Origin of the sequence: Sulfuriferula plumbiphila, assembly GCF_009938015.1 — a bacterium.
Classification (GTDB): domain Bacteria; phylum Pseudomonadota; class Gammaproteobacteria; order Burkholderiales; family Sulfuriferulaceae; genus Sulfuriferula; species Sulfuriferula plumbiphila.
This window is the reverse complement of sequence record NZ_AP021884.1, coordinates 1,943,547-1,996,903: the sequence shown is the minus strand read 5'-3', so window position 1 is coordinate 1,996,903 and position 53,357 is coordinate 1,943,547. Positions and strand designations below refer to the sequence as shown.

Below are 53,357 nucleotides of genomic sequence, written 5' to 3'. Positions count from 1 at the left end.
TTGCCACGCACATTCACTGTTCCCGGAGAGCCTGGCGGCTGGGTCGGAAGGAGGTTCAGGACACCGGCGCGTTCTTCAACAATCACCTGGCGCGTTCGAACCGGCTTGGGCGGAAACAGATTCAACTCCTCCAGGCGTCCGTAGCGGTTGGGGATCAAGTTGATGGCTGCAGTCATTGATGCCATCGAAAATGCCGGACTGATGAATGGGTTTTGCATATTGAGTCTCCTTGGCGTTAGGCGCCGATACGCACCAGGACGCCCAGTGCTTTGAGTTGTTGGATCGCTGCTTGCTGCTCCGCAGTCGTGATGCCGGTGGGCCAATGCAGTGCGTGGTCTGACACGATGGCGTGACGCGCCACCATCAGCCCGTCGTTGCGGTCGGCGAGAGCAGCATCGGCGTCCTGCATCAGCACACCAGCGGAGTACTGGCTGCCATCGGTGGCCGACGGGTCGATCTGCTTGACCTTGCCCGTCGCCGTGATCTGCCCGAGCACCGTACCCAGCGGCAAGGTCTGGCCAGCTGCCACGGTCACGCGGTCGCGCGAATAGAGATTGGGCGCCTCGTACTTCAGGAGGTCGCCGAGGTTGATTGGTTCTTGCATTGCGGGCACGGGATGCTCCTTTTTGGGTTACTTTGTGCCCAGGCGACTTTTGACGGCCTGGATCAGAGGGTTGTGGGAAGAGGCAGGATGGCCAGTGCTACTCGCCGACATGGCCGACTGCGGGTCGATGCGGCTGACGATTTCGGGACTGGCTTCGGCCTGGGTGGCCAGCAACTGGCTGCGTACCTTGGCGGGTGGTGCCTTCGCTTCGAGGAAGCCCGCGATCAGGTCGGTGCGCCCGGCCAGGGTGCAGGTCTGGGCGACCTCAATCGCGTCAGCCACGGTCATGGCGGTGGCGGCCGCCGGTTGAGAAGGACTGCCAGCAGGATCAGCAGCAAGCCGATCAGGAGCAGCGGGGTCGGTTCGATCATTCATTGATGACTCCATCTGGGGGTTGCTAAAAAGACCGGAGTGGCTTGCCGCCAACTTCGGGAGTGGGGAAACGGATTCGCAAAGCTGCGCAAGGGCGTCGTCGAAGGTGCCGATGGCATCGGCCAACCCGATAGCCACGGCGGCCTGCCCGAAGAACAGCCCCGCCTCGGTGTCGCGCACGGCAGATGCCTCGATGCCACGGTTGCGGGCCACCGTCTCGACGAACAGGCCGTAGACGCGATTCACCTCACCCTTGAGAAAGGCGTGGGCTTCGCTGGAAATCGGCTCGTGTGGGTTCAGATCGTTCTTGCGGTCGCCCGCAAAGACCGCCGTGTACCGAACGCCGTCCTGCGCATCCTTCTCGGACTGGTCGACGTGCATCGCAATGACGCCAATCGAGCCGACGCCGCCGGTGCGCGACACGAACACCTTGCTGGCCGCAGACGCCAGGGCGTAAGCTGCCGAGAACGCCATGTCATTGGCTACAGCCCAGACCGGCTTCGTCTTAGCAGCCGCACGGATGCGGTCGGCCAGATCGAACACGCCGCCCGACTCGCCACCCGGTGAGTCGACATCGAGCAGGATGGCAGCGACATCCGGGCTGGCCAGCGCGGCGTCCAACTGCGCGGTCAGCCCTGCGTAGCTGGTCAAGCCGGATTCGGCTTCCAGGCCCACTGTGCGGCGCACCAGCGTGCCGTGGATGGGGATGACCGCGACCTTCGTCGTCTGGGTGGATGCGGGACGTGCGGGCGGCGTGAAGCCCGAGGGTGCAGCCAAATCAGCCAAGCCGATCCGGGGGCCGAGCACGGCCAGGATCACGTCAAGTTTTGGGCGATGGATCGCCAGCGGCACACCGTAGAGGCGCGCCGCCAAATGGGGCAACAGGGTCATGGAAATCCTTCAGGCAGACGATGAGCTGCCGGTTTGCGTGGTGTCGGCAGCGTTCTTGTTCGGCTCGGCGCTTCCGCCGTCCTTGGAGGTGCGGCGCGGGTCGGAGTCGAAGATCAACCCCAGGTCGTCGGCGCGCTGGTTGTCGGCGGCGATCTCGCGGTCAACGTCCTCGGCGTCGTAGCCAAAGGCGGAAATGGCTTCCGAGCGGCTCATCAGTCCCGCCCTGATGGCCAGCAGCATGGCCTTGAACTCCTTCTCAGGATCGACCCACTGCCAGCCCTGTGGAATCCACTTCACCTGCAGGTACCGGCGGCGACGGGCTGGGCCGCCACGCGCGAAGCCGGGAGCATCGATGGCACCGGCGAGCACTGCCTGCTTCATCCACGCGGCCCAAACCGGACGGCACATCTGATGCACAAGCACCCCGTGCTGCACCATCTCGCAGCGACGCCGAAACTCCAGCATCCCGGCGCGGATGGACGAGTAGTTCACGCCTGTGAGGTCGCCGGTCAACTGCTCGTAGGTGACACCGATGGCAGCGGCGACCGCGCGGAACTGCGTGCGCAGGAACTCGCCATACGAGCCACCGACGTCGGCCGGGTCGGAGAACTTGATGTCCTCGCCGGGCTCCAGAATCTGCAAAGTGCCCGGTTCCAGCCCGGCGAGCGCAATGCCATCGCCATCGGCCGCACCTTCACCCATCAGGTTGTCCTCCGGGTTCTGCCGTGTCACGAACCCGGCGAACATCGCGGCGGTCTTCTTGCGCACCAGTTCTGCGTCGTCGTACTGGTCAAGTTCGTTGAGCTTGACCAGGGCCCGCGACAACCACGGCTCGCCCCGGATCTGGCCGGGACGCAGGACGCGGAACAGGTGGATGATTTCCTTCGCATCGATGCGCACCGTGTCCATCCCGCCCTGGCCCGACATCGGAGCCAGCCGACCGTCTTCGGGGTGCGAGCGGTACAGGTGGTAAGCGACGCGCCGCCCGAGGCTGTCGAATTCGATGCCAGAGCGCACCACGTTGCCCGAAGGCAGATCGAGGTTGAGGCTGATCGGCAGATGCTCGGGCTCCAGCAACTGAAGCTGCAGAGGAACGACCAGTCCGTCCTCCGGGCGGCGCGGGCGCAGCCGGATCAGGCATTCACCGCCTTCGAGCATCGCGCGACAGGCCAATGCCTGCAGGCCGTAGAAATCGGTCTGTCCTGCGGCGTCGGCTTCTTCTGTCCAGTCACGCCACAGCGCCTGCACGTCGGTCTTGAAGCGCTCGTCTGCAGCAAGACTCTGCGGCTTGATGCCAGTGCCGACCGCGTTGGACACGAAGGCCTCGATACCGGCTTGCGCCCACGCGTTGCGGCGCACGAGGTCGCGGCTCTTGATGCGCAGTTCGGTGTTGGTCGCCAGCATCGCGGCGACCGCGCCCGGGTTGCCGGGCATCCAAGCCAACGAGCGGCGACCACGGCCAGCCGCTTCGTGGACGGGTTGCTGGCCGAACAGGCTTCGGATCTTCGAATACCAGGCCATCAGAACCCCTTCGAGGTCGTGACCCGGATCTGGCGCGGCGCACCCGGCCATAGTCCGGTGGCGGCTGCCTGCTCCAGGATGCCGCGCTTGACTTCGCGGATCGCAGCTTTCAGTTCATCGACCGAGCGGTACTCGACGGTCTTGTCGCCGAAGCTGACGCGGTGTTCGCCCTTGGCGAGCGCGGTCTCCAATGCCTGGAGTTGGGCTTCTGTGTAGGCCATCAGCGGTACACCACGAGGTTGATTTCAGAGGAGTCGTCAAACGACGACGCGGCCGTCGCACACGAGACGTCGACGTACTGCGCGGTCTTCAGGTCGGAGCTGGCACGTACCAGGGCCAAGCGCTGCTGACCGGTGTTGGTGCTGCTGCGCGCGAGCGCCGTCCAGCAGTAATTCGCATCCGGCATCGCCACAGCGAAATGCACGCGGTACCGGCCCGCCGCCGTGCGCACCACGCTGGCGACGTTGTGCGCGCTGGCGATCACGACCTGACCGCCCACGTAGCCGAAGCTGACCCACACCCGGGCAATGCCGGGATGCGTGGCGTCGATCTTGGTTTTGACCTCGAAGCCGATGCGCGCCGCCAAAGCGGCGATGCTGGAAGCGAGGCTCATCAGGCCAGCGCGCCGTCAAAGATCACGACGAAATCGGTGTCGGTGTTGCCGACATCACTGACAGCGACCGCACCAATGTTGGTACGTGCTTGCAGTTGCTCGGCCACGGTCAGGGTCTGCGCCGCATCGAAGCGGACACGGAGATTGACCGCAGCCAGAATCGCGTCCAGGCCGCTGGTACCGCTCTGCAGCGCCTGCTGGATTTCCACCAGGGTGTCGTAGGCAGCATCGGCTCCGCCCAGGATGTCGGTCTTGAGCGCGTCCAGCAGCGACACGATCTTGTTCGACGAGTAGGTGCTGGTGGTGGCGATCTGGTTGTCATCGATGGCCATCGCGGACAGAACCGCTGCCTTGAGCTCGTTGATGGCGGCGACCAGACTCGACTTGTCGTTGGTGGACAGGCTGGCCAGACTGCCTGCCGTCGCGCGGACGTCGTTGAACTCCTGGGCAACCCGGATGACCAGGCTCTCGATACGGGTGGCAAGACTCATGAAAACTCCTCTGAAAATCAGGACAACCAGCGGCTCTTGATGACGCGCCGCCGTGGTGGGTTTGCAGAAACAGAGAGGCCACCGCGTTGGGTGGCCTCGTTTGGGTCGAATGCTTGAATCGGGGGTGGCTCATCCGGTGGCCGTTCCATCCCGAGTTGGCGTTCCAGTTCGCGCCAGTGGCGTTCCTCGAAGCGATCCAGGCCCGCCGCCGATGCGGCCGCGCGGGCGTACACGTAGCAATCGAGCGCTTCATTGCGCTCGCGCATCTTTTGCCATTCGCGCACCGGGAAGCCGTTGCGGTCGCGACGGGTAATCAACTGTTCGGCGCAGAGCTGCTGAATGAACTCCGCGTCAATCTTTGGCAAGTGAACGAACCCCGTCGGGTAGACGGTGGTCACGCCGTCCTCGCTGACGTCCGCGCCCTTGCGCAGGTTGTTGTAGAACTCCAGCTTGGCGATGCCAACCGCCACCGTGAACACCTTGATGCCCCGGCGCAGCTTCTTGCCGCCCTGCGAAACATCGATGGCCGTCGGCGTGCCGATCAGGGCCGCGCCGCGCGGCACCCCCTTGACCGGCATCACGCGCGGGTCACGGCAGGCCCGCACGAAGGCGTAGGCCTCCTGCGTCGCAAAGCCGGTGTCCAGAGCGAAACGGGCCAGCGGCATCGCCGCGCCCGAGGCGTGCGTCCAGTTTTCGGCGAGCAACTCGGCGAGTCGCTTCCACACGGCGTCTCGGGCGGTGTCGCCCATCAGCACGCGGTGTTCGACCAACCAGGACTCCTTGCCGCGCCCGAAGGCCCAGATGGACGCCTCGATGCGATCCTTCTGCACGTCGGCAGCGCCCACCAGGAGCAACCCACCCGGCGGCACCGTGCCAACCCGGTAGTCCTCGCGGCGTTCGACCAGCCGTTGCCAATCTGGCGCTTCGCCTTCCTCAACCCAGGTTTCACCCAGTTCGGTGTTTTTGAAGGTCTTGATGGCGGCCGCCGACCCCGATTCCTTGTTCACAGAGCTTTCCCACGCGGCAGCAATGTCGCGCCAACCGCGCCAGCCAACCGGGCTGTAAAGCGACGACAGGTGAAACCCCGCTGTCTTGCCCGTGCCGTCGCTGATCATCGCGCGCCACTCACCGTGCTCCAGCATCCAGGTCTTGTGGTGCTCGGCAATCGACTTATCGCAGGACTCGCAGATGTAGGACGCCGTGTCCGGTTGCCCCTTTTCCCATCGCAACTGCTCGAAGCGCAGCCATTGGCGATGCGAGCAGTGCGGACAAGGCAAGAAGTAGCGACGTTGGTCACTGGCCTCGTACTCGCGTTCGATGGCGCTCGCCCCCGAGATCGTCGGCGTCGACACGATGAAGATCTTGCGCCGGGCAAAGGTTCGCGTGCGCGCCTCGGCCAGCGAGATCGCATCACCTTCACCCTCGACGTCCAGCGGATACCCGTCAACCTCATCGAGGAACAGGTAGCGCACCGGCATCGAGCGCAAGCCCACCGCGCTGTTCGCCCCGGTCATCACCAGCACGCCGCCCCGGAACTCCTTGGCCAGAATGGTGTTGCCCGAGTCGCGTGACCGTGCTGGGGAGATCAATTCGCTCAGTGCCGCCGACTCCTCGATCAACGGATCGATCCGCTGCTTGGAATTGCGCTTAGCCATATCCACCGTTGGCCACACCGCCATCATCGGCCCCGGTGCGTGGTGAATCACATAGCCAATCCAGTTCGAGCCCATTTCAGTCGCACCGAGCTGTGCGGCTTTCATGAACACCACGCGCTCGACCGGCGAGGTCGGCGACAGGCAGTCCATGATGGCCTTCAGGTACGGCGTGCGGCTGGTGCGCCAGCGCCCAGGCTCAGCGGACGCCTTGCTCGATAGCATCCTGTGGCGATCCGACCATTCAGAGACCGAGAGCAGAGGATCAGGTGTCAGCCCTTCACGCCACGCGCGCTCGATTTCGGCAGCGCCTTCGTATTCAACATTCAGCATCAGTCCACCCGGGGCCGGAGTTCGCCCAGTTCCTGCAGGTGCTCACGTATCGCCGCCTCCAGGGCGACGTGCATCGTGTGCGGATCGATATTGAGCTTGGCCGCCATCTGCGCAGAGATGCGCGCGGGCCAGTTCAGCCACGCATCACGCTCGGAGCGCGCCAACTTGAAGACGTGGGCGATGGCCTGCGGCCGATCCACCAACTCGCCCTTCAGTCGGGCCAGACGCACCTTGTTCGTCTGCGCCTTGACGACCTCGTTGACCGTGCGCGCCTGAAGTAAGGACGCGCCGCCAGCGGGTAATGCGGCGGGCCCATCACCGCCAACACCCGTACCGCCTTCCGGCACGGCGACCTTTGCGGCCTTGGCCCGCGTACCGGTCTTCGGCACATCGGAGTTGCGAGCCCACTCGCGATCAGCACGGTCGGCATCAATGGTGCCGTCAGCCTCCGGCGTGATCCGACCTGCGCGAATTGCCTTGTGAACAGCGGTGTCGGTCACACCACGGTGACGGGCGTAAGCGCGAATCGAAATGCCCATTTTGAGAACCGGTTACCCCTTCAATCATTTTTTCGACCTTCACTCGAAATCAGCTTGGCTTCTCTCTGGAACAGCGCGTTCATACGGACGTCATCAACACCATCAAAGGAAGCAGCAATGAGCAAGTTCGAACAACTCCTGACCCAGATCGCACAAAACAAGCTGGGCATCGAAACCCTGGAAACCCGCAAGTCAGACAGCCTCGACTTCCACGACGTGGCGGTCTGGTGCCTGCGCGACGCCCTGGAGGCCGCGTTCAACGCAGGCGTCGAACAAGGCCGCAAGGCGACGAAGTCGGACAAGGCCAACAGCTGATCAAGAACCTTCGAAGCCAAGCAGAAAACGCTTGGCTTCACTCCCGAACAGCGCGTTCATCACGTCACCCCATCAACCCCTTGCACAAGGAGAAGCAAATGACCACCACCCAACTGACCCCGGCCCAGCACGCGATCCTGGCTTACGCCCTCGAACACACCGACGGCAAGATCGACTGGTTCCCCGACAACATCAAAGGCGGCGCACGCAAGAAGGTGCTCGACGGCCTGTTCAACCGCGCGCTGATCACCTCCGACGGCACCCACTGGTTCGTCGCCGCCGAGGGCTACGACGCGATGGGGCGCGCCCGGCCAACGCCTGCGCCAGTGGCCGCAGACCCTGAACTCGACGCAGCCGTGACGGCAGCCGAGGCCGCGTGGGCGCAAGAAAAGGCGGCCGCCAAACCTCGCACCCGCGAGAACAGCAAGCAGGCCACGGTGATCCAGATGCTGCAGCGCCCCGAAGGGGCAACGGTGCAGCAGATCTGCGAGACCACCGGCTGGCAGGCGCACACGGTGCGCGGCACCTTTGCCGGTGCCTTCAAGAAGAAGCTCGGGCTGACCATCGTCTCGGACAAGGCCCAGGGCAGCGAGCGGGTCTACCGGATCGCCGCAGAAGCCTGATCGCAACGCCAACACCCAGGAGAACATTCATGAGCACCATGACCATCACCATCGAACGCACCCCGCGCACCCTGCAGTTTGGCGACACCACCTTCCAGGTCGAGGAGTTGAGCGTCCGATTGCCGTTTGCCCGTAAGCCTGCCGACTTGGACGAAGTTGGCGGCCAGGGTCAGACCAAGGTCTATGTCACCGAGACCAAGGAACTGACCGTCGACGAGTTCGATGCCTTTGCCCGCAGCCTGTTGGTATCGCGCGACTGGCTGCGCGGCAAAGGTGGCGGCACCGGCGACGGCTATCTTTGCGTCGAGGTCACCGCACCGGGTCGCCCCTACCTTTACGTGAATCCAGAGGGCGGCGACTACGCCCGGTACGTGGCCCGTCTCGGGTAATCGAAATTGATTGAGAAAGAGGCCAAGAACAGCTTGGCTTCTCAATCGAACAGCGCGTTACTACGGGTGTCGCAACGATCAACCCCAAGGAGCCAGAGATGAACACCAACCAGCAAATGCCCGCCACCCAGAACGATGCCTGGGGCTTTTGGGGCACGATGAACGAACACGCCAGCACCGCGTGGCCCCTGGCGATGACCGCCATCTCCGACGCTACCGGTCAGCCCCTCGAATCAGTCCGCGTCTTCCTCGACAGTCGCCACGGCCGCCACTTTGCGGACGATTTGCAAAACGGGCTGTACCGGGGCCAGACCCTGGCGGACGCGATCAACGCCGCCACCCAACAGTGGATGGGCTGGACGATTGGCCGCCAGACCAGCAAGCAGTACGGCATCCCGCGCGGCCTGCCTTACCTGACGGGGTTCGTGATTCATTGCGAGATCGCGGAAGAGTCGATCGCCGCCTGATCATCGAACAGCGCGCCATCCGACTCACGGGTGGCTTGCTTGCCAGTCCATTCCTGCCAGCGGCGCACGATCACGTCCGCGTACTTAGGGTCGAGTTCGATCAGCCGTGCCAGCCGTCCTGACTTTTCGGCGGCAATCAGCGTCGTGCCGGAGCCCCCGAACGGGTCGAGCACCACGTTGCCCGGTCGGCTCGAATTGCGGATCGCGCGCTCGACCAACTCCACCGGCTTCATCGTCGGATGCAGGTCGTTCTTCTGCGGCTTCTTGATGTTCCAGACGTCGCCCTGGTCGCGGTCGCCGCACCAGTGACGCTGCGCGCCCTCTGGCCATCCGTACAGGATCGGCTCGTACTGGCGCTGGTAATCGGCACGGCCCAGCGTGAAGGTGTTCTTGGCCCAGATGATGAACGTCGACCACTTGCCACCGGCGGCGCGGAATGCGGCCTGCAGTACATCCAGTTCGCTGGACGACATCGCCACGTAGATCCCGCCCCGGCAATGCGCGATGGTCGGCGTCAGCGCCGCCAACAGGAAGTCGTAGAAGCCGTCGCCGAGGTTGTCGTTCAGGATCGCGCGGTCCTTGCCACGCATCTTGTCCTTGGCGCTGTTGGCGTAATTCACGTTGTACGGCGGGTCGGTGAACACCATGTCGACCTGCTCGCCATCGAGAAGCCTGTCGTAGCTCTCAGTCACGGTGGAGTCCCCGCACAGCAGCCGGTGGCCGCCAAGCGACCAGACATCACCCGGACGAGAGATCGGCGTCTCCGACAACTCGGGCACGGCATCGTCATCGGTTTCGCCTTCGCCATCCGGCTCGTCGCCCGCCATCAATTCGGCCAGCGCATCTGCATCGAAGCCGGTCAGCGACACGTCGAAGTCGTCGTCCTGCAGTGATGCGATCTCGATGCGCAGCATCGCATCGTCCCAGCCCGCGTTCTCGGCGATGCGGTTGTCTGCGATCACCAGGGCCCGGCGCTGTGTCGGGCTCAGATGATCGAGCACCACCACCGGCACCACCGCCAGCCCAAGCTTCTGCGCAGCAGCAAGCCGTCCGTGACCGGCGACGATCACGCCATCGCTGCCCGCCAGGATCGGATTGGTGAATCCGAACTCGGCAATCGACGCGGCGATCTGCGCCACCTGATCGTCCGAGTGAGTACGCGCGTTGCGGGCATAGGGCAGCAGCTTGGCAGTCGGCCACTTTTCGATCTTGTCGGCAAACCAGGAGGCGGTCATTGCTCTACCTCCGTGGTGGCCTGACGTTCATTGACCACATCGTCGAAGGACTGGCCTGTGGCCAGCAGCGTGACGGGCACGCCGGGGTGGTTCTGCTGGAAGCGCTTGATGGCGACGTCCACGTACTCCGGCGCGATCTCCACGCAGCGGCACACACGACCCTTGCGCTGCGCGGCCAGCATCGTGGTACCGCTGCCGCCAAAAGGTTCGAACACGATGTCGCCTGCGTCCGTATAGGCCTCGATCACGAACTCGGGCAACGCCACCGGGAACACAGCCGGGTGGTCGATGTCCTGACCAATCTTGCCCTTGTGCCGCATCACGCGGATCACCGAGTCGGGAATCCGGGTGTCCTGCGTCGGCTGGCCCTTGTGCGTCCAGCCACCGACTTCGCCGTCCTTGCCGCGCATGGCCGTGGACGACCCGTCGGCGCGCAAGTGCGATTCCTGGCCCGCGTGCTTGCAGGGCACGATCTTGTTGGGCTTGCGACTAGAGCGGTTGAAGTGAAAGACGAACTCGAAACTCGGCGCAAAACGACCAGCCCAGTCTCCGGGCATCCCCGGCCCCTGATCCCAGACGTACCAAGCAAAGCGCCGCCAACCCTGCGTGCGCATCCAGCCCAGCCACGCATCCCAATACGGGATGACTTCGTTGTCGCGGTGGATCAGCCCGAGGTTGACCAGCACCTGCCCGTCGTCGTCCATTGGCACCTTGGCGAACACACCGCGCATCAGGCCATCCCAATCGGTGATGCCGCCGGAGGTGTAGTCGCGCTGGTTGCCGTAAGGCGGTGATGTAAAGCACAGCCGGGCCGCATCACCCTGCATTAGAGTGGCGACCACGGTCGGGTCGGTGGCGTCGCCACAGATCAGACGGTGGGTACCGATGGCCCAGAAATCGCCGGTGCGGGACACCGGCACCACTGGGCTATCCGGCACATCGTCGCCATCGTCCGGCTCGTCGGCATCGGGCTCTTGGTCGGCGGCATCGGAGGCGACTTCGTCAGCGAGCAAGGCCTCGATCTCAGCATCCTCGAAACCGGTCAGTGCAAGGTCGTACCCGGCCTCGGACAGCTCGGCCATTTCCAGCGCCAGCATCTCCTCGTTCCAACCGGCGTCGAGCGCCAGCCGGTTATCGGAGATGACGTAGGCACGCTTCTGGGTGGGTGAGAGGTGCGCCAGTTCGATGACCGGTACCTGATCCAGCCCGAGCTTGCGCGCGGCGGCCAAACGACCGTGGCCCGCAATGATCCCGTTGTCGCCGTCCACCAGCACCGGATTCGTCCAGCCGTACTCGACGATGCTGGCGGCGATCTTGGCCACCTGCTCGTCGGTGTGAGTGCGTGGATTGCGGGCGTAGGGGATCAGCGCCTCGACCTTGCGGTACTCAACGTTAAGCGTGTTCAGAATCGTTTCCTCAAAAAGAAAACCCGCCGACGGAAAACCGTGGGCGGGCTCGTGATGGGTGCGGACTGGTGCGGGTGCAAACTGCAAACCCTGCAAACCTTGGTTTGCAGTCGGACGCTAGGCGAATGCCGCGCTCGCGCCCCCCGCATTGCGATTCGGGAAGGAAGGACCCCTTTTGCCTGGGCCCATCGCCTCAACCGTCACCGCTGTCCAGAAGATAGCCGAAATACTACCCCCGACCGGGCTGTTTTGTTGCAGGGCTGCCGGGCCTCGAAACGGACAATCAAGGCAAAGCAGGGACAAGCGCGGCAAGCATTACCCTAAATTGCCCACGTTTTTGGAAGGCAACCGCACGCCTTCGCTGTTGAGGTTCGTGGCCACGATCTCCATTGCCCTCTGCCAACGCCGCCACGCCGTGGTGCGGTCGCAGGCAAATCGAATGGTGATGTCCCTCCAGCCGTAGCGCTTGGCCCGCATCCACACGAGGTGTCGCTGCTCGACCTCGAGCCACTGCACCCAGCGCATCGTCTCCAGCATCCGGTCGATGGCCTCGGGGCTTGGTGGGAAGGGGCGATACACCTTCTCGTCAGCAGCAAAGGCTTCCCACTCCTTGCGGACGAAGGCAGGCCAGCAGTTGAAGTAGCCCTGCACACGTACAGGGGGCAAGCGTCGTCCGGTGGTGGCGGCCTCCTCGAAGCGTGCTGCCACGTCGTCGGTTGTCCACTCAGCCATGACGCGTCCCTCCCAGCCCGTACAGGCGTTCACCAATGCGTCGCACGATCTCGCGCTCGATGAAGTCCAGACGGTCGTCGGACGCGTTGACCACCAGGATGTGCTGGTCACGCCAGCCACGTTCCTTGATGGCGTCCAGATCGGTGGTCTGGGGTTGCAGCCGACCAAGGGGGCAGCGGTATTGGGGTGTCGAAACCTTCACGTCACACCTCCTGCGTCTCGACTGCCCAGTGCAGCAGAGCCAGCGCGTCGGCTTCGTTGTCGTCGACTGGGGTGTGACCACGCTCGCGGACGGACGTGATCATTTCGTCCTTGCTCGCATTGCCCTTGCCGGTCGCGTGCTTCTTGATCGTGCCGACCGGAACGCCCTGGTAGGGGATGTTGTGATGTTCACACCACGCGGTCAGGTGCCCCATGAATCCGCCGTAGGCGTGCGCTGCGTCAACGCCAGCGTGCCTCCGAACTTCCTCGAAGAACACCGCGTTGATGTGATTGCTGACCGACAGCAGTTCGTTGAGCCAGCGCTTGAATCGAAGGAAACGCATCCCGCCGCCTTCAAATCGCTGCGGCTTGAAGTGCTCCGTGCCGCTGGTGATGGTGCCGTCCAGGTGCTGCAGAGCCCACCCGGTGTGTGTGCCCAGATCGAGGGCGAGGATCGTCGTTTTCATCGTCTTTACTCCGTGTTGGGTGGGCGAGTGACGGATGCGACGGTTTGTCAGGACAACGCCCTTTACGTGCGCGCACGTGTAGCGCGTCAATCAGGAAACCCGTCAAATCCGTCACTCGACCGGATTGATCAGTCATCGCGGTAGGGGTAGGCGTGGCTGTACGGCTTGGGCCTGAGGGCGATGCCCGCGATGGCGCGAGCCCCTCCGGTCAGCCGACACTTGTCGAACTTGCGAGTCGCCATCAGCTCCGAGAAGCGTTTGACCGAGCCCACGTACTCGCCAGCGCGCTCGGCCCATTCACGCCAATCGGCGAACAGTTCGGAGACACCTTCGCGGTGCGACTTGGCCAGCAGACAGCGTTCTTCGATCCACTGCCCGAGCGCGTCCTCGGCCTCGAAATACTCCTCGGTCGCCGACACCACGCTGGCGGGCGGCTTCAAGCCCTGGCTTTGCCAGCGGCTGCAGCCCTCGACGGCCCACGCCAAAATCCCATCGCGTTCCTTGAGCAGCTTCTCGGTCAGCCTGCCGTCGCGGCGCTCGGGCGGGATCGTCACCGTGAACGGGATCAGGTGCAGTCGACGCTTCATCGCCTCGTCGACGTTGCGGATCGACGGCTTGTGATTGCCCGCGATCACCAACTTGAACTGCGGCAGGTACTCGAAGAAGTCCTGGCGCATGAAGCGCGCGGACACCTTGTCGCCACCGGTGATGGCCTTGACCTTGGACTCGTTCCAGCGCCGCCCTTGCTCCGTTTCGATGGATGACACGAATCGTGCACCGCGCAACCCGGCGAGATCGGTGGGGTGTCGGTCATTGCGCGCCTCCATGAAAGTGTCCATCGGGGCGTTGGCCGCGTAGTCGCCCAGGATGGTGGTTAGCACGTTGACGAACACCGACTTGCCGTTCGCGCCCGTGCCGTACAGGAAGAACAGCGCGTGCTCGCTGGTGACGCCCGTCAGGCAGTAGCCAACCATCAGTTGCAGGTAGGCCATCAGATCGGCATCGCCGCCGGTGACGTCTGTCAGGAACCCTCGCCACGTTGGGCAGGCACTGTCCGGATTGCCCTGCGGGGTAGCCGTGGTCACCTTGGTCATTCGGTCGTCCCGCCGGTGCGGGCGCATCCGGCCGGTGCGCAGATCGACCACGCCACCGGGGGTGTTCAACGCCCAGACATCGGCGTCCCATTCCTCGGCGGTGGATGCGTGCTTCGGGTCAGAGCGCGCGATCTTTTCAACCGACGAAATCGTGGCCGAACTGGCCAGCTTGCCCTTGAGCCTCGGCGTGTCCGCTTTCAGCGAGGCGTTACGGCAGATGCCCCTGGAAAGATGCGACACGTAGAGCACCTGATCGGGATTCCAGCGCACACCCGTCCAGACCAGCCACTTGCCCCACAGGGCACAGTAGCGCCAGTCTTCGCCATAGCGGCGGGTGAAAGCGCTGGACAGGCCATCCTCGGTCGTCCAATCAATGCCCGTCAGCAAGTCTGGCGAAGGCGCTTCCTCCACCGAGCGCATCACCGGCATCCGCTCGCCGACGGCCAGAAAGCCACCGACATCGAAACCTTCGGGAATGGCATCTGCAGCGTCCCACCCCTCCGGCTTGTCGTCGGGTGGCATGAGGATGGCGACCGAGGTCGCGCCTGCCTGCAAGATCGCCTGCGACGCGCGGTCGGCGTAGTCCCACCCTGGCGCATCGCGGTCGGGCCAGATCAGCACCGTCTTGCCAGCCAGTGGCGACCAGTCGGTCTTGTCGACCGGGGCATTGGCACCGTGCATGGCGGTGGTGGCCACCACGCCGCTGGCGATCAAGGCCTGCGCGCACTTCTCGCCCTCGACCAGGACGACGTGGCTGGCCGCACCGATGCCCGGCTGGTTGAACAGCGGGCGCGGCTCAGGCGGGGCCATCTTGCGGCGCTTCGCGTCCCACGGTCGGAATTCCTTCTTGCCTCCCGGTGGGTCATAGCGGTAGACGACGGCGATCAGCTTGCCACCGGCATCGAAGTAGTCCCACTTCGCCGTGGCCGGGCCGAGGTCGTCTACAGGCGCTTCCTTCTTCGCCTTGCGCACTGGCACCGACCGCGACCGCCCGAGCAGATCGGCAGCTTCATCCAGCACGCGAGGGAAATCGGTGTGGACGTTCGCACCGAGATAGGCCGCGATCAGGGCGAAGATGTCGCCGCCATCGCCGGTGGCACGATCCGTCCACAGACCGGCCTTCTCACCTTCCAGCACCACCTCGAGGCTGTCACCTGGACTGCCGAGGATGTCGCCGATCAGGAACTTGCCACGGCGCTTCTTGCCAGCCGGAAACATCGTGGTCAGCACCGACTCCAGACGCGCAAGCAAGTCGGCGCGAATCTCGTCTCGTTCAGATTCCCTGTTGTGCTCCGCAGGTTGGGTGGTGTCGTTGAAGTCGATCATTCGGCTCCCTCGACAGGTGCGTCCGCATCTTGGGAATCACGGCCCTGAACGGCGGTGGTACGCGTGGCCCACGCAGAGAGTTCGGACAGCCGGTAGCGCACCAGACCGCCCATCAGGTAGTGCGGAATCCGGTACTTGGTGCGCATCGCGTGGTCGGCGAACCAGTAGTACGGCAGGCGCAACGCGGCGGCCGCCTGCTTGGCATCGATCATCGGCTCGATGCCGGTGGTCGGGGTGTTGTTGTCGGTCATGCTTGTGTTCTCCAGCAGCGGTCTTGCCACGCGCACATCCGGCACTCGAAGTGGGTCGGGTCATTGAAGGCACGCGGCAGGAGATCTGCGCTTTCAGTCGCCGTGATGACCTTCACCGCCCGATCCGACATTCGCTGGGCCAGGGCTGCGTCAAAGGGCACGGCCTCGGTGTAGATCTCCATCGTGTCGGCGTTGAGCGCCGTGAAGATCGCCGGGTGCTCGTGCAGTTCGAGATAGGCTTGGTAGATCGCCACTTGCGCGGCGTAGACGGGCTTGGCCACGGCGAGCCGGTTCTTCTCCAGCTCGCGCCAGGACTTCATGCCGAGGCACTTGTTTTCCCAGAGCGCCGGGTAGGCAAAGCCCTCCGGGCCATCGACGATGACGCCGTCGATGTGGCCCTGCAGACGGCCATCAGCCACGGAGAAGCCAAACTGCTCGCCATCGGCCCTGCGGGTACGCAATTCGAAACCGGCGTCGCGCAGCCACGCGACCATGCAGTCCTCCATGACGTGGCCGCGCTCGAAGATGCGCAGCATCCGGCCCGGGGTGTCCCGGCCGTGATCGACGGGAGCCTTGGCGTACTCAAACTGCAGCGCACGCTCGCAGGCAGCGCCCAACCGCGAGGCACCAAGGTACTGGCGCTCGGACTGCTGGGCTCGCGCCCGCTGCATCCCGGCGTCGACCAGCGCAGTGATCTGGCCCGAGATGCTCGAAGTGGAGTTGAAGTCCATCATGGCTTCTTCCCCTTCGGTTCTTCCCAAGGCAGGTCGTCGTCCAGATCCGCGAACGGATTGGCTGCACTCGGTGTCATGGGGTCGGGCGTTGGCGTCATGCCGCGTACGGGCGGGTACTTGCTCGCCTCGTGGTGCTCAACCATCGCCTCGGTGTAGCAAGTGACGATGGCGTCGATCACCTGCAGCGCCTCGGCTTCGGAGTAGTTGCCCAGTGGTTTGGTGAAGCCGATCTCGCTTGCCGCCTCGCCGAAGGACTTGAGGCACTTGCGCATCGCGGCCAGCTCGATATCAGAGGGATCGATCATGGCGACCCCCTTGATGTCGCTGCGACCATCCTTGGCGCGCGACCAGTTGCCGTACATAGCGTGGAACGCGGATTGGCAGCGCTGCGAGCAGAACACCCAGTCGATGGGGTAGCGCCGGGGATCGCCGATACCGTGTCGGTTGTCGGTGTGACCGAATCCCCGGGCCTGTCGTTTGCAGACCCAGCATTTCACGCCCCCTCCTCAAAGTCTTCGGCCAGCAGCGCCAGCTGCAGCGCGCCGCCAGCGAAGGCCGCTTCACAGCGGCGGTCGAAGTCGCGGTAGCAGGTCGAGCTGCGCGCAATGGCGGTGACCGCGTGAATCTGCGTTTCCAGACGGGCGAGGCCCTGATCGGACAGCCACTGGTGGTGCTTCTGCGAGATGCCCTTGCGGGCGCGAATCTCGTCGATCAGCGTGACGGGCAGCACCGGGCCGTAGACCCAGCGCTGCGTGATCTGACCGACAACGTGGGGCGGGTTCTGGTCGTGGCCCTGGTACTTCCAGCCGAACAGCCGGTAGAGGGCGCGGTAGTAGTCCGGGTGGAAGCGGCGCTCCCACGAAGAGCACGACTGGCGCAGCAGCTTGGAGATCAGTTCCTGCAGCGCGTCAGGCGCGCGGTGGTACTGGTAGCCCGTCGCCTCGTCGATCAGCGCGACCTCGCCGGTGGTGGCCAGCGCGCGCATGATCTTCATGCAATTGGGCACGATGCCCTGGCGGGCCTTGTGCAGCGTGCCGTTGATGGCCGCGCTGACCACCGCCGACGCGACGTCGGCAATGATCCCGGCCGGGAAGAACTGCGCCTGCCGACCTGACGGCAACAGAATCGGCTCACGAGTTTTCTCCAATGCCGACAAGGACTTAGGAGCGAAGTCGGCAAGAAACCGGGCAAATCGGCCACCCTTGTGCGTCTCGTGGAAACCCAGCAGCTTGGCCAGTTGGCGACGAACGTAGCCACGCTCGCCGCCCTTGAGGACGACGGCCTCGCATTGCAGATCGCCGAAGCGCACGACGCCGTAGTGACTGGCAGTGAGGACGGATGCATTCATAGCCGTCTCCTCACTGAGCCCAGGACGGTTTGCCCGTCACTGGTGCGCGTTGCGGGGTGGGCGCGGAATAGGCCGGGGCCGCCTGCGCCGGAGCGCCGGAGTTGCCACCGCCCGGACTGCCCTTCGGCGGCACACCTTTCAACTTGGCGTAGTCGGGGTGGTCGGGCTCGACTGCCAGCTTGACCACGTTGCGGTCTTGACCCTTCGCGTCCTTCTCGATGTCGACGCGCGCCAAGAACTCCAGACCGTCCAGTTCGGCGAAGCCATTGATGCGGCGCGCGGCGGCGGCCTGTGGGCTGTTGTCCTGCGGGTGGACGTTGCGGGCGCTGTTGAGCGCGGCCCGGATGAAGCTGCGCCCCATCTGGCCCCAGGTCGGGCCTTTCTTGGAGAGCAGGCCGACGTTGCTCCACATCTTGCGCTTGGCATGATCGCCAGCGGTGACCACAAACTCAGCGGCCAGATAGATGGAACCGGTCTCGAACGATTCGGTGGCGTAGCCGCCACCCCAGCCTTGCTCGGGGTCGTCATAGCCACCCGGCTTGATGGTCATTCGCACCGGCACGACGGTGCCCTTGGGGATCAGATCGAAGCCGGATTGCTGAGAGTCGGCGTCGTTGAAGTCATTCCATGCGGTCATTGCGATTACTCCTGAGATTCGATGTGTGCGGGGTTGGCGGCGCTGGCTAGCGCGGGCACAGCGCCCGCGCACTTGGCGATCAGCGCGCCGAGATGCGGCGGCTCCAGCAGGTCGAGACGACCGCTGCGGTCTTTGGCCGGGAAGCCGTAGGGATTGACGGTGTGCGTGATGAAGGCGCGGTAGGAACTGCCGTCCTCGGCCTTGATCTCGGCCAGCGTCACGACCTCATCGACGATGCCGGGCAGCTCCAGGCTGGTCTTGCTGCCTTCGATCTGCGGGACGAACACCTTGCGATTGAAGTCATCCAGTCGCTCATCGAGGATCGCCACGAACACAACGTTCTTGCCACGGGCGTGCTGCAGGTGGGTCAACGCGCCGATCATTTCCTGGCCGAGCAGCCCGTAGGCCGCGCGCAGATCGGGCTTGCCGGAACGATCACTGACCGCCCCGGGCTGCGTCTTGCACCACGCAAAGCACTGGCGAGACAGTTGCGTGATCGAGTCAAGGAAGAAGGTCTGGTAGCGACCGAGCTGCGTCGCATCGCCAAACTTCTCGATGACGTGGTCGTAGTGCGCCTGCGAGAACGCGCTCTCCGGCGGCAGCGACTTGTCCGGGCCCGCAAGGAACACGAAGAAGTCGCGGCTCTCGGGCCAGGACGCCGGGCGGATGGTGTCGCCCGGCCAGTCGGCGACCGCCAAGTCGCCTGCCTCGATGTCAAGGAACAGTGTGGTGGCGGGGTCGAGGTCTTTGAGCCGGGACGTCTTGCCGATGCCGGACTTGCCCAGCATCAGCAGCTTCACGCCCTTGCGCTCGGCCATCCGCTCGACGGCGGACACGATGGGTAGCCGCTTCATGCCTCACCCCCATCGGTGCTCAGGGTGAAGGACGGCTTGCCGGAATCGACCGTGCGGGCGGCCGCGAATTGCTGCTGCAATGCAGGCGGCCAGTTGATGTACCGGGACTCGGACACTGAGAGCTTGACGTCGAGGTAGCCCTCGACCTTCTCGCCTGAGGCCACGATGCGCTCGGCGATTTCGCCCAACTGTTTCTGGTTCCAGCTGACCTTTTTGGGCAGCTCGAACTTGATGTGCAGCGGGCCGTCGCTGATGTGGGCGGTACCAAAGTCACGGCCTGATTCACGCAGTGCGACACGGGCCTGCTCGCCGTAGCACTGTTCCAGCGCCGCATCGAACTTGGTGCGAGCCTTCTTTAGCCAGTCGATGGCAGCATCAAGGTTCTTGTCGACCTCGCACTTCTGCTCGGGCGGCAGCGCGGCCAGTTGGCTCACAGACATCTCAGCGATGTCGACGGGGAAGATGGTCAGATCGCTCATGGCCGTCCTCCTCACTGGTACGCACGAGTGAAGCTCGAGTAGCGCGAGACGCGGCGCTCGAAGGCTTCGATTTCGTGCAGGAGGTAGGTGACCCGGCGACCGAGCTTGCAGTAGATGGGGCCGAGCTGCTCTTGACGCCAGCGGCGCAGCGTCTTGACGGAGAGCCCCCAGCGGATGGCGAGCTCGTTTTCGTCGAGGGCGATGCAGGTTGCACCGCCGGGATTCATCCGGCGGGGATTCCGACCGGATTCGATTGATGGAACTTGGGTTTGCATTTCGATGTGCCTCCTAGATGAAATGGGCACATCGAAGTCTCCGCACGGGTTTATGGCCCGTGTCTGGTTTGATTTATGGGCGCGTTTATGGGTTGCGTCGCAGGCGGTATTTGCCGCGCTTGACCAATGCGATCACGTCCTCGCGCTCAGCCTTTCCGCCGAAGGCGTCATCGAACGACTGGTAGCCGGTACTGGCGATCCTGTTGACTTCGGCCCAGGAAACTTCGGGCGCGTTCTTTCCGTCGGCACTCCACATCTGCTTGACGATCTTGGCCCGCTCCGCAGACAGCTCGCGTGATTCGGAGAAGTGCGGCAACTTCAAACGATTGCCTTGGAAGAACTGCTCTGGCTCCGGCGCACCGGTGGGGGTGATGAAGCCACGCAGCACCCTGTCGAATGCGCTCGCGTCGAAAACGTCCTGACCGTCGTCCACGCGAACGAACTCGTCCAGACCGCGCATGACATGGTCGCGGGGCAGCTCAACTGGATCTCGCTGATGCCGCAACACGATGCCTCCACGCGGCCAGATCGGATCACTCAAAACCGAGGTCATCGCGGCAGCAGGAGCACGCTCCCACGCTCGGGCAACGAACACCGGGGCGAAGTCGTGGGTGCCCGCGATTCGCACTTCCCCGAGATGCCACAGGTGGCCCGGCACGCGACTTCGGCAGTCGGAACGTCGTCGATCTTCGATGCCGATCAAGGACGCCAAGTCGGCGAGCCACACATCCACCTGGAGGGCGTACAGCGCGATGTCGGCAAGAGGTCGCTCAGATGTTCGTGATCGCTGCTGCGGACTGCGGTACCGGTACACCGCCGCATCCTGATCGATCTCAACCTCGACTTCTTGCTCCGAATCCAGGACTGGCACCATCACATGGCTGAGGTAGTCCTCCTCCGTGATCCATCGTCGTTGCAGAAACGCCGGTCTGCATCGCCCGAGCGCCGCCGCCATGACGCGGGACTCAACCCGGGGCAGCCGCTCCAGCGCCGCCAGAAAGCTCAGATGTGCCGACATCGCGGTAGTGCCTTCAGAACTCACGGAGCACCCCAATTCGCGTGAGCTGTTCCAGCACTCGCTTGCGGTCATCCTCGGTCTTGCTCTTGTCGTTCAGGCCATTCGGCGACGTGATTTGGACGGCGACGTTGTGGGCCTTGCGGTGCGGCTGTTTGGCCATTCGGAATACCAGCTTCACCTGCGCCAGCATGTAGCACGTGAGGTCGTCGACGCCATAGTCGTCGTAGGCGACCTGATAAATCTGGCGTGTGTCGCGCCGATCCTTGCCGATCAGCATCGTGCTCGACAGGTGCTGGATCAGATCACGCCCATTGGCCGCATCGGTGGTTTGCTGCTCGAACGGTCGGGCGACCTTGATCTGCAGGATCGAGATCTTTTCGATGCCTGCCACTCGCTCCTGCTCAATGCGCTTGAGCATCGCCGGTGTCGAGAATCCGAACAGGTCGAATTCGCGCATCGGCATGTCGTTGATCTCCCCGTCGCACGCCAAGACGACATCGCGGAAGATGGTCGCCAGTTCACGGCGCACCTCACGGTCTTCGCAGAACACGCCAAGCGCACCGGTGCCGGGCTCCCACGAGAAGCTGGCCGACATCGCTGCAGGTTCTTCGTGCTCGACCACCTCGCCGTTGGCAACCTGCCGGAAGTGCGCCGTCGACCCGTTGAAGGTTGCAGTCAGGGTGTGCAGGAGCACGGGCGTGACCTCGTCAGAGTCCTTGCCGCCGCAGCGGTCGGCATGCGCGAGATCACGGCGCGTGAACTGCTCGATGATGATTTGGTCGGGAGCCACTTGCGGGAACAGCGCCGAAATGCGCCCGCGCAATACACCCTCAACGTCGGCATCAATGCTCGGCACCACGCCCTTCGGGCCGAGGTAGTGGCTGGAGTAGTTCTCGCTCTTCCATTGCCGATGCATCACTTGCACGCGCTCGGCATTGTCGAAGCGCTGATCGCGCGTGGCACCGGTCTCCGGAAAGTCCTGCAGCAGGCAGAGAAACAGGGCCCGGCTGTAGCGATCACTCGGCGCGGCCATGATCGCTGCGTCATTGATGTCCTCGTCGTCAAGGAGAGACTGGACGGCCTGCGCACCGTACTCGTCATCGAGCAGCACCACGCGCTCGGCCGCCCGCTCGATGTGCTGCTGGACGTCCGCGCCGAGCTTGGCGACGGCGTGGAACATCACCTTGCGCGACTGAACCGCGAGGATGCCCTTGGCTGCATCTGTCAGCGCCGCCACTTCCGGCAGCGACGTGGCGCTGGCACGCTCGACCAGGAGCAAGGCAAGGCCGGGACGCTTGGCCTTGCGCACCAGGGTGACGAAGTGCTCCATACACGGCAGGATTTCCGGGCCATCGTCCGATTGGCGGGATCGCGCCTGCTTCGCGGACTGCTGCTGCTGCGCGGCGGTCGGCTGGTTGTGTTCTTGAGCTGTGATTTGTTCGTCCGCTGGCATAGGCAATTTCCTTTACTAAACGAAGTGCGCGATTGCGCGAGTAGTTAACTGAACGGTTCAAAAAATGCCGACACGCGGTCGGCGGCGGGATGAAGGCTTTGATCAGAAGATCTTGGCCCCCGGCTTGAGAAGGCCATAGCGCTCCATCCGCACCTGGATGAACCGCCGGTTGACGCCGAAGCGCTTGGCCACGGCCTTCTGCAAACATTCGATGTCGAAGAACCCGATATCGCCATCAGCCGTCAGGTGAAGGCAGGTGCCGGGCAAATCGGGATCAAGCGACGGGCTGCGGTGGATCGTCACACCGTGTTTCGGAGCCAACTCTTCGACCGCCAGATTCAGGCGTTGGCGCGGCACCAGCAACGACCCCATGAACTCGTTGGCACGCAGCTCGGCGAAGTATTCTTCCTTGGTGGTGTGGCCCGGAATCGCCAGGGAGGGCGTCGCGGCCGCCTCGGCGACGGGCGTGACTTTCGCCAAGTGCTCGACGTCGCGTGTGGTCGTGCGGTAGGCGCGCCGCGCCGTGTCGCTGGGTTCATCGAACAGACCCGGCCCCTTGCTGGCATCGACGATCCATCCTGGCGCATCGAAAATGGCGTGGCCGAGTTCGTGGCCAAGGGTGCTCAGCACAAGTTCCTCGCTGGCGTTCACGCCAACCGGCGACACCGACACCATCGCCGTGTCCGGCACGCCGGGGTCGTACTCACAAATGCCCAGAACAGGGTTGCCGCGCTCGTCATGCACGACATTCCCGGTGCCGACGAACAGGTCGAAGACCACGCCGTTGATCTTCAGACCGGAGATGGCGCTCAGGGTTGCGAGCGGGATGGCATCGGCAGCCGCCTCCACCAGTTGCTGGCGGGCCAGGACGGCGATGCCCTCAATCTCGGAATTCTTGATGTAGCTGGGGCGCTTTCGGTCGCAATGCCGGTAGCCAAGAGTCAACACCGGCATTCACTTGTCCCCCGTCGCTTGCTTGCGATACATCCGTACCAGGCCCCCCACGTCGTCGCGCATGTCTGGCGGAAGGCGGCTGGCCTCAACAAAAGCGTCGTCGACATTCTCGCCAAGGATTTCTGCCGCCTTGCGGATCAGCTCGTCCTTGGGCGGCTTCTCGATGTCGCGCTCTATGCGCGACCAGTAGGCAGGCGAGATTTCCAGCTGCCGGGCGAAGTCATTCATCTGAATGCCCTTCGCCTCCCTCTTCTGTCTGATGTAGGCACCAAATGCCATGTTGTGACCTAGTTGCGTGATTAGTTAATTGACGCCATCGTATCGAGCAGATCGGCACCTGTCAACTGTTTCGTTAACGCGCAATCAGGTTCCCTGCCAGGCAAGCGCCGCTGGCCTGCCGGGGCTTCGGGGCCGCGCCACCGGACGAGTCCGATTACCCGGAATTGCCATCCGCTTCGGAACATCGCGCACATCATCTGAGACGGTTGCAATTCCTCGGAGCCGTCATGAAGAACCTCGAACTCGCATCTCCCTCGGAGATGTCCGCTAGCGCCCGCGCTGGTGAAATCACCGCCATCCTTGCGGCCGCCATCGTCCGCACAGTCGTCGCAGAAGCGCCAAAACAGAGAGAAGTTGGCCTTGGCTTCCTGCCCGACCAGCGCGTTCATACAACCCCCTATCAAACGGAGAAGTTGTGATGAACGAGAAACAAGCATCCGTCGCCGCGCGGATCGCGGAGCTGTCGAGCCTGCCCATCGCCGAGTTGTGGCCAGTGTGGGATCGGTACTTCAGCAGCCGCCCCATCAACCCCAACCGCGTCTTCATCGAGTCGCGCATCGCCTACAAGATGCAGGAGGAAGCCTTCGGCGGTCTGGCGCACAACACGCGCCAGCGCCTGGAGGCCATCGGTGCCAAGCATTCCAAGATCAAGCTGCGGGCTCGCCCGCGCGACACCAACTTCGCGCCCGGCACCGTGCTGCTGCGCGAATGGGGCGACCGCGAGCACAAGGTGGCGGTCACCGCCGAAGGTCTGTTCGAGTACGAGGGCAGCACCTTCAAGAGCCTGACAGCCGTGGCCCGGCAGATCACGGGCACGCACTGGTCGGGGCCACTGTTCTTCGGCCTGACCGGCAAGGCAGGTGCGCAATGAGCGACGCCACCCACATCGCCTCTCCCAAGGCGCGCAAACGCTGCGCCGTCTACTGCCGGGTGTCGTCGGACGAACGCCTTGACCAGGAGTTCAACTCCATCGACGCGCAGAAGGAGGCTGGCCAAGCCTACGTCGCCAGCCAACGCGCAGAAGGATGGATTCCGGTGGCCGACGACTACGACGATCCCGGCTTCTCCGGCGGCAACACGGATCGGCCCGGGCTGAAACGCCTGATGGCCGACATCGAGCGCGGCCAGATCGACATCGTAGTGGTCTACAAGATTGACCGCCTGACGCGCAGCCTTGCCGACTTCTCCAAGATGGTTGAGGTGTTTGAGCGCCACGGCGTGTCGTTCGTGTCGGTCACGCAGCAGTTCAACACCACCACCTCGATGGGGCGGCTGATGCTCAACGTGCTGCTGTCCTTCGCCCAGTTTGAGCGCGAGGTCACCGGCGAGCGCATCCGCGACAAGATCGCCGCCAGCAAGCGCAAAGGGATGTGGATGGGTGGCGTGCCGCCGCTCGGCTTCGACGTCGAGAACCGTCTGCTGGTCATCAACGACACCGAGGCGGCGGTGGTGCGGCGCATCTTTGAGGAGATGCTGACCATCGGCTCGCCCACCCAGATTGCCGCCAACCTGACGCTCGATGGCATCACGACCAAGGCGTGGACGACACAGGACGGCCAGACGCGGGCGGGCACGCGCATCGACAAGAAGTACCTGCACAAGCTGCTGCGCAACCGCATCTACCTCGGGGAGTTGTCGCACAAGGGCAGTTGGTACCCGGGAGTGCATCAAGCCATCATCGATCCCGGGCTGTGGGGCCGGGTTCACGAGGTGCTGGCCAAGGACGGTCACACTCGGTCGGTCGAGACCAAGATCAGGTCGCGCACTGACGCGTTGCTGCGCGGTCTGCTGTACGCGCCCTCGGGCGAACGGATGTACCCGACCTACTCGCGCAAGAACGGGCGCAAGTACCACTACTACGTGTCCAAGTCGGAAGCGCGGTTCGGCGCGCCGGGCAAGGGCTACGAGCGCCTGCCTGCGCTGGAGATCGAGGGGGCGGTGGTGGCCCAGATCCGCACGGTGCTGACCAGCCCGGAAACTGTGGCGTCGGTGGTGCGGCACATCCAACGCAACGGGGCACAGATCGACGAGGCCACGACCGTGATGGCCATGGGACGGCTCAACAACGTGTGGGATCAACTGTTCCCAGTCGAGCGCCACCGCATCGCCAATCTGATGATCGAGCGCATCGATCTCGTCCACGCGGGCGAGGTGCAGGGGATCAAGGTGAAGTGGCGTGAGGTGGGTTGGAACGCGCTGATCAAGGAGTTCGCCCCGGACAGCATCGGTGCCGAACTGCTGGAGGTCGAAGCCTGATGGACGAGTCGATGGAAACCTTCGTGCCCCTGACGTTTCGCCGCCGAGGCGTCCAACGCGTGGCTGCCGACGACCGGCACGTCCACGACGTGACACTGCTCGACGGTGTGGCACGCGCCTTCTACTGGCAGCACCTGCTGGACACCGGCGCGATGCAGAGCGGTTCCGCCATCGCCCGCGCCGAGAAGCTGCACCACTCGGTGGTCAACGAACTGCTGCGCCTGACCCTGCTGGCCCCCGACATCATTGAGCAGTTCATGGCGGGCAAGCAGCCACGGCGGCTGACGCTGATTTGGTTTCAGCGAAACCGCCTGACGGTCGACTGGCACGCCCAGCGCCAGCTCATGGCCACCTTCGAGGAGGACGTATGAGCAAGAAGCATCGCGGCCACGCCAAGGGCGACCCTGTGACGTATCAGACGCCGCTGCTCGCTGGCGGCGTGCAGATGGAAACCTTCCTGCCCTGGACGCTCGTACGCCGGGGCCTGAAGAAGCAGGTCATCACGCCGCTGGATGCGCCGCAGGAGTTCCAGAACGAGGCTCGCCGCGAGCGATTGATGAAGGCGGCCGCGCAGGACACGCCTTTGATGCGTGCGCTCGGCCTCGCGCATCACTGGCAAAGGTTGATGGACGAAGGGCGCTTCGCATCGATCACTGAGATCGCTGAAGCTGAAGGCTTCGATTTGGGTCGTGCCAGTCGGATCGCCCGATTGGCACAGTTGGCACCCAGCATCGTTGAAGCCTGCGCAACCGGTGCGGCTGCCGGCGTGACATTGGAAAGCGTCAGCCGTCGTGCCATTCCCCAGCGGTGGGACGAGCAGCGTGAGCGGCTGCGACTCGCGTAATTAGCTACCGCAGCAACCGCCCTTGCCACGCTCCTGAATCGGCGGGCAGGGCACTGTGCCGTAGGAGCAGTACACACAGCAGTCACCCGGCTTGGGCTTGAGAACGGCGTGACACTGCTCACAATCGTAGAACCACTGGCAGGCGTCTGTCGGCATCGTCTCGGTCTTGGCGTGGCCGCACTCGGGACAGGTCAGCGTCGATTCCAGGATCACCGCAGTCATTTGGCGGCTTCCGCCAAAGTGGACGGAAAACCTGCGTCCTTGGTGGCGCGTGTGAGGGCCTCGACGTTCGCCTTCGCATCATCGAACGTGACCTTGGCCTCACGTCGATCCAGGCTCACGTCGATCTTGCTGACGCCGGAGACCTTGGTCAGCGCTTTCTTGACCGTGATCGGGCAAGTGGCGCAGTTCATGCCCGGCACGGACAGCGTGACGCTCTGCGTGGCAGCCCAGACGGGCGAGGTCATCGCGGCCAACGCCGCCAGGGCAACGAGTTTTCTCATGGCAGTTTCCTTTTAGTAAAACCAGGGCGCGATCAGCGGGAATCCGAGCGCAGCGATGACCAGCGCAACCACGACCCAGAACAACGCCTTGTAACTGCGGTTGACCTGTGGCAGCGCGCAGACCTGCCCGGGCTCACAGGCAGCAACGGGTCGCCAGATGCGCCGGTACGCGAAAAACAGTGCCACGAACGCCGCACCGGTGAAGAAGGGCTGATACGGTTCGAGCAGGGTCAGGTTGCTGATCCACGCGCCGGAGACACCCAGCGTGATCAGCACCAAGGGGCCGAGGCAGCAGGTAGAAGCGAGGATGGCGGCTAGACCGCCGGTCAGTAGCGCGCCATGCCCACCGCTGGTTCGAGATTCAGTTGGGGAATCTGGTTTCATGGCGTAAGCTTACTTCCGTACTTAAGTACGGAGTCAAGTGCCATGAACGAACTACCCGAAACCCTGACCATTGGCGTCCTGGCCGAGGCCGCCGGGGTCAACGTCGAAACGATCCGCTTCTACCAGCGCAAGGGTTTGATGCAGGAGCCCGACCGCCCGCTGGGCGGCATCCGCCGCTACGGCGAGGCGGATCTGGCGCGCGTGCGCTTCATCAAGTCCGCTCAGCGTCTGGGGTTCAGCCTCGACGAGATCGCGGACTTGCTGAAGCTCGAGGACGGGTCGCATTGCAACGAGGCCCGCGAGCAGGCCGAGCGCAAGCTCACGGATGTGCGCGCTCGGCTTGCCGATCTGAAAAGGATTGAGGGTGCGCTGCAGGGTCTCGTCGAGCGCTGCTGCGCCGCGAGCGGGGAAGTGCAGTGTCCGCTGATTGCGGCGTTGCAGGCGGCGTGAGCGTCCAGACCGGTTGCCTCCGTTTTCGGTCGCCGACGCCTGAGCAGACGAAAACCGCAACCGCCTGCCCTTAAACCCGCGAAAACAGCGGACTTCGGCACTTGCACGGTCAAGAGGTCAGCAGAGAACAGAGAGAGAAAAACGGTGGAATGCACGACGGAAACGGCGACTTCGGCCGGGGTGCGCTCAAGAGGTCAAGCTCGAAAACCGCGCCAACACTGGGGGAACGGGCAAAAAAAATCCCAACCGGATAAGGGTTGGGATTTCACATTATGGTGGAGGCGGGGGGAATCGAACCCCCGTCCGCAAGCCCTCTACAGACAGTTCTACATACTTAGTCCGGTAATTTGGTTTTAACCTGCTTCACGCCCACCGAACAGGCTGGAAGCCAGCGAGTTGCCTTGGTTTTAACCTTGTCCAAAGCAACCCTGGACAAGGCGATCATACTGAAATTACCCTACTGCCGGTTGCCCGGCCCACCTCGTATGCTAGCTGGTGTAGGGTCTGGCGCAATTAAGCGGCCAGAGCGTAAGTTTCGTCGTTTGCAGTTAAACGATTTCGGATTGTATTTACGAGGTAGTCCGTCCTCGGTATGCCCTGCTCTGCTTTGCAACCCACGTCGAAGCCAGGTCGCCCCCGGATGTCGCTGTTACATAGAGGGGTCGGATCATGAAAAGTTCCAACCCACAATGGACTTGATTGTACACCAATCAGTAGCCGAGGTATTCGAGTAGCGCGGTGGGGGACTGGATAAAGCCGTCCGCGCCCCATTCCAGCGGGTTGTCTTGCGGGCCGAGGTAGCCGTATTCGGCGATCAGTGCGGGCATGCCGCAGGCATGGGCGGCTTCGACATCGCGTTCGGCGTCACCGATGTAGACGCAGGTTGCGGGCAGCACACCGATCTCGCGGCAGGCGGCGAGCATGGGCTCGGGATGCGGTTTGGGGTGGGCGCAGGTGTCGCCGCTGATGACGGTGGCGGCGCGGTCGTCCAGGCCCATTTGCTCCAATAGCGGGGCGGTGAAGCGCGCCGGTTTGTTGGTGACGATGCCCCACGGCAGGCCGCGTATTTCCAGCTCGTCGAGGAGTTCCATCATGCCGGGGAACAGGGTGCTGAACTGATTGATGTTTTGCTCGTAGAGTTCCAGATATTCGGCGCGCAGGTCCTGGAATGCCGGGTGCTCCGGGCTGATGGCAAAGCCGATTTGCAACAGCCCGACGGTGCCGTGTGAGGCGTAGGGGCGGATCAGTTCCAGCGGCATTTCCGGCAGGCCGTGCATCTGGCGCTGCTGGTTGAGCGCATAGCCGAGGTCGGGCGCGGTGTCCACCAGCGTGCCGTCGAGATCGAACAGGACGGCGTTAACCATGGCGGCGGCAGGCGATGGTGTAGTTCACGGCGGTATCGTGTTCCAGCTTGTAGACCTTGGTAAGCGGGCTGTAGGTCATGCCGATGAGGTCGTTCACCGCCAGCCCGGCGCCACGTGCAAAGCGCGACAGCTCGGATGGTTTGATGAATCTGGCGTAATCGTGCGTGCCGCGCGGCAGTAAATTGAGCACATACTCCGCGCCGATGATCGCGAACAGGTAGCTTTTCGGGTTGCGGTTAAGGGTGGAAAAAAACACCCAGCCGCCCGGCCTGACAAGCTCGGCGCAGGCGCGCACCACGGATTCCGGGTTGGGTACGTGTTCGAGCATTTCCATGCAGGTGATGACATCGAAACTGGCAGGATGCTCAGCCGCCAGCGTTTCCACCGGGGTGCACCGGTAGTCCACCTTGGCGCCGGATTCGATCAGGTGCAGTCTGGCGACTTTGAGGGATTTTTCCGCCAGATCGATGCCGGTGACTATGGCCCCGCGCCCGGCCATGCTCTCCGTCAGAATGCCGCCGCCGCAGCCAACGTCGAGGACGGTTTTGCCGTTCAGGCTGGCCAGGCGGTCAATGTAGTCCAGGCGCAGCGGGTTGATCTCGTGCAGGGGCTTGAATTCGCTGTTGGGATCCCACCATTTGTGGGCGAGGGCGCTGAATTTGTCGAGTTCCAGTTGGTCGGCGTTGCTCATGGTTTTTCTCTTTCAGTGCGTAATCCGTGATTGCCAGACGTTGGCGGTCAACTTAAGTTCCCGTTCGTCCAGGCGGGTGAGCTGGCGGCTGTCGAGGCGCAGTTCGCCGCCCACCCAGACGTGGCTGACCTGTTCGCGCCCGGCAGCGTAAACCAGGGTGGATATCGGGTCGAAGCAGGGCTGGGTCTCGATGCCGGATAAATCCACCGCTACTATATCAGCCAGCTTGCCGGGCGCGAGCGAGCCGATACTGTCGTCCAGGCCCAAGGCGCGTGCGCCGTTAAGCGTGGCCATTTGCAGCGCGGCATGGGCGGGCAGGGCGGCGGCGTTGGCCACACCTTTGGCGAGCAGGGCGGCCAGACGCATCTCGCTGAACATGTCGAGCTTGTTGTTGCTGGCCGCACCGTCGGTGCCGATGCCGATGTTGACGCCCTGTCCGGCCAGCGCCACGACCGGCGCAAAACCGCTGGCGAGCTTGAGGTTGGAGGCCGGGCAATGTGCCACGTGGCAGCCTTGTTCGGCCAGCAGGGCCTGCTCATCGGGCGTCAGGTGCACGCCATGGACGGCGATGAGACCGGGACCCAGCAAGCCCAGGTTATGCAGCCGTGCCAGCGGGCGCAGATTGTGCTGCGCCAGGCTCTGGCGGATCTCGTCCTCGGTTTCGTGCAGATGAACGTGAATCGGCAAGTCCAGCTGGCTGGCGAAAGTGGCGATTTTCCCGAAGGTCTTGTCGCCTACGGTATAGGGCGCGTGCGGGGCGAGGGTGAAGCAGAGCAACGGCTCATCGCGCAGGCGGTCGCGCAGGGCGAAGCCCTTGTTGAGGTAGTCGTCGGAGTCGCCTGCATAAGCCGTCGGGAAATCAATCACGATGAGTCCGATAGCGGCGCGCATCCCCGCTCCCAGCGCCGCCTCCGCCACCGCTTCCGGGAAAAAATACATGTCGTTGAAACAGGTGGTGCCACCGCGCAGCATTTCGGCGCAGGCGATGCGCGTGCCGTCGCGTACGAAATCGGGCGAGATATGGCGGTTCTCCGTCGGCCAGATGTGCCCTTTCAGCCATTCCATCAGCGGCAGGTCGTCGGCGTAGCCGCGCAACAGTGTCATTGCCGCATGAGTGTGCAGGTTGATCAGGCCGGGGATCAACGCATGGTCGGTGAGCCGGTGGTAGCGCTGTGCCACAAAATGGCGGCGCGCTTCTTCAGTGGGCAGGATGGCGACAATACGGCCACCGTCCACGGCCACGCTGTGATCGGTGAGCAGCGTGCCGGACGGTTCGACGGGGATGACCCAGCGGGCTTCGATAAGGGTTTCGATAGAGTGAGCGGGGGTTTCTGGCATGATCAATATTTGAGCAGGTTCGCCGCACTATAAAGGCCCGCCCGCCGCCTGACAAGGCTGGCGAGCGGCTGGTTTTGCCGGGTAGGCTGCGCATGCTAGAATCGCATGGTTTTCCGCTCCCTCATAAAACCAGACCGCTCAATGGAATCTTTCGCTAAAGAAACGCTTCCCGTCAGCCTCGAAGAGGAAATGCGCCGCTCCTACCTTGATTACGCGATGAGCGTGATTGTGGGGCGTGCCCTGCCCGATGTGCGCGACGGCCTGAAGCCGGTGCACCGCCGCGTGCTGTTTGCCATGCACGAGTTGTCCAACGACTGGAACAAGGCCTACAAGAAGTCGGCGCGCATCGTGGGCGACGTGATCGGTAAATACCACCCGCACGGCGACACCGCCGTGTACGACACCATCGTGCGCATGGCACAGGACTTCTCCCTGCGTTATCCGCTGGTCGACGGCCAGGGCAACTTCGGTTCGGTGGACGGTGATAACGCGGCGGCCATGCGTTACACCGAAATCCGCATGTCCAGGATCGCCCACGAGCTGCTGGCCGATCTCGACAAGGAAACGGTGAATTTCGGCCCGAACTATGACGGTTCCGAGCACGAGCCGCTGATTCTGCCGGCCAAGATCCCCAATCTGCTGATTAACGGTTCGTCCGGTATCGCGGTCGGCATGGCGACCAATATCCCGCCGCACAACCTGACCGATGTGTGCGATGCCTGTCTTACCCTGCTGGATAACCCGGAAACCGATATCGAAGCGCTGATTGATATCATCAAGGCCCCGGATTTCCCTACCGCGGGCATCATTTACGGACTGGTCGGCGTGCGCGAAGGCTACCGCACCGGCCGTGGCCGCGTGGTGATCCGCGCGCGCACCCATTTCGAAGACCTGGACAAGGGCGGCAACCGCCAGTCCATCATCATCGACGAGCTGCCCTACCAGGTGAACAAGGCCAACCTGCTGATCAAGATCGGCGAGCTGGTGCGCGAAAAGAAAATGGAAGGCATCTCCGACCTGCGCGACGAATCGGACAAGTCGGGCATGCGCGTGGTGATCGAGCTGAAACGCGGCGAAGTGCCCGAGGTGGTGCTCAACAACCTGTACAAGCACACGCAGATGCAGGACAGCTTCGGCATGAACATGGTGGCACTGGTGGATAACCAGCCGCGCCTGTTGAACCTGAAGCAGATGCTGGTTGCTTTCCTGCGTCACCGCCGCGAGGTGGTCACGCGGCGCACCGTATTCGAGCTGAAAAAAGCGCGCGAGCGCGGCCACATCCTGGAAGGTCTGGCGGTGGCGCTGTCCAATGTGGACGAAATCATCGCTCTGATCAAGGCTGCGCCCACGCCGGCTGTAGCCAAGGAAGGCCTGATGGCCAAAACCTGGCGCTCGCAACTGGTGGAGGAAATGCTGTCCCGCGCAGTGGCCGACGCCAATGCCTTCCGCCCCGAGGGGCTGGCAATCGAGTTTGGTTTCTCCAAAGACGGCTACCGGCTGTCTGATGCGCAGGCGCAAGCCATTCTGGAGCTGCGCCTGCAACGCCTGACCGGGCTGGAGCAGGACAAGATACTCAGCGAATACAAAGAGGTGGTCGCCAAAATCGCCGACCTGCTTGACATTCTCGCCCAGCCCGAGCGCATTACCGCCATCATCACCGACGAAATTGGCCTGGTGAAGCAGCAATTCGGCGACAAGCGCCGTTCCGAGATCGTTGTCTACGCCCAGGATTTGAGTGTGGAAGACCTGATCACGCCGCAGGACATGGTGGTGACGCTGTCCCACGGCGGCTACATGAAGTCGCAGCCGCTGGACGATTACAGCGCGCAAAAACGCGGTGGACGCGGCAAGCAGGCCGCACCGACCAAAGAAGACGATTTCATCGAGCGCCTGTTCATCGCCAACAGCCACGACTACATCCTGTGCTTCTCCAATTTTGGCAAGGTATATTGGGTCAAGGTCTACGAGGTGCCGCAGGGCAGCCGCATTTCGCGCGGCAAGCCCATCGTCAATCTGTTGTCACTGTCGGAAGGCGAGAAAATCAATGCCATCCTGCCGGTCAGGGAATTCGCCGATAACCGCTATGTATTCATGGCCACCGCCCACGGCGTGGTCAAGAAAACCGCGCTGTCCGAGTTCTCCAACCCGCGCCGCGCCGGTATCATCGCCGTGGGGCTGGACGAGGGCGACTACCTCGTTGGGGTTGCCGTCACCGAAGGCAGTCACGACATCATGCTGTTTTCGGATGGCGGCAAGGCGGTGCGCTTCGACGAGAATGACGTGCGCGTCATGGGGCGCGGTGCACGCGGCGTGCGCGGCATGAAACTTGCGCCCGGGCAGAAGGTCATTTCCTTGCTGGTCGCAGAGAACGAACAGCAATCCGTACTCACTGCGACTGAAAACGGCTATGGCAAACGCACCAATATTGGCGAATACACTCGCCACGGCCGGGGCACGCAAGGCATGATCGCGATCCAGACTACGCCACGCAATGGACGTGTGGTTGCTGCTACTCTGGTCGAACCGGACGACGAGATCATGCTGATTACCGATGGCGGCGTGCTGATCCGTACCCGTGTCAATGAAATGCGCGAGATGGGACGCGCCACGCAGGGCGTTACCCTGATTAACCTCGATGACGGGCAAAAGCTCATCGGCCTGGAACGGGTGCTGGAACGTGACGACGAAGAATGCTGAACCTGATTGTTTGATTTTAAAGATTAAAAACGAATCTTAAGGTATTGATGATGAGTGATATTTACAACTTCAGCGCTGGCCCTGCGGTATTGCCGAAAGCTGTGCTCGAACAAGCCCGCGACGAATTGGTGGATTGGCATGGCAGCGGCATGTCGGTGATGGAGATGAGCCATCGCGGCAAGGAATTCATGGGAATCGCCGCCCAGATGGAAGCCGACCTGCGCGAGTTGATGGGGATCCCTGCCAACTACAAGGTGCTGTTCCTGCAGGGCGGCGCATCCTCGCAATTTGCCATGGTGCCGATGAACCTGCTGCGCGGCAAAGCCAGTATGGATTATCTCAACACCGGTGAATGGTCGAAAAAAGCCATCAAGGAAGCCAAGCGTTACGGCGCGGTCAATGTGGTGGCGAGCAGCGAACACAAGAACTTCAGCTACGCGCCTGGCCAGGATGCCTGGAAGCTCGATCCCGATGCGGCCTTTGTGCATTACACGCCGAATGAAACCATCGGCGGCGTGGAAATCTTCTGGACGCCGCAGACTGGCAATGTGCCGCTGGTGGCGGATATGTCGTCCACCATTTTGTCGCGCCCGGTTGATGTGAGCCAATTTGGCCTGATTTACGCCGGTGCGCAGAAAAACATCGGGCCGGCCGGACTGACCATCGTCATTGTGCGCGAAGACCTGATCGGCCAGGCCGTGGCAGGTACGCCCACCATGTTTGACTACAAGACCCATGCCGACAATGAATCCATGTATAACACCCCGCCCACCTACGCCATGTACATCGCCGGGCTGGTGTTCCAGTTGCTGAAGCGCGAAGGCGGGCTGGCCGAGATGGAGAAGCGCAACATCGCCAAAGCCGATTTGCTCTATAACTATCTTGACGCGACCGACTTCTACGCCAGCCCGGTGGCGCGCGACAACCGTTCGCGCATGAATATCCCGTTCACCCTGAAAGACGCCGCGCTGGACGAGGCTTTTCTCAAAGGTGCCAGGGAGCATGGCCTGCTGCAGCTAAAAGGCCATCGCTCGGTGGGCGGCATGCGCGCCTCCATCTACAACGCCATGCCGATCGAGGGTGTGGCGGCGCTGGTGGATTACATGAAAGCTTTCGAGCAGAAAAATGCCTAAGACTTTTCAAGTCCTGATCCTGAACACCATTTCCAAGCGGGGACTGGCGCGCCTGCCCGCGAGCTATGTCGTGGGCAGCGATGTGGTGCAGCCGGATGCGATTCTGGTGCGCTCCGCCAACCTGCGCGAGATGGATATCCCCGCCTCGGTGCTGGCGATTGGCCGTGCCGGTGCCGGCACCAACAACATCCCGGTGAAAAAACTGTCCGAGCGCGGCGTGCCGGTGTTCAATGCCCCTGGCGCCAATGCCAATGCGGTCAAGGAACTGGTCATCGCGGGCATGCTGATGGGTGCGCGCAACCTGATTCCGGCAATCCGGTTTGTGGAAACCCTCACCGGCAGCGACGAAGAAATGCACAAGGCCACCGAGGCGGGCAAGAAAGCTTTTGCCGGGAGCGAGCTGCCCGGCCGCACCCTCGGCGTGATCGGCCTGGGGGCGATTGGCTCGCTGGTGGCCGATGCCGCCATCAAGCTCGGCATGAACGTCATCGGCTTCGACCCGGCGATTACGGTAGAGGCTGCCTGGCGCCTGCCTGCCCGGGTCAAAAAAGCCAACAGTGTGGAAGAAGTGGTGAAAGCCGCTGACTTTATTACGCTACATGTTCCGCTGCTGGACGCCACGCGTAACCTGATCAATGCCGAGCGTATCGCCATGATGCAGCCGGGCACGGTACTGCTTAACTTTGCCCGCGAAGGTATTGTGGACAACGCCGCCGCGCTGGCCGGCCTGCAATCCGGCCAGCTGCATGCTTACCTCAACGACTTTCCTGCCAATGCGCTGCAGCGCCAGCCTGGCGTGGTGTGCCTGCCGCACCTGGGGGCCTCTACCGGCGAAGCCGAGGAAAACTGCGCGGTGATGGTGGCCGAGCAGGTGACCGATTATCTGGAAAACGGCAACATCCTCAACGCCGTCAATTTTCCCAACGTGAACATGCCGCGCGAATCGGCCTACCGTGTGGCCATCGCCAATGCCAATGTGCCCAACATGCTGGGCCAGATTTCCACCGCGATGGCGAATGCCGGGCTCAATATCCACAACATGGTAAACAAATCCAGGGGCGACATGGCTTATACCCTGGTGGATGTGGATAGCAGTGTTCCCGATTCGGTAGTGGAAGAGCTGTGTGCCATTAGCGGCGTGCTGGCAGTGCGCTATTTGCCCACGGCGTAACCATGGCTGAAGATTTACAACAATTACGCGCCGAAATTGATGCGCTGGATGTCGAAATCCTTAATCTCATCAACCAGCGCGCCGCCCGCGCCCAGACCATCGGCCGTCTGAAAAATGGCACGGTATATCGTCCCGAGCGCGAAGCCCAGGTGCTGCGCCGCATCAAGGAACGCAACCCCGGCCCCTTGACGGACGAAACGGCCGCGCGCCTGTTCCGCGAAATCATGTCGGCCTGCCTGGCACTGGAAAAACCGCTGTCGGTTGCATTTCTGGGGCCATTGGGTACGTTCAGCCAGGCTGCCGCGCAGAAGCACTTTGGCCATGCTGCCGCCCCCACGCCCTGCGCCTCGATAGACGAGGTGTTTCACGACGTGGCCTCCGCTAGGGCGGACTACGGCGTGGTGCCGGTGGAAAACTCCACTGAAGGCGCCATCAACCGTACCCTGGATTTATTGCAGGACACCCCTTTGAAAATCTGTGGTGAGGTGGCGCTACGCATCCATCAGCACCTGTTGCGCAAAGTGCCCGGCCTGGACGGCGTCGCGGTGCTTTATTCGCACAGCCAGTCGCTGGCGCAGTGCCATGAATGGCTCAACCGCAATCTGGCCGGCGTGCCGCGCGTACCCGTGGCGAGCAACGCCGAAGCGGCGCGCATGGCCGCAGCCGACCCTGCCGCACTGGCAGTTGCAGGTGAGGCAGCCGCCGAACTGTATGACTTGCAGCGCCTGGCCGAGAATATTGAAGACGACCCTGACAACACCACCCGCTTCCTGGTGATAGGCAAGCATGATGCGACTCCCTCAGGCCACGACAAGACCTCGCTGCTGATGTCTGCGCACAATCGGCCTGGCGCGGTTGTGGAACTGTTGCAGCCCCTGGCGCGCCATGGCGTTTCCATGACCAAATTTGAATCGCGCCCGGCGCGCTCCGGCTTGTGGGAGTATGTGTTTTTTATTGACGTGGAGGGCCACCGCGATGAACCGCCTGTCGCCGCAGCACTGACTGAATTGCAGGAAAAAGCGGCGTTTCTGAAAATACTGGGTGCTTACCCGGTAGGCGTTCTGTAGACCAGAATAATGAACCTGTGTGATCTTTCCCCGCAATACGTGCGCGCCATTGCGCCGTATCCGCCAGGCAAGCCGATTGCAGAAGTGGCACGCGAACTCGGCCTGGCCGAGCACAGCATCGTCAAACTGGCATCCAACGAAAATCCGCTCGGCCCCAGCCCCAAGGCGCTGGCCGCAATTGATAACGCGCTGCTCGACATCGCGCGCTATCCGGACGGCAGTGGCTTCGAGTTGAAAGCCGCGCTTACCCGCAAGCTGGGCGTGCCTGGCGGGCAGATCGTGCTCGGCAACGGCTCCAACGATGTACTGGAACTGGTGGCGCGGGCATTCCTTGCACCGGCTAGCTCGGCGGTGTTCTCCCGGCATGCTTTTGCCGTCTATCCGCTCGCTACCCAGGCAGTAGGGGCGCAAGGTATCGAGGCCGCCGCGCATGACTATGGTCATGACCTCGATGCCATGCTCGACGCCATCCGCGCCGATACACGCGTGGTATTCATCGCCAACCCCAACAACCCCACCGGCACCTGGCTAGCCAATCCGGAGCTGCTGGCTTTCCTGCAGCGCGTGCCGGAAAACGTCATCGTAGTGCTGGACGAAGCCTATGGTGAATACCTGCCGCAGGATAAACAATCCGAGGCACTGGCGTGGCTGCAGCGTTTTCCCAATCTGGTGGTGAGCCGCACCTTCTCCAAAGCTTACGGTCTGGCCGGTTTGCGTGTAGGTTATGGGTTGACCAGCCGCGGGGTGGCCGACATGATGAACCGCGTGCGCCAACCGTTCAACGTCAACAGCCTGGCGCTGGCCGCGGCTGCCGCCGCGCTCGACGACACCGATTTCATCGCGCGCAGCTACGCATTAAACCAGCTCGGTATGCGCCAGATTACCCAGGGCCTGCTGTTGATGGGGCTAGACTACATTCCGTCGTTTGGCAACTTCCTCGCCATCCGCATCGGCAATGCCGCTGCCATGAACCGGCGCCTGCTGGAAAAAGGTGTGATTGTCCGCCCCATCGGCAATTACGCCATGCCCGAACACCTGCGCGTCAGCATCGGTCTGGCCGCTGAAAACACAACATTTTTGCAGGCGCTGGAAAGCGCCCTTAAGGAGCAAGCATGATCGTCGTAATGAGCCCCGAGGCAACGGAAACCCAGATTGACGGGGTAGTAAAAAAAATCAAGGAATATGGCTGCGATGCCAATATCTCGCGCGGCGTTGAGCGCACCATTATTGGCGCCATCGGCGACGAGCGCAGTATAGATCAGGAACTGATTGACGCCCTGCCAGGCGTGGAACAGTCCATGCATATCGTCAAACCTTACAAGATCGTGGCGCGCGAGTGGCACAAGGAAAATAGCGTCATTGACATCAAGGGGATTCCACTTGGCGGCAACACCATCCAGGTTATCGGCGGTCCGTGCTCGGTGGAAACCCGGCAACAGATGGACGCCGCCGCCCGATTTGTGAAAGCAGCCGGTTGCCGCCTGATGCGCGGCGGCGCTTTCAAGCCGCGTACCAGCCCCTACAGCTTCCAGGGCAAGGGCGTGGAAGGCCTGGAAATGTTCCGCAGGGCCGCCGACGCACAGGGCCTGCCCATCGTGACGGAGCTCATGGACGTGCGCATGCTCGACACCTTTCTGGAATGGAATGTGGACGTGATCCAGATCGGCACGCGCAATATGCAGAACTTCGATTTGCTCAAAGAAGTGGGCCGCACCAACAAGCCGGTCATCCTCAAGCGCGGCATGTCCGCAACCGTCTCCGAGTGGCTGATGGCGGCCGAATACATTGCCGCCGGCGGCAACCACAACATCATCTTCTGCGAGCGCGGCGTGCGCAGTTTCGAGACTTACTACCGCAACATGCTCGATGTGACTGCCATCCCGGTGCTGAAAAAAGAAACTCATTTGCCGGTGATTGTTGACCCCTCCCATGCAGGCGGCAAGGCGTGGATGGTGCCTGCACTGTCCCGCGCTGCCATCGCTGCCGGTGCTGACGGCCTGCTGGTGGAAATGCACCCCAAACCCTGCGAAGCCTGGTGTGACGCCGATCAGGCGCTGAATCCCGATGAGCTCAAGAACCTGATGGTCGAGCTCAAGGGCATCGCCCAGGTGCTGGGCCGGGATATCTAAATGCATTCGCCACGGAGAACACAGAGAAAATATCACAAAGGAAACGCCGTGTGCTCTGTGCCCTCCGTGGCTAAAATGTCTTTCAACACGGCGTAGACAATGACCACGCACATCAACAAACTCGCCATATTCGGTGTCGGACTGATCGGCGGTTCGGTCGCGCTGGCGCTGAAGCAGGCCGCTGCGGTAGGTGAAGTGGTTGGCGTGGGGCGGAGCCGGGCCAACCTTGAAGCGGCACTCAAGCTCGGCATCATCGACCGCATCGCCGCATCGCCCGCAACAGCCGTGCAAGGCGCGGACGTCGTGCTGCTCGCCGTGCCCGTTGGCCAGATGGCCGTCCTGATGCAAGCCATCGCGCCGCACCTGGGTGAGGAAACCCTCATCACCGACGCCGGTAGTACCAAGCAGGATGTGGCCGCGTTGATGCAACAACACCTCGCTGCGCACCTGCCCAACTGCGTACCCGGCCATCCCATCGCCGGTGCGGAAACCTGCGGAGCCGGTGCCGCCCGCGCTGACCTGTATCAAGACAGGAATGTCGTCCTCACGCCCCTGCCGCAATCGGATCAGGCTGCGATGGAAAAAGTGCGCGCGCTCTGGCAAGCCTGCGGTGCCAAGGTCAGCGAAATGCCCAGCATCGAACACGATGCCATCTTCGCCACGGTCAGCCATTTGCCGCACCTGCTGGCCTACACACTGGTGGACATGATCGCCCGCCGCGACAATGCCGACACCCTGTTCAGCTTCGCCGCCAGCGGCTTCCGCGATTTTACCCGCATCGCTGCCAGCAGCCCGGAAATGTGGCGCGATATTGCACTGGCGAACCGGGAAGCATTGTTAAGTGAAATTGCGCAGTATCAGGCAAGCCTGGAGCAGATGCGGGCAGCCTTGGCGGCAGAGGATGCAACAGCGCTGGAAGCGGCGTTCAGGCGTGCGCAAACGGCGCGTGTGCGCTGGTCTGGTGGATAATCGCGCTGATCCCATATATTTCCCAAGCATTCGCCAAAAAATTGATGATGGAATTTCTCGACCTCTCCCCGCTGACTCGCGCCCGGGGCACGATTCAGTTACCCGGTTCCAAAAGTATCTCCAACCGCATTCTGCTGTTGTCCGCGCTCGCGCAGGGCACAACGGATGTGAGAAGCCTGCTGGACTCCGACGATACCCGCGTGATGCTGGATGCGCTTGCCTGTCTGGGTGTGAACTGGATCCGCCGCGGTGACACGCAAGACTATGTCGTACAGGGAGTGGGCGGGGCGTTTCCGGTCAAGCAGGCCGAGTTGTCGCTGGGCAATGCGGGCACCGCGTTCCGCTCGCTCACGGCGGCCCTGGCGCTCTGCGGCGGCAATTACACCTTGCGTGGTGTGCCGCGCATGCATGAGCGACCCATCGGCGATCTGGTCGATGCCTTGCGCCAACTCGGTGCGCAGATCGACTACCTGGACAACGCGGATTTCCCGCCGTTAAAGATTGCGCCTGCGCAATTGACGGAAGCAAGCGAGGTGGCGGTGCGCGGTAATGTGTCGAGCCAGTTTCTGACCGGGCTGTTGCTGGCGGCACCCCTTACCGGCAAATCCATCACCATCCGGGTCATCGGCGAACTGATTTCCAGGCCCTACATCGAGATTACGCTGAACCTGATGCGCCGCTTCGGCGTGGAAGTCGAGCGTGACGGCTGGCAAGCCTTTACCGTGCCTGCGGGCCAGGTTTACCGCAGCCCCGGCAGCATTTACGTCGAAGGCGATGCGTCTTCGGCGTCATATTTCCTGGCGGCGGGCGCCATCGGCGGCGGCCCGGTGCGGGTGGAAGGCGTGGGCAGCGCCAGCATCCAGGGCGACATCCGCTTTGCCGAGGCGCTGCAGCAGATGGGCGCAACCATTGCGATGGGCGGGAACTGGGTGGAGGCGTCGGCACAGGGTCGCCTGCATGGCATCGACGCGGATTTCAATCACATTCCCGATGCCGCCATGACCATCGCGGTGGCGGCGCTGTTTGCGCAGGGCTCTACCATGCTGCGCAATATCGGCAGCTGGCGGGTGAAGGAAACCGACCGCATCCACGCCATGGCGACGGAGCTGCGCAAGTTGGGAGCGACAGTGGAGGAGGGCGCGGATTTCCTGCGTGTGACGCCGCCCGTGCAGCTTCAACCCGCAACGATTGATACCTACGATGACCACCGCATGGCGATGTGCTTTTCGCTGGTGGCACTGGGCGGCGTGGCAGTGCGGATTAACGACCCGAAATGCGTGAACAAGACGTTCCCGGGATATTTCGAGGCGTTTGCCTCGATAACCCAGCGCTCGGTCATGAGCACGGACATCCCTGTCATTGCGATAGACGGCCCTTCCGCTTCCGGCAAGGGCACGGTCGCGGCCTTGGTCGCGCGCGCACTGGGGTTCCACTATCTGGACAGCGGGGCGTTATACCGCCTTACCGCACTGGCGGCGCAGCGGCGTGGTGTCGCGCTGGATGATGAGGCGGCGCTGGCGCAACTCGCGCGCAATCTGGATGTGCGTTTCGAGGGCGGTGAAATCTGGCTGGACGGTGAACGGGTGAGCGATGAATTGCGCACCGAGAGAATTGGTAATGGCGCGTCCAAGGTGGCGGCGCTGCCTGCGGTGCGCACCGCCCTGCTGGAACGCCAGCGTGCCTTCCGTCAGGCACCCGGTCTGGTAACCGATGGACGCGATATGGGCTCGGTGGTGTTTCCCGATGCTGCGACCAAAATTTTCCTCACAGCCAGTGCCGAGGAACGTGCGCAACGTCGTTATAAGCAGTTGATGGAAAAAGGATTCGATGCTAATCTGTCAAACTTGCTTGAAGAGTTAAGCGAACGTGATGCGCGTGATGCGGCACGTAGCGTAGCGCCACTCAAGCAAGGCGCGGATGCCATCCTGCTGGAAACCACGCACCTGTCCATCGACCAGGCGGTCGCCACGGTGCTGGCTTGCTATCAGGCCAGGCAATCCGGGCAAGGTGCTTGAACCCGGTTACCGGGTTTGGGCTTTGTGATAATTTACCCCGCATCTGAACGCGGATTTTTAGGCCTTTACTTTTCATGATGTCTACTGCTTCTTCCTCTACCGAACCCAGTTTTGAAAGCTTTGCCGCCCTCTTTGAAGAGAGCTTGACGCGCCAGGAACTGCGCGCGGGTGAAGTCATTACCGCCGAAGTCGTGGCGATTGACGATAATTTCGTCACCGTAAACGCCGGGCTGAAATCCGAAAGCCTGATTGCTACCGAAGAATTCCGTAATGACCATGGCGAGCTTGAAGTCGCAATAGGCGATTTTGTCAGCGTGGCCATTGAGATGCTTGAAGACGGCTATGGTTCGACCAAGCTGTCGCGCGACAAGGCCAAGCGCCTGGCGGCCTGGATCAGCCTGGAGAAATCCATGGAAGACGGCGAAATCGTCACCGGCATGGTCAACGGCAAGGTCAAGGGCGGTCTGACTGTGATGGTGAACGGTATCCGCGCCTTCCTGCCCGGTTCGCTGGTGGACATCCGCCCGGTCAAGGACACCGCGCCGTACGAAAACAAGGAAATGGAATTCAAGGTCATCAAGCTCGACCGCAAGCGCAACAACGTGGTGGTATCGCGTCGCGCTGTGCTGGAACAGAGCATGGGTGCCGATCGCCAGGTGCTGATGGACAGCCTCAAGGAAGGTGCCATCGTCAAGGGCGTGGTCAAAAACATCACTGACTATGGCGCGTTCGTGGATCTGGGCGGCATCGACGGCCTGCTGCACATCACCGACATGGCCTGGCGTCGTGTCAAGCATCCGTCCGAAGTGGTGCAGGTGGGCGACGAAGTGGAAGCCAAAATCCTCAAGTTCGACCAGGAAAAAAACCGCGTTTCCCTGGGTATCAAACAATTGGGCGACGACCCATGGAGTGGTCTGTCGCGCCGTTACCCAACCGGTACCCGCATGTTCGGCAAAGTGGCTAATCTGACCGACTACGGCGCGTTCGTGGAAATCGAGCCGGGCATCGAAGGTCTGGTGCACGTGTCCGAAATGGACTGGACCAACAAAAACGTGCATCCGTCCAAAGTGGTTCAGCTGGGCGATGAAGTGGAAGTGATGGTGCTTGAGATCGACGAAGAGCGCCGCCGTATTTCCCTGGGCATGAAGCAGTGCAAGTCCAACCCGTGGGATGATTTCGAAATGAATCACAAGAAGGGCGACAAGGTGAGCGGCCAGATCAAGTCGATTACCGACTTTGGCGTGTTCATCGGCTTGCCTGGCGGCATTGATGGCCTGGTGCACCTGTCCGATCTGTCCTGGAGTCAGCCTGGCGAAGAAGCCGTGCACAACTTCAAGAAAGGCGATGAAGTGGAAGCCATGGTGCTGGCCATCGACGTGGAACGCGAGCGTATTTCGCTGGGTGTCAAACAGATGGAAGGCGACCCGTTCAACAATTACGTGTCTGCTTTTGACAAGGGCAGCATGGTCAAAGGCACAGTCAAATCCATGGATGCCAAAGGTGCCGTGATCCAGCTGGCGGATGAAGTTGAAGGTTATCTGCGTGCCTCCGAGCTGTCGCGTGATCGCGTGGAAGACATCCGCACTCACCTCAAGGACGGCGACGAAGTTGAGGCGATGATCATCAATATCGACCGTAAAAACCGCAGTATCAATCTTTCGGTAAAAGCCAAGGATAATGCTGAACAGACCGAGGCACTGCAAAAGCTGGCGGGCGATCAATCCGCGAGTACCGGCACGACCAGTCTGGGTGCGCTATTGAAGGCCAAGCTTGATAATAAGAACCTCGAGTCCTGAAAGGCGTGTCCATGACCAAGTCGGAGCTGATTGTGCGGCTTGCCGCGCGCTATCCCCAGTTGGTCGTTACCGACGCAGAACTGGCGGTCAAGACCATACTGGACGCAGTTTCCAAAAGCCTGGCTGAAGGGGAGCGGATCGAAATTCGCGGTTTTGGCAGCTTTAGCCTGAACTACCGTCCCCCGCGCCTGGGGCGCAACCCTAAAACCGGCGAGAAGGTGGCAGTGCCCGAGAAATACGTGCCTCACTTCAAAGCTGGTAAAGAGTTGCGTGAGCGCGTGGATTGCAAGGCAGTCTGAGTTCAGCGGGCCTAATGGCTTGTCCGTGAATGATTTAACGCCACATTATTCACGGGCAAGCTCCAAGTAAACGGCATGTCGCAAGACATGCCGTTTTTTTATGGGCGAAGCGGGGCGCAAAGGTTAAAATCAGGCATTGCCGATGAGCAGGAGTAATCGATGCGTTATCTTGGGTGGATACTGAAAGGGGTTTTGTTCATCTTGCTGCTCGGATTTGCGATAAAGAATAGCGATGTGGTTACCCTGAGTTACTACCTCGGCTATGAATGGCAGGCGCCACTGGTGCTGATCCTACTGATGTTTTTTGTGGCAGGTGCAGTGGTGGGCGTCGCCGCATGCATGGGCTATCTGTTTCGGCAGCGCCGCGAACTGGCACGCCTGCGCAAGGATGCCGAGGCCAGGCAAATTGCCTTGCCCGATGAGATGTCACCCAATTAATTGAGCGAACAACAATAATGGAATTTGAACTTTGGTGGCTGCTGGCGCTGCCGCTGTTTTTTGGCCTGGGCTGGCTGGCCGCGCGCGTCGACATTCGTCACGCGATGAGCGAATCGCGCAGTCTGCCCGCCTCGTATTTCAAGGGGCTCAATTACCTGCTCAATGAGCAGCCGGACAAGGCCATCGAAGCCTTTATTGAAGTGGTCAAAGTGGACAGCGACACAGTGGATCTGCACTTTGCCCTGGGTGGCCTGTTCCGCAAGCGCGGCGAGGTGGAGCGTGCCATTCGTATGCACCAGAATCTGGTCGAGCGCGATGACCTGCCCGATGAGCAAAAGCTCAAGGCGCTGTCCGAGTTGGGTCAGGATTATCTCAAGGCGGGTCTGCTCGATCGCGCAGAGGATATTTTCAACCGGCTGGAAAAAACCGCATATGCCGGTCAGGCGCGCAAATTCCTGCTGGAAATTTATGTGCAGGTGAAGGACTGGCACAAGGCGATTGCCGCCGCACGCGAACTTGCGCTGATTTCCAGCCAGCCGTATCACATCGAAATCGCGCATTATTTTTGCGAGCTCGCCACCATCGAAAACGTTCACGGTAACCCGCAAGCTGCGCGTGCGCATCTTGAAGAAGCGCTGGCGGTTAACCGCAATTGCGTGCGTGCCAACATGTTGCTGGGCGAAATCGAGGCCGCCAATGGTGCACATGAAGCCGCAATCGCATTGTGGAAACGTGTGGAAGCCCAGAGTAGCGTCCATCTGGCGCTGATTACCGATCGCCTGATGGACTGCTATCGTGCATTGGGACGCGAGCCGGAGGGATTGGCGTGGCTGCGCGCTGCACTGGCGCGGCATCCGTCATTTGAGCTGTTCAACGCGGTTTTCGCCGGTACGCTCAAAACCCAGGGCGCAGAGGCAGCCTATCAGCTGGCGCAGGAAGAATTGCGCCGCAGCCCAAGCCTGCGCGGTCTGGACCGCTATGTGGAAGCCGAACTGCTGGGCGCCCCCATCGAGCGCCGCCAGGACCTGCAAATCATCAAGGGGCTGGTGTACAGCTACAGCCAGCGCCAGTCCATGTATCAATGCGAAAAATGCGGCTTCAAGGCGCGCAAATTCTTCTGGCATTGCCCGGCATGCGGCAGCTGGGACAGTTTTCCGCCGCAGAAAAGGGAAGAATGAAGGATCCGAAAATCATTGTCGCGCTGGACTACCCGGACGCAGACAGCGCCATGGCGCTGGTCGCTCAGCTCGATCCGCAGTTGTGTCGTCTCAAGGTTGGCAAGCAGCTATTCACTGCCGCCGGTCCCCGCTTTGTGGAGTCGCTCGCCGACAAGGGCTTTGCGGTGTTTCTTGACCTCAAGTTCCATGACATCCCCAGCACCGTAGCACTTGCCTGCAAGGCAGCGGCAAACCTTGGTGTGTGGATGATGAATGTCCATGCCATGGGCGGGACTGCCATGTTGCGCGCTGCACGTGAGGCGCTGGGTGAATCAGCGCAGCGCCCGCTGCTGATTGCCGTCACCCTCCTCACCAGCATGGGCGAACAGGATATGGCGGCGATTGGCGTTGCCGGCAGCCCGCAGGACGCAGTGCTGCGCCTGGCGTCTCTGACCCATGCTGCGGGGCTGGATGGCGTGGTATGTTCGGCGCAGGAGGCAGCCCTGCTTAAGCGCACGTTTGGGCAGCCGTTTTGCCTGGTCACCCCCGGCATTCGTCCGGCCATGGCGGCGCTGGGTGATCAGCAGCGGGTAATGACACCGGCTGCGGCGCTGGCGGCAGGTTCGGACTATCTGGTGATTGGCCGGCCGATTACCCATGCGGCAGATCCGCTCAAGGCTTTGCAGGGCATCCACACCGAAATATCAAACTGGGAGAACACATGAAAATCACGGTCATCGGAACAGGCTATGTCGGCCTGGTAAGCGGAACCTGTCTGGCCGAAGTTGGCAACGACGTGCTGTGCCTGGACGTGGACGCCAAAAAAATTGCCATCCTCCAGGGCGGCGGCATCCCCATTTACGAGCCCGGTCTGGAGGACATGGTCAAGCGCAACGTGACCGCGGGCCGCCTGCGTTTTACCACCGATATTGAAGCCGCCGTGCAGCACGGCGCGATCCAGTTCATTGCCGTGGGCACGCCGCCGGACGAGGACGGTTCCGCCGACCTGCAATACGTGGTCGCCGCCGCGCGTAACATCGGCAAACACATGACCGATTACAAGCTGGTGGTGGACAAATCCACCGTGCCGGTCGGCACCGCCGACAAGGTGCGTGCGGCATTGCAGGAAGAGCTCGAGCGGCGTGCGGTCAAGCTGGAATTCAGCGTTGCTTCCAACCCGGAGTTCCTCAAGGAAGGCGCCGCGGTAGAGGATTTCATGCGCCCGGACCGCATCGTCATCGGTACCGACAACGAGCATGCCACGCAGATGATGCGTACCCTGTATGCCCCGTTTCAGCGCAACCGCGAACGCCTCATTACAATGGATATCCGCTCGGCGGAACTGACCAAATATGCCGCCAACGCCATGCTGGCGACGCGCATTTCGTTCATGAACGAGCTCGCCAATCTGGCGGAAAAACTCGGTGCGGACATTGAAAACGTGCGTCACGGCATTGGCTCGGATCCGCGCATTGGCTATCACTTCCTCTATCCCGGTTGTGGCTACGGCGGCTCGTGCTTCCCCAAAGACGTACAGGCGCTGCGCCGCACAGCGGGTGAATACGGTGCGCCGATGCATGTCATCGATGCGGTGGAAGTCGCCAACGATGCGCAAAAGCACGTACTGCTGGACAAAATCATTGCCCGCTTTGGCAATGATCTGCAAGGCAAGACCTTCGCTGTCTGGGGGCTGGCATTCAAACCCAACACCGACGACATGCGCGAGGCGCCCAGCCGCGTACTGATGGAGGGTTTGTGGGAGCGCGGTGCCAAGGTGGCCGCGCACGATCCGGCAGCCGCGCATGAAACCCGGCGTATTTATGGCGACCATCCGCAATTGCAACTGGTGGATAATCCCATGGCGGCATTGCAGGGCGCGGATGCGCTAGCCATCGTCACTGAGTGGAAAGTTTTCCGCAGCCCGGATTTCAGCGCGATGAAGGCCGCGTTGAAAACGCCGCTGATTTTTGATGGCCGCAATCTGTACGACCCGGCCAGCATGCGCGCGGCAGGTTTCGAATACCTCGCCATCGGCCGCCAATGAAACCGGATCGGCTTTTGGCCGGCGCGCGCATCCTGGTGGTGGGGGATGTGATGCTGGACCGCTACTGGTTTGGCGATGTGGCGCGCATTTCGCCCGAGGCGCCGGTGCCGGTGGTCAAGATCAACCGTCAGGAAGAACGCCTGGGCGGTGCCGCCAACGTGGCACGCAATGCCGCAGCGCTGGGTGCAAACAGCACCCTGTTATCTGTTGTCGGCGCCGACGAAGCGGGCGCTGCCGTCGCCCGTCTGCTGCAGGCGGATGGCATCCACGCCAGCCTGCACCAGGACGCCACGCTGGCGACCATCATCAAGCTGCGCGTCATCGGCCGTCAGCAACAGTTGCTGCGCATTGATTTCGAAACGCCGCCCAGTCATGCCGTGCTGGCCGACAAGCTGGACCGCTTCCATGCCATGCTGGCGGATTACGCGCTGGTGATTTTGTCCGACTATGGCAAAGGCGGGCTGACGCACATTGAAGCCATGATTGCCGCCGCCAACGCCCGCGGGGTGCCGGTGCTGGTCGATCCCAAAGGCGACGACTACGCACGCTACCGCAATGCCACCTTGCTTACCCCCAACCGCAGCGAATTCCGCGAAGTGGCGGGGAGCTGGAAAGGCGAGGACGAATTCCGTGCCAAGGCCGCAGCGCTGCGTCTGGAGCTGAACCTGAAAGGTCTGCTGGTCACCCGCAGCGAGGAAGGCATGACCCTGTTTACTGCCGAGGGTGTGTTCCACCAGGCCACCGAGGCGCAGGAGGTGTTTGATGTCAGCGGCGCGGGCGATACCGTGATTGCCACCCTGGGTGTCATGCTGGCGGCCGGTCTGACCCTGGAGGAATCCGTCACCTGGGCCAACCGTGCGGCCGGCATCGTGGTCGGCAAGCTGGGTACGGCGGTGGTGCACCCGCAAGAGTTGTTTGAGGAATAGCAAAGCATGGACAGGATTAACAGGATTTTTTACAGGAAAAATCGGGTTGCTCAATGTAAATCCTGAGAAATCCTGTTAATCCTGTCTAATCAATTAAGGAAACAGCATGTATTACATCGTTACTGGCGCAGCGGGTTTCATTGGCGCAAATCTGGTCAAGGGGCTCAACGAGCGTGGCATTACCGACATTATCGCAGTGGACAACCTCGCCAAAGCCGACAAATTCAGGAATCTCACCGATTGCGAAATTGCGGATTACCTGGACAAACACGAATTTCTCGAACTCATCCACTCGGATGCACTGGACGGTGAGGTGGCGGCGGTGTTCCACGAGGGCGCGTGTTCCGACACCATGGAAACCGACGGCCGCTACATGATGGAAAACAACTACCGCTACTCCCTGGATCTGCTCAATTTTTGCCAGGAAAACAACACCGCTTTCCTGTATGCCTCATCCGCTTCGGTGTACGGCGCGGGCAGCGTGTTCAGCGAACAGCGCGCGCACGAGTCGCCGCTCAATGTCTACGGCTATTCCAAGTTCCTGTTCGACCAGGCGGTGCGCCGCATGTGGCACGACAAGACCGCGCAGATCGCCGGTTTCCGCTATTTCAACGTGTACGGCCCGCGCGAGCAGCACAAGGGACGCATGGCCTCGGTGGCGTTCCATTTCTTCAACCAGTACAGCACCCACGGCAAGGTGAAGCTGTTCGAAGGCTGCGACGGCTATGCCAACGGCGAACAGCGCCGCGACTTTGTTTCCATCGAAGACGTCGTCAAGGTCAACCTGTGGTTCCTCGACCATCCCGGGCAATCCGGCATTTTCAACCTTGGCACCGGTCGCAGCCAGACCTTCAACGATGTCGCGGTAGCAGTCATCAACACCTGCCGTGCCCATGCCGGCGAGCCGCCGCTGGATCTGGCTACGCTGCAAGCCCGCGGCATCATTGAATACATGGATTTTCCCGCTGCGCTCAAGGGCAAATACCAGAGCTTCACCCAGGCCGATATTTCCGCCCTGCGCCAGGCCGGCTACGACGCACCGCTGCTTAGCGTGGAACAGGGTACGGCACGCTATGTGGAGGTGCTGCGCGCGGCGCACACTGGCTGAGACTAAAAAATCCTGTGAATCCTGTCTGATCAATCACTCATTTCGTGCCGAGGCCGCTATGCCCCAGTTCAAAACCATCGAAGACTTCGTCGGCAACACCCCGCTGGTGCGGCTCAAGCGCATGCCGGGCGAAACCAGCAACACCATCCTGGTCAAGCTGGAGGGCAACAACCCGGCCGGTTCGGTGAAAGATCGCCCGGCGCTGTCCATGATCGCCCACGCCGAAGCGCGCGGCGACATCCGGCCCGGCGATACCCTGATCGAGGCCACCAGCGGCAACACCGGCATTGCGCTGGCGATGGCCGCCGCCATGCGCGGCTACAGGATGATCCTGGTCATGCCTGAGCACCTGTCCCTGGAACGCCGCCAGACCATGCGTGCTTTCGGCGCGGAATTCGTGCTTACCAGCAAGGCCGGCAGCATGGAGGAAGCCATCGACGTCGCCAATAAAATGCAGGCTGAAGGCAAAGGCATCATCCTCGACCAGTTCTCCAACCCGGACAACCCGCTGGCGCACTACGAGGGCACCGGCCCGGAAATCTGGCGCGATAGCGAAGGCAGCATCACCCATTTCGTCAGCAGCATGGGCACCACCGGCACCATCATGGGCACCGCGCGCTATCTGAAGGAACAAAACCCGGCGATCCGGGTTGTCGGCGTGCAGCCCAAGGACGGCGCGCAAATCCCCGGCATCCGCAAATGGCCGGAGGCCTACCTGCCGAAAATCTGCGATTTCTCGCGCATCGACCAGATGATCTACGTCGGCCAGCACGACGCCGAAGAAACCACCCGGCGCCTGGCGCGCGAGGAGGGCATCTTCGCCGGCGTGTCCTCCGGCGGTGCGCTGTTCGCGGCGCTGGAACTGTCGAAGCAGGTGGAAAATGCCGTGATCGTTTCCATCGTGTGCGACCGCGGCGACCGCTATCTATCGACCGGGGTGTTTCCGGCCTGAGCGGTTCTACGGATAATCTGATGGCTAAAGCAAAAACCCTCTATTCCTGCACCGAATGCGGCGACACTTTGAGCAAGTGGCAAGGCCAGTGCCCATCCTGCCACGCCTGGAACACGCTGGTGGAAACCATTGCCGGGGTCGCTGCGCCGTCGCGCTACAGCGCGCTGTCGGTGGTGAGCCAGGTGGTGTCACTGGCTGCGGTGGAAGCGGTCGAGGACGAGCGCGTCGCCACCGGCATCGGCGAGCTCGACCGGGTGCTGGGCGGCGGGGTGGTGAAGGGCGGGGTGGTGCTGATCGGCGGCGATCCGGGCATCGGCAAGTCCACGCTGCTGTTGCAGGCGCTGTCTGGCATGAGTGCGGCGCACAGGACGCTGTATGTGAGCGGCGAGGAATCGGCGCGGCAGATTGCCTTGCGCGCGCATCGCTTGCAGCTGGATGCCGCAGATCTGCAATTGCTGGCGGAAATCCAGCTGGAGAAAATTCTCGCCACGCTCAACGAGCACAAGCCTTTCATCGCGGTAATCGATTCCATCCAGACGGTTTATTCCGAGGCGCTGCAATCCGCGCCCGGTTCGGTGGCGCAGGTGCGCGAGTGTGCGGCGCAGTTGACGCGCTACGCCAAGCAGACCGGCACGGTGATTTTCCTGGTCGGCCACGTCACCAAGGAAGGCGCGCTGGCCGGGCCGCGCGTGCTGGAGCACATCGTCGATACGGTGTTGTATTTCGAGGGCGACACCAGTTCCGCCTTCCGACTGGTGCGGGCGTTCAAGAACCGCTTCGGCGCGGTCAACGAACTGGGGGTGTTCGCGATGACCGACAAGGGGCTGAAAGGCGTATCCAACCCGTCGGCGATTTTCCTGTCCGGGCATAGTGCCGACGTCCCCGGATCGTGCGTGATGGTGACCCAGGAGGGCACGCGCCCGTTGCTGGTGGAGATTCAGGCGCTGGTGGAGTCGTCGCCGTCGCCCAATCCGCGCAGGCTCAGTGTCGGCCTGGAGCAGAACCGTCTGGCGATGCTGCTGGCAGTGCTGCACCGCCATGCCGGCCTGGCGTGTTATGACCAGGACGTGTTCATCAACGCGGTGGGCGGGGTGCGCATCAACGAGCCGGCGGCGGATTTGCCGTTGCTGCTGGCGATAGTTTCATCATTCAAAAACAAGGCAATGCAGGATAAACTTGTAGTGTTTGGCGAGGTTGGTCTGGCAGGGGAAATCCGTCCGGTGCAGCGTGGCCAGGAGCGCCTGAAAGAGGCCGCCAAGCTGGGCTTCACCCGCGCCATCGTGCCTGCTGCCAACAAGCCGCGCCAGGCGATTGCGGGGATGGACGTCATTGCAGTGGAACGCCTGCAGGATGCGGTGGCGTACCTGCGCGAGCAGGGGTAGCGACGCCGGTTCAGCCTTTTTCTCGCGCCAGCTTGCGCTTTTCTTTTTCCAGGCGCTTGATCTGCAGGGTGGCAATCACCACGTCAGGATGAAGCTCGGTAAATTTCGCCAGTAACTCAGCGCGCTTGATTTTGAGCGCCTGAATTTTTTTGTCCAATGCGGCGATGGCAATCCGGTTAGGTTGATTGTTTTTGACCGTTTGAACGCGATCTGCTGGGACCGAAATGAATTTTTGTGCCGCCGACTGGCTGGGTGAGGCAATTGGCGCAGGCACAGCAATGATGGCTCTAATGTAATGCGTGACCGGGGGCGCATGACTGGCGTCCGAACTTACCAGCAGTGCGATCATCGCCAGCACGGCAACGGTGGCAATCCCCAGGCTGATCATGCTCAGCAAAGTGCGCAACATCGCCTTGTCGGTTTGCCGAGTTCGCGCCAGCAGGGTAGCGGGGGTGTCCGGTGCAGGGTTGACAGGCTGAACCACCATTGGCGTTACACCGCGCAGGGCGCGCAGGTCAGTGGCCATGTCGCGTGCAGTTGGATAGCGCCCGGCAGGCTGCTTGGACAGTGCGCGCATGACAATGCGATCGAATGCATGCGGCACATCCTGGTTCACGCTGCTGGGTGGGGCGGGTTCGAAGTTCATGATGTTGTAGAGAATGGTGCTGAGGTCGTCACCGGTAAATGGCGT

Annotated in this window: 62 protein-coding genes and 1 other RNA gene (2 of these 63 cut by a window edge); 27 read left to right on the top strand and 36 right to left on the bottom strand. The window is 62.2% G+C overall.

Annotation, left to right across the window (positions count from 1 at the left end; translation table 11 throughout):
- The 9 genes in view from GZH91_RS10425 to GZH91_RS10385 are tightly spaced (at most 27 nt apart) and all read right to left on the bottom strand, a layout consistent with a single transcriptional unit that may run on beyond the window.
- Positions 1 to 218 carry the 5' portion of a major capsid protein gene (locus tag GZH91_RS10425; RefSeq protein ID WP_058719286.1) on the bottom strand. It extends 802 nt beyond the left edge of the window, so the window shows 218 of its 1,020 coding nt (coding positions 1-218); it begins with the start codon at positions 216 to 218; the stop codon falls past the left edge of the window.
- A 17-nt stretch (positions 219 to 235) separates the two neighbouring features.
- On the bottom strand, positions 236 to 604 hold the full coding sequence (locus GZH91_RS10420) for a head decoration protein (RefSeq protein ID WP_223264564.1): 369 nt from the start codon (positions 602 to 604) through the stop codon (positions 236 to 238).
- 27 nt (positions 605 to 631) lie between these two features.
- Entirely contained in the window at positions 632 to 1,867 is a 1,236-nt protein-coding gene (locus tag GZH91_RS10415; RefSeq protein ID WP_147073277.1) for a S49 family peptidase, read from the bottom strand.
- Between the two features lie 9 nt (positions 1,868 to 1,876).
- Positions 1,877 to 3,388, bottom strand: a complete 1,512-nt coding sequence (locus GZH91_RS10410) for a phage portal protein (RefSeq protein WP_147073279.1) — start codon at positions 3,386 to 3,388, stop codon at positions 1,877 to 1,879.
- Positions 3,388 to 3,609 (bottom strand): phage head-tail joining protein, encoded by a 222-nt coding sequence (locus GZH91_RS10405; protein WP_146463160.1) that lies wholly within the window; start codon positions 3,607 to 3,609, stop codon positions 3,388 to 3,390. Before GZH91_RS10405 ends, GZH91_RS10410 begins: the two co-directional genes overlap by 1 nt.
- Positions 3,609 to 4,001, bottom strand: a complete 393-nt coding sequence (locus GZH91_RS10400; protein ID WP_147073281.1) for a hypothetical protein — start codon at positions 3,999 to 4,001, stop codon at positions 3,609 to 3,611. The genes GZH91_RS10405 and GZH91_RS10400 overlap by 1 nt, the downstream gene beginning before the upstream one ends.
- Positions 4,001 to 4,492, bottom strand: coding sequence for a hypothetical protein (locus GZH91_RS10395; RefSeq protein ID WP_147073283.1), 492 nt, complete (start codon positions 4,490 to 4,492; stop codon positions 4,001 to 4,003). Before GZH91_RS10395 ends, GZH91_RS10400 begins: the two co-directional genes overlap by 1 nt.
- Before the next feature lie 17 nt (positions 4,493 to 4,509).
- A complete protein-coding gene (locus GZH91_RS10390; RefSeq protein WP_223264565.1) occupies positions 4,510 to 6,477 on the bottom strand; it encodes a phage terminase large subunit family protein in 1,968 nt (655 codons plus the stop codon).
- Positions 6,477 to 7,016 carry an elements of external origin gene (locus tag GZH91_RS10385; RefSeq protein ID WP_147073285.1) on the bottom strand — a complete coding sequence of 180 codons (540 nt, stop codon included), beginning with the start codon at positions 7,014 to 7,016 and terminating at the stop codon, positions 6,477 to 6,479. The genes GZH91_RS10390 and GZH91_RS10385 overlap by 1 nt, the downstream gene beginning before the upstream one ends.
- 117 nt (positions 7,017 to 7,133) lie before the next feature.
- Here GZH91_RS10385 and GZH91_RS10380 point away from each other — a divergent pair, with 117 nt between their 5' ends.
- From GZH91_RS10380 to GZH91_RS10365, 4 genes are all read left to right on the top strand, one after another.
- Positions 7,134 to 7,331, top strand: a complete 198-nt coding sequence (locus GZH91_RS10380) for a DUF6900 domain-containing protein (protein ID WP_147073287.1) — start codon at positions 7,134 to 7,136, stop codon at positions 7,329 to 7,331.
- A gap of 98 nt (positions 7,332 to 7,429) precedes the next feature.
- Positions 7,430 to 7,954: a DUF3489 domain-containing protein gene (locus GZH91_RS10375; RefSeq protein WP_147073289.1), complete on the top strand. Its 525-nt coding sequence runs from the start codon at positions 7,430 to 7,432 to the stop codon at positions 7,952 to 7,954.
- Between the two features lie 29 nt (positions 7,955 to 7,983).
- Positions 7,984 to 8,343, top strand: coding sequence for a hypothetical protein (locus GZH91_RS10370; protein WP_147073291.1), 360 nt, complete (start codon positions 7,984 to 7,986; stop codon positions 8,341 to 8,343).
- Between the two features lie 98 nt (positions 8,344 to 8,441).
- Complete coding sequence (locus tag GZH91_RS10365) at positions 8,442 to 8,810, top strand: hypothetical protein (protein WP_147073293.1); 369 nt, start codon at positions 8,442 to 8,444, stop codon at positions 8,808 to 8,810.
- Here GZH91_RS10365 and GZH91_RS10360 read toward each other — a convergent pair.
- The 19 genes from GZH91_RS10360 to GZH91_RS17700 all read right to left on the bottom strand — a co-directional run bounded on the left by GZH91_RS10360 (position 8,774) and on the right by GZH91_RS17700 (position 23,942).
- Positions 8,774 to 10,045, bottom strand: a complete 1,272-nt coding sequence (locus GZH91_RS10360) for a site-specific DNA-methyltransferase (RefSeq protein ID WP_147073295.1) — start codon at positions 10,043 to 10,045, stop codon at positions 8,774 to 8,776. The two genes, GZH91_RS10365 and GZH91_RS10360, sit on opposite strands and share 37 nt — an antisense overlap.
- Entirely contained in the window at positions 10,042 to 11,538 is a 1,497-nt protein-coding gene (locus GZH91_RS10355; RefSeq protein WP_223264566.1) for a site-specific DNA-methyltransferase, read from the bottom strand. The genes GZH91_RS10360 and GZH91_RS10355 overlap by 4 nt, the downstream gene beginning before the upstream one ends.
- A gap of 228 nt (positions 11,539 to 11,766) precedes the next feature.
- Positions 11,767 to 12,183 carry a DUF6362 family protein gene (locus GZH91_RS10350; protein ID WP_147073297.1) on the bottom strand — a complete coding sequence of 139 codons (417 nt, stop codon included), beginning with the start codon at positions 12,181 to 12,183 and terminating at the stop codon, positions 11,767 to 11,769.
- The gene (locus GZH91_RS10345) at positions 12,176 to 12,385 is read right to left on the bottom strand and encodes a hypothetical protein (RefSeq protein ID WP_147073299.1); all 210 of its coding nucleotides are present in this window, start codon (positions 12,383 to 12,385) and stop codon (positions 12,176 to 12,178) included. The genes GZH91_RS10350 and GZH91_RS10345 overlap by 8 nt, the downstream gene beginning before the upstream one ends.
- Position 12,386: 1 nt before the next feature.
- Positions 12,387 to 12,851 carry a crossover junction endodeoxyribonuclease RuvC gene (locus tag GZH91_RS10340; protein ID WP_147073301.1) on the bottom strand — a complete coding sequence of 155 codons (465 nt, stop codon included), beginning with the start codon at positions 12,849 to 12,851 and terminating at the stop codon, positions 12,387 to 12,389.
- A gap of 128 nt (positions 12,852 to 12,979) precedes the next feature.
- Complete coding sequence (locus GZH91_RS10335; RefSeq protein WP_147073303.1) at positions 12,980 to 15,271, bottom strand: phage/plasmid primase, P4 family; 2,292 nt, start codon at positions 15,269 to 15,271, stop codon at positions 12,980 to 12,982.
- Positions 15,268 to 15,522, bottom strand: a complete 255-nt coding sequence (locus tag GZH91_RS10330; protein WP_147073305.1) for a hypothetical protein — start codon at positions 15,520 to 15,522, stop codon at positions 15,268 to 15,270. Before GZH91_RS10330 ends, GZH91_RS10335 begins: the two co-directional genes overlap by 4 nt.
- A complete protein-coding gene (locus tag GZH91_RS10325) occupies positions 15,519 to 16,256 on the bottom strand; it encodes a hypothetical protein (protein WP_147073307.1) in 738 nt (245 codons plus the stop codon). The genes GZH91_RS10330 and GZH91_RS10325 overlap by 4 nt, the downstream gene beginning before the upstream one ends.
- On the bottom strand, positions 16,253 to 16,753 hold the full coding sequence (locus tag GZH91_RS10320; RefSeq protein ID WP_147073309.1) for a DUF6511 domain-containing protein: 501 nt from the start codon (positions 16,751 to 16,753) through the stop codon (positions 16,253 to 16,255). Before GZH91_RS10320 ends, GZH91_RS10325 begins: the two co-directional genes overlap by 4 nt.
- Complete coding sequence (locus GZH91_RS10315) at positions 16,750 to 17,604, bottom strand: P63C domain-containing protein (RefSeq protein WP_147073311.1); 855 nt, start codon at positions 17,602 to 17,604, stop codon at positions 16,750 to 16,752. The genes GZH91_RS10320 and GZH91_RS10315 overlap by 4 nt, the downstream gene beginning before the upstream one ends.
- Before the next feature lie 10 nt (positions 17,605 to 17,614).
- Positions 17,615 to 18,241: a hypothetical protein gene (locus GZH91_RS10310; protein WP_024973179.1), complete on the bottom strand. Its 627-nt coding sequence runs from the start codon at positions 18,239 to 18,241 to the stop codon at positions 17,615 to 17,617.
- A 5-nt stretch (positions 18,242 to 18,246) separates the two neighbouring features.
- Positions 18,247 to 19,095 carry an ATP-binding protein gene (locus tag GZH91_RS10305; protein WP_024973178.1) on the bottom strand — a complete coding sequence of 283 codons (849 nt, stop codon included), beginning with the start codon at positions 19,093 to 19,095 and terminating at the stop codon, positions 18,247 to 18,249.
- A complete protein-coding gene (locus tag GZH91_RS10300; protein ID WP_024973177.1) occupies positions 19,092 to 19,574 on the bottom strand; it encodes a hypothetical protein in 483 nt (160 codons plus the stop codon). The genes GZH91_RS10305 and GZH91_RS10300 overlap by 4 nt, the downstream gene beginning before the upstream one ends.
- A gap of 11 nt (positions 19,575 to 19,585) precedes the next feature.
- Positions 19,586 to 19,849: a helix-turn-helix transcriptional regulator gene (locus GZH91_RS10295; protein ID WP_024973176.1), complete on the bottom strand. Its 264-nt coding sequence runs from the start codon at positions 19,847 to 19,849 to the stop codon at positions 19,586 to 19,588.
- Positions 19,850 to 19,934: 85 nt separating this feature from the next.
- Positions 19,935 to 20,867 carry a hypothetical protein gene (locus tag GZH91_RS10290; RefSeq protein WP_147073313.1) on the bottom strand — a complete coding sequence of 311 codons (933 nt, stop codon included), beginning with the start codon at positions 20,865 to 20,867 and terminating at the stop codon, positions 19,935 to 19,937.
- Positions 20,868 to 20,880: 13 nt separating this feature from the next.
- Positions 20,881 to 22,320, bottom strand: coding sequence for a hypothetical protein (locus GZH91_RS10285; RefSeq protein ID WP_147073314.1), 1,440 nt, complete (start codon positions 22,318 to 22,320; stop codon positions 20,881 to 20,883).
- Positions 22,321 to 22,422: 102 nt separating this feature from the next.
- On the bottom strand, positions 22,423 to 23,274 hold the full coding sequence (locus GZH91_RS10280) for a hypothetical protein (protein ID WP_147073316.1): 852 nt from the start codon (positions 23,272 to 23,274) through the stop codon (positions 22,423 to 22,425).
- Complete coding sequence (locus tag GZH91_RS10275; protein ID WP_147073318.1) at positions 23,275 to 23,553, bottom strand: helix-turn-helix domain-containing protein; 279 nt, start codon at positions 23,551 to 23,553, stop codon at positions 23,275 to 23,277.
- 20 nt (positions 23,554 to 23,573) lie between these two features.
- Positions 23,574 to 23,942, bottom strand: a complete 369-nt coding sequence (locus tag GZH91_RS17700; protein WP_174861853.1) for a hypothetical protein — start codon at positions 23,940 to 23,942, stop codon at positions 23,574 to 23,576.
- A 29-nt stretch (positions 23,943 to 23,971) separates the two neighbouring features.
- Here GZH91_RS17700 and GZH91_RS10265 point away from each other — a divergent pair, with 29 nt between their 5' ends.
- Genes GZH91_RS10265 through GZH91_RS10250 form a run of 4 tightly spaced genes read left to right on the top strand, consistent with a single transcriptional unit; the run spans position 23,972 to position 26,653 of the window.
- Positions 23,972 to 24,424 (top strand): DUF2924 domain-containing protein, encoded by a 453-nt coding sequence (locus tag GZH91_RS10265; RefSeq protein WP_013246687.1) that lies wholly within the window; start codon positions 23,972 to 23,974, stop codon positions 24,422 to 24,424.
- Positions 24,421 to 25,809, top strand: coding sequence for a recombinase family protein (locus GZH91_RS10260; protein WP_147073322.1), 1,389 nt, complete (start codon positions 24,421 to 24,423; stop codon positions 25,807 to 25,809). Before GZH91_RS10265 ends, GZH91_RS10260 begins: the two co-directional genes overlap by 4 nt.
- Complete coding sequence (locus GZH91_RS10255) at positions 25,809 to 26,180, top strand: site-specific recombinase resolvase (protein WP_147073324.1); 372 nt, start codon at positions 25,809 to 25,811, stop codon at positions 26,178 to 26,180. The genes GZH91_RS10260 and GZH91_RS10255 overlap by 1 nt, the downstream gene beginning before the upstream one ends.
- On the top strand, positions 26,177 to 26,653 hold the full coding sequence (locus GZH91_RS10250) for a LacI family transcriptional regulator (protein ID WP_147073326.1): 477 nt from the start codon (positions 26,177 to 26,179) through the stop codon (positions 26,651 to 26,653). The genes GZH91_RS10255 and GZH91_RS10250 overlap by 4 nt, the downstream gene beginning before the upstream one ends.
- On the opposite strand, the gene GZH91_RS18080 is transcribed toward GZH91_RS10250, so the two are convergent.
- The 3 genes from GZH91_RS18080 to merT are packed head-to-tail and all read right to left on the bottom strand — an operon-like array spanning position 26,654 to position 27,540.
- Complete coding sequence (locus tag GZH91_RS18080; protein ID WP_147073328.1) at positions 26,654 to 26,875, bottom strand: GDCCVxC domain-containing (seleno)protein; 222 nt, start codon at positions 26,873 to 26,875, stop codon at positions 26,654 to 26,656.
- Complete coding sequence (gene merP, locus GZH91_RS10240; RefSeq protein ID WP_147073330.1) at positions 26,872 to 27,156, bottom strand: mercury resistance system periplasmic binding protein MerP; 285 nt, start codon at positions 27,154 to 27,156, stop codon at positions 26,872 to 26,874. Before merP ends, GZH91_RS18080 begins: the two co-directional genes overlap by 4 nt.
- 12 nt (positions 27,157 to 27,168) lie before the next feature.
- Positions 27,169 to 27,540: a mercuric ion transporter MerT gene (gene merT / locus GZH91_RS10235; protein WP_147073332.1), complete on the bottom strand. Its 372-nt coding sequence runs from the start codon at positions 27,538 to 27,540 to the stop codon at positions 27,169 to 27,171.
- A 42-nt stretch (positions 27,541 to 27,582) separates the two neighbouring features.
- On the opposite strand from merT, the gene merR reads away from it, so the two are divergent.
- Positions 27,583 to 27,990 (top strand): Hg(II)-responsive transcriptional regulator, encoded by a 408-nt coding sequence (gene merR / locus GZH91_RS10230; RefSeq protein ID WP_147073334.1) that lies wholly within the window; start codon positions 27,583 to 27,585, stop codon positions 27,988 to 27,990.
- A 273-nt stretch (positions 27,991 to 28,263) separates the two neighbouring features.
- Here merR and ssrA read toward each other — a convergent pair.
- The 4 genes from ssrA to GZH91_RS10210 form a co-directional block, all read right to left on the bottom strand.
- Positions 28,264 to 28,628: a transfer-messenger RNA gene (gene ssrA / locus GZH91_RS10225) on the bottom strand.
- Between the two features lie 72 nt (positions 28,629 to 28,700).
- The gene (gph, locus tag GZH91_RS10220; RefSeq protein ID WP_147072863.1) at positions 28,701 to 29,354 is read right to left on the bottom strand and encodes a phosphoglycolate phosphatase; all 654 of its coding nucleotides are present in this window, start codon (positions 29,352 to 29,354) and stop codon (positions 28,701 to 28,703) included.
- Positions 29,347 to 30,045, bottom strand: a complete 699-nt coding sequence (gene ubiG / locus GZH91_RS10215; RefSeq protein ID WP_147072861.1) for a bifunctional 2-polyprenyl-6-hydroxyphenol methylase/3-demethylubiquinol 3-O-methyltransferase UbiG — start codon at positions 30,043 to 30,045, stop codon at positions 29,347 to 29,349. The genes gph and ubiG overlap by 8 nt, the downstream gene beginning before the upstream one ends.
- A gap of 12 nt (positions 30,046 to 30,057) precedes the next feature.
- Entirely contained in the window at positions 30,058 to 31,383 is a 1,326-nt protein-coding gene (locus GZH91_RS10210; RefSeq protein ID WP_147072859.1) for a TRZ/ATZ family hydrolase, read from the bottom strand.
- A gap of 141 nt (positions 31,384 to 31,524) precedes the next feature.
- On the opposite strand from GZH91_RS10210, the gene gyrA reads away from it, so the two are divergent.
- The 18 genes from gyrA (at position 31,525) to radA (ending at position 52,666) form a co-directional block, all read left to right on the top strand.
- The gene (gene gyrA / locus GZH91_RS10205; RefSeq protein ID WP_147072857.1) at positions 31,525 to 34,080 is read left to right on the top strand and encodes a DNA gyrase subunit A; all 2,556 of its coding nucleotides are present in this window, start codon (positions 31,525 to 31,527) and stop codon (positions 34,078 to 34,080) included.
- Positions 34,081 to 34,130: 50 nt separating this feature from the next.
- The gene (gene serC, locus GZH91_RS10200; protein WP_147072855.1) at positions 34,131 to 35,213 is read left to right on the top strand and encodes a 3-phosphoserine/phosphohydroxythreonine transaminase; all 1,083 of its coding nucleotides are present in this window, start codon (positions 34,131 to 34,133) and stop codon (positions 35,211 to 35,213) included.
- Positions 35,206 to 36,384 carry a phosphoglycerate dehydrogenase gene (locus GZH91_RS10195; protein ID WP_147072853.1) on the top strand — a complete coding sequence of 393 codons (1,179 nt, stop codon included), beginning with the start codon at positions 35,206 to 35,208 and terminating at the stop codon, positions 36,382 to 36,384. Before serC ends, GZH91_RS10195 begins: the two co-directional genes overlap by 8 nt.
- A 2-nt stretch (positions 36,385 to 36,386) precedes the next feature.
- A complete protein-coding gene (gene pheA / locus GZH91_RS10190) occupies positions 36,387 to 37,451 on the top strand; it encodes a prephenate dehydratase (protein ID WP_147072851.1) in 1,065 nt (354 codons plus the stop codon).
- A gap of 9 nt (positions 37,452 to 37,460) precedes the next feature.
- Entirely contained in the window at positions 37,461 to 38,567 is a 1,107-nt protein-coding gene (hisC, locus tag GZH91_RS10185; RefSeq protein ID WP_147072849.1) for a histidinol-phosphate transaminase, read from the top strand.
- Entirely contained in the window at positions 38,564 to 39,580 is a 1,017-nt protein-coding gene (gene aroF, locus GZH91_RS10180) for a 3-deoxy-7-phosphoheptulonate synthase (RefSeq protein ID WP_147072847.1), read from the top strand. Before hisC ends, aroF begins: the two co-directional genes overlap by 4 nt.
- Before the next feature lie 99 nt (positions 39,581 to 39,679).
- Positions 39,680 to 40,549, top strand: coding sequence for a prephenate dehydrogenase (locus GZH91_RS10175; protein WP_147072846.1), 870 nt, complete (start codon positions 39,680 to 39,682; stop codon positions 40,547 to 40,549).
- 47 nt (positions 40,550 to 40,596) lie between these two features.
- Complete coding sequence (locus GZH91_RS10170; RefSeq protein WP_147072873.1) at positions 40,597 to 42,564, top strand: bifunctional 3-phosphoshikimate 1-carboxyvinyltransferase/cytidylate kinase; 1,968 nt, start codon at positions 40,597 to 40,599, stop codon at positions 42,562 to 42,564.
- 77 nt (positions 42,565 to 42,641) lie between these two features.
- On the top strand, positions 42,642 to 44,360 hold the full coding sequence (gene rpsA, locus GZH91_RS10165; protein ID WP_147072871.1) for a 30S ribosomal protein S1: 1,719 nt from the start codon (positions 42,642 to 42,644) through the stop codon (positions 44,358 to 44,360).
- A gap of 11 nt (positions 44,361 to 44,371) precedes the next feature.
- Positions 44,372 to 44,659 carry an integration host factor subunit beta gene (locus GZH91_RS10160; protein WP_147072844.1) on the top strand — a complete coding sequence of 96 codons (288 nt, stop codon included), beginning with the start codon at positions 44,372 to 44,374 and terminating at the stop codon, positions 44,657 to 44,659.
- A gap of 159 nt (positions 44,660 to 44,818) precedes the next feature.
- Positions 44,819 to 45,097: a LapA family protein gene (locus GZH91_RS10155; protein WP_147072842.1), complete on the top strand. Its 279-nt coding sequence runs from the start codon at positions 44,819 to 44,821 to the stop codon at positions 45,095 to 45,097.
- A 17-nt stretch (positions 45,098 to 45,114) separates the two neighbouring features.
- Positions 45,115 to 46,275, top strand: coding sequence for a lipopolysaccharide assembly protein LapB (gene lapB / locus GZH91_RS10150; RefSeq protein WP_147072841.1), 1,161 nt, complete (start codon positions 45,115 to 45,117; stop codon positions 46,273 to 46,275).
- Entirely contained in the window at positions 46,272 to 46,979 is a 708-nt protein-coding gene (gene pyrF / locus GZH91_RS10145; protein ID WP_147072839.1) for an orotidine-5'-phosphate decarboxylase, read from the top strand. The genes lapB and pyrF overlap by 4 nt, the downstream gene beginning before the upstream one ends.
- Complete coding sequence (locus tag GZH91_RS10140) at positions 46,976 to 48,298, top strand: UDP-glucose dehydrogenase family protein (RefSeq protein ID WP_147072837.1); 1,323 nt, start codon at positions 46,976 to 46,978, stop codon at positions 48,296 to 48,298. The genes pyrF and GZH91_RS10140 overlap by 4 nt, the downstream gene beginning before the upstream one ends.
- A complete protein-coding gene (rfaE1, locus tag GZH91_RS10135; RefSeq protein WP_147072835.1) occupies positions 48,295 to 49,224 on the top strand; it encodes a D-glycero-beta-D-manno-heptose-7-phosphate kinase in 930 nt (309 codons plus the stop codon). The genes GZH91_RS10140 and rfaE1 overlap by 4 nt, the downstream gene beginning before the upstream one ends.
- Positions 49,225 to 49,330: 106 nt before the next feature.
- A complete protein-coding gene (gene rfaD, locus GZH91_RS10130) occupies positions 49,331 to 50,332 on the top strand; it encodes an ADP-glyceromanno-heptose 6-epimerase (protein WP_147072833.1) in 1,002 nt (333 codons plus the stop codon).
- A gap of 58 nt (positions 50,333 to 50,390) precedes the next feature.
- Entirely contained in the window at positions 50,391 to 51,284 is an 894-nt protein-coding gene (gene cysM, locus GZH91_RS10125; RefSeq protein WP_147072831.1) for a cysteine synthase CysM, read from the top strand.
- Positions 51,285 to 51,304: 20 nt separating this feature from the next.
- A complete protein-coding gene (gene radA, locus GZH91_RS10120; RefSeq protein WP_147072829.1) occupies positions 51,305 to 52,666 on the top strand; it encodes a DNA repair protein RadA in 1,362 nt (453 codons plus the stop codon).
- Positions 52,667 to 52,676: 10 nt separating this feature from the next.
- On the opposite strand, the gene GZH91_RS10115 is transcribed toward radA, so the two are convergent.
- Positions 52,677 to 53,357, bottom strand: the 3' portion of a protein-coding gene (locus GZH91_RS10115; protein WP_147072827.1) for a serine/threonine-protein kinase. Its footprint extends 651 nt past the window's final position; the window shows 681 of its 1,332 coding nt (coding positions 652-1,332); the start codon falls outside the window, past its right edge; the stop codon is at positions 52,677 to 52,679.

What these genes read in the sequence shown, in the direction of transcription:
- GZH91_RS10420 (WP_223264564.1), bottom strand. Translation starts at nt 604, where the DNA reads ATGCAAGAACCAATCAACCTCGGCGACCTCCTGAAGTACGAGGCGCCC.
- GZH91_RS10415 (WP_147073277.1), bottom strand. Translation starts at nt 1,867, where the DNA reads ATGACCCTGTTGCCCCATTTGGCGGCGCGCCTCTACGGTGTGCCGCTG.
- GZH91_RS10410 (WP_147073279.1), bottom strand. Translation starts at nt 3,388, where the DNA reads ATGGCCTGGTATTCGAAGATCCGAAGCCTGTTCGGCCAGCAACCCGTC.
- GZH91_RS10405 (WP_146463160.1), bottom strand. Translation starts at nt 3,609, where the DNA reads ATGGCCTACACAGAAGCCCAACTCCAGGCATTGGAGACCGCGCTCGCC.
- GZH91_RS10400 (WP_147073281.1), bottom strand. Translation starts at nt 4,001, where the DNA reads ATGAGCCTCGCTTCCAGCATCGCCGCTTTGGCGGCGCGCATCGGCTTC.
- GZH91_RS10395 (WP_147073283.1), bottom strand. Translation starts at nt 4,492, where the DNA reads ATGAGTCTTGCCACCCGTATCGAGAGCCTGGTCATCCGGGTTGCCCAG.
- GZH91_RS10390 (WP_223264565.1), bottom strand. Translation starts at nt 6,477, where the DNA reads ATGCTGAATGTTGAATACGAAGGCGCTGCCGAAATCGAGCGCGCGTGG.
- GZH91_RS10385 (WP_147073285.1), bottom strand. Translation starts at nt 7,016, where the DNA reads ATGGGCATTTCGATTCGCGCTTACGCCCGTCACCGTGGTGTGACCGAC.
- GZH91_RS10380 (WP_147073287.1), top strand. Translation starts at nt 7,134, where the DNA reads ATGAGCAAGTTCGAACAACTCCTGACCCAGATCGCACAAAACAAGCTG.
- GZH91_RS10375 (WP_147073289.1), top strand. Translation starts at nt 7,430, where the DNA reads ATGACCACCACCCAACTGACCCCGGCCCAGCACGCGATCCTGGCTTAC.
- GZH91_RS10370 (WP_147073291.1), top strand. Translation starts at nt 7,984, where the DNA reads ATGAGCACCATGACCATCACCATCGAACGCACCCCGCGCACCCTGCAG.
- GZH91_RS10365 (WP_147073293.1), top strand. Translation starts at nt 8,442, where the DNA reads ATGAACACCAACCAGCAAATGCCCGCCACCCAGAACGATGCCTGGGGC.
- GZH91_RS10360 (WP_147073295.1), bottom strand. Translation starts at nt 10,045, where the DNA reads ATGACCGCCTCCTGGTTTGCCGACAAGATCGAAAAGTGGCCGACTGCC.
- GZH91_RS10350 (WP_147073297.1), bottom strand. Translation starts at nt 12,183, where the DNA reads ATGGCTGAGTGGACAACCGACGACGTGGCAGCACGCTTCGAGGAGGCC.
- GZH91_RS10340 (WP_147073301.1), bottom strand. Translation starts at nt 12,851, where the DNA reads ATGAAAACGACGATCCTCGCCCTCGATCTGGGCACACACACCGGGTGG.
- GZH91_RS10335 (WP_147073303.1), bottom strand. Translation starts at nt 15,271, where the DNA reads ATGATCGACTTCAACGACACCACCCAACCTGCGGAGCACAACAGGGAA.
- GZH91_RS10330 (WP_147073305.1), bottom strand. Translation starts at nt 15,522, where the DNA reads ATGACCGACAACAACACCCCGACCACCGGCATCGAGCCGATGATCGAT.
- GZH91_RS10325 (WP_147073307.1), bottom strand. Translation starts at nt 16,256, where the DNA reads ATGATGGACTTCAACTCCACTTCGAGCATCTCGGGCCAGATCACTGCG.
- GZH91_RS10315 (WP_147073311.1), bottom strand. Translation starts at nt 17,604, where the DNA reads ATGAATGCATCCGTCCTCACTGCCAGTCACTACGGCGTCGTGCGCTTC.
- GZH91_RS10310 (WP_024973179.1), bottom strand. Translation starts at nt 18,241, where the DNA reads ATGACCGCATGGAATGACTTCAACGACGCCGACTCTCAGCAATCCGGC.
- GZH91_RS10305 (WP_024973178.1), bottom strand. Translation starts at nt 19,095, where the DNA reads ATGAAGCGGCTACCCATCGTGTCCGCCGTCGAGCGGATGGCCGAGCGC.
- GZH91_RS10300 (WP_024973177.1), bottom strand. Translation starts at nt 19,574, where the DNA reads ATGAGCGATCTGACCATCTTCCCCGTCGACATCGCTGAGATGTCTGTG.
- GZH91_RS10295 (WP_024973176.1), bottom strand. Translation starts at nt 19,849, where the DNA reads ATGCAAACCCAAGTTCCATCAATCGAATCCGGTCGGAATCCCCGCCGG.
- GZH91_RS10290 (WP_147073313.1), bottom strand. Translation starts at nt 20,867, where the DNA reads ATGTCGGCACATCTGAGCTTTCTGGCGGCGCTGGAGCGGCTGCCCCGG.
- GZH91_RS10285 (WP_147073314.1), bottom strand. Translation starts at nt 22,320, where the DNA reads ATGCCAGCGGACGAACAAATCACAGCTCAAGAACACAACCAGCCGACC.
- GZH91_RS10280 (WP_147073316.1), bottom strand. Translation starts at nt 23,274, where the DNA reads ATGCCGGTGTTGACTCTTGGCTACCGGCATTGCGACCGAAAGCGCCCC.
- GZH91_RS10275 (WP_147073318.1), bottom strand. Translation starts at nt 23,553, where the DNA reads ATGGCATTTGGTGCCTACATCAGACAGAAGAGGGAGGCGAAGGGCATT.
- GZH91_RS17700 (WP_174861853.1), bottom strand. Translation starts at nt 23,942, where the DNA reads ATGAACGCGCTGGTCGGGCAGGAAGCCAAGGCCAACTTCTCTCTGTTT.
- GZH91_RS10265 (WP_013246687.1), top strand. Translation starts at nt 23,972, where the DNA reads ATGAACGAGAAACAAGCATCCGTCGCCGCGCGGATCGCGGAGCTGTCG.
- GZH91_RS10260 (WP_147073322.1), top strand. Translation starts at nt 24,421, where the DNA reads ATGAGCGACGCCACCCACATCGCCTCTCCCAAGGCGCGCAAACGCTGC.
- GZH91_RS10255 (WP_147073324.1), top strand. Translation starts at nt 25,809, where the DNA reads ATGGACGAGTCGATGGAAACCTTCGTGCCCCTGACGTTTCGCCGCCGA.
- GZH91_RS10250 (WP_147073326.1), top strand. Translation starts at nt 26,177, where the DNA reads ATGAGCAAGAAGCATCGCGGCCACGCCAAGGGCGACCCTGTGACGTAT.
- GZH91_RS18080 (WP_147073328.1), bottom strand. Translation starts at nt 26,875, where the DNA reads ATGACTGCGGTGATCCTGGAATCGACGCTGACCTGTCCCGAGTGCGGC.
- merP (WP_147073330.1), bottom strand. Translation starts at nt 27,156, where the DNA reads ATGAGAAAACTCGTTGCCCTGGCGGCGTTGGCCGCGATGACCTCGCCC.
- merT (WP_147073332.1), bottom strand. Translation starts at nt 27,540, where the DNA reads ATGAAACCAGATTCCCCAACTGAATCTCGAACCAGCGGTGGGCATGGC.
- merR (WP_147073334.1), top strand. Translation starts at nt 27,583, where the DNA reads ATGAACGAACTACCCGAAACCCTGACCATTGGCGTCCTGGCCGAGGCC.
- gph (WP_147072863.1), bottom strand. Translation starts at nt 29,354, where the DNA reads ATGGTTAACGCCGTCCTGTTCGATCTCGACGGCACGCTGGTGGACACC.
- ubiG (WP_147072861.1), bottom strand. Translation starts at nt 30,045, where the DNA reads ATGAGCAACGCCGACCAACTGGAACTCGACAAATTCAGCGCCCTCGCC.
- GZH91_RS10210 (WP_147072859.1), bottom strand. Translation starts at nt 31,383, where the DNA reads ATGCCAGAAACCCCCGCTCACTCTATCGAAACCCTTATCGAAGCCCGC.
- gyrA (WP_147072857.1), top strand. Translation starts at nt 31,525, where the DNA reads ATGGAATCTTTCGCTAAAGAAACGCTTCCCGTCAGCCTCGAAGAGGAA.
- serC (WP_147072855.1), top strand. Translation starts at nt 34,131, where the DNA reads ATGAGTGATATTTACAACTTCAGCGCTGGCCCTGCGGTATTGCCGAAA.
- GZH91_RS10195 (WP_147072853.1), top strand. Translation starts at nt 35,206, where the DNA reads ATGCCTAAGACTTTTCAAGTCCTGATCCTGAACACCATTTCCAAGCGG.
- pheA (WP_147072851.1), top strand. Translation starts at nt 36,387, where the DNA reads ATGGCTGAAGATTTACAACAATTACGCGCCGAAATTGATGCGCTGGAT.
- hisC (WP_147072849.1), top strand. Translation starts at nt 37,461, where the DNA reads ATGAACCTGTGTGATCTTTCCCCGCAATACGTGCGCGCCATTGCGCCG.
- aroF (WP_147072847.1), top strand. Translation starts at nt 38,564, where the DNA reads ATGATCGTCGTAATGAGCCCCGAGGCAACGGAAACCCAGATTGACGGG.
- GZH91_RS10175 (WP_147072846.1), top strand. Translation starts at nt 39,680, where the DNA reads ATGACCACGCACATCAACAAACTCGCCATATTCGGTGTCGGACTGATC.
- GZH91_RS10170 (WP_147072873.1), top strand. Translation starts at nt 40,597, where the DNA reads ATGGAATTTCTCGACCTCTCCCCGCTGACTCGCGCCCGGGGCACGATT.
- rpsA (WP_147072871.1), top strand. Translation starts at nt 42,642, where the DNA reads ATGTCTACTGCTTCTTCCTCTACCGAACCCAGTTTTGAAAGCTTTGCC.
- GZH91_RS10160 (WP_147072844.1), top strand. Translation starts at nt 44,372, where the DNA reads ATGACCAAGTCGGAGCTGATTGTGCGGCTTGCCGCGCGCTATCCCCAG.
- GZH91_RS10155 (WP_147072842.1), top strand. Translation starts at nt 44,819, where the DNA reads ATGCGTTATCTTGGGTGGATACTGAAAGGGGTTTTGTTCATCTTGCTG.
- lapB (WP_147072841.1), top strand. Translation starts at nt 45,115, where the DNA reads ATGGAATTTGAACTTTGGTGGCTGCTGGCGCTGCCGCTGTTTTTTGGC.
- pyrF (WP_147072839.1), top strand. Translation starts at nt 46,272, where the DNA reads ATGAAGGATCCGAAAATCATTGTCGCGCTGGACTACCCGGACGCAGAC.
- GZH91_RS10140 (WP_147072837.1), top strand. Translation starts at nt 46,976, where the DNA reads ATGAAAATCACGGTCATCGGAACAGGCTATGTCGGCCTGGTAAGCGGA.
- rfaE1 (WP_147072835.1), top strand. Translation starts at nt 48,295, where the DNA reads ATGAAACCGGATCGGCTTTTGGCCGGCGCGCGCATCCTGGTGGTGGGG.
- rfaD (WP_147072833.1), top strand. Translation starts at nt 49,331, where the DNA reads ATGTATTACATCGTTACTGGCGCAGCGGGTTTCATTGGCGCAAATCTG.
- cysM (WP_147072831.1), top strand. Translation starts at nt 50,391, where the DNA reads ATGCCCCAGTTCAAAACCATCGAAGACTTCGTCGGCAACACCCCGCTG.
- radA (WP_147072829.1), top strand. Translation starts at nt 51,305, where the DNA reads ATGGCTAAAGCAAAAACCCTCTATTCCTGCACCGAATGCGGCGACACT.